The 57080-nt window shown below is 40.6% G+C and carries 63 protein-coding genes and 1 riboswitch (1 of these 64 cut by a window edge); of the genes, 12 read left to right on the top strand and 51 right to left on the bottom strand.

Annotated elements, in window-relative coordinates; translation table 11 throughout:
- Window positions 1-6: 6 nt before the first annotated feature.
- A complete protein-coding gene (locus ACTG7Q_RS07740) occupies window positions 7-864 on the top strand; it encodes a fructosamine kinase family protein (protein ID WP_439242569.1) in 858 nt (285 codons plus the stop codon).
- A 70-nt stretch (window positions 865-934) separates the two neighbouring features.
- Here ACTG7Q_RS07740 and grxB read toward each other — a convergent pair whose 3' ends face one another.
- From grxB to ACTG7Q_RS07715, 5 genes are read right to left on the bottom strand one after another with little or no spacing between them, the layout of a single operon-like run.
- Window positions 935-1585: a glutaredoxin 2 gene (gene grxB, locus ACTG7Q_RS07735; protein ID WP_439242567.1), complete on the bottom strand. Its 651-nt coding sequence runs from the start codon at window positions 1583-1585 to the stop codon at window positions 935-937.
- A gap of 14 nt (window positions 1586-1599) precedes the next feature.
- Window positions 1600-2310, bottom strand: a complete 711-nt coding sequence (truC, locus tag ACTG7Q_RS07730; protein WP_439242565.1) for a tRNA pseudouridine(65) synthase TruC — start codon at window positions 2308-2310, stop codon at window positions 1600-1602.
- Window positions 2304-2618, bottom strand: a complete 315-nt coding sequence (locus ACTG7Q_RS07725) for a YqcC family protein (RefSeq protein WP_439242563.1) — start codon at window positions 2616-2618, stop codon at window positions 2304-2306. Before ACTG7Q_RS07725 ends, truC begins: the two co-directional genes overlap by 7 nt.
- A gap of 1 nt (window position 2619) precedes the next feature.
- Window positions 2620-2961 carry a type II toxin-antitoxin system HicB family antitoxin gene (locus tag ACTG7Q_RS07720; RefSeq protein ID WP_439242560.1) on the bottom strand — a complete coding sequence of 114 codons (342 nt, stop codon included), beginning with the start codon at window positions 2959-2961 and terminating at the stop codon, window positions 2620-2622.
- Window positions 2958-3206, bottom strand: coding sequence for a type II toxin-antitoxin system HicA family toxin (locus ACTG7Q_RS07715; protein WP_439242557.1), 249 nt, complete (start codon window positions 3204-3206; stop codon window positions 2958-2960). Before ACTG7Q_RS07715 ends, ACTG7Q_RS07720 begins: the two co-directional genes overlap by 4 nt.
- A gap of 138 nt (window positions 3207-3344) precedes the next feature.
- Between ACTG7Q_RS07715 and ACTG7Q_RS07710 the strand changes: the two genes are divergently transcribed.
- The 6 genes from ACTG7Q_RS07710 to purR all read left to right on the top strand — a co-directional run bounded on the left by ACTG7Q_RS07710 (window position 3345) and on the right by purR (window position 10871).
- Window positions 3345-4124, top strand: coding sequence for a Zn-ribbon-containing protein (locus ACTG7Q_RS07710; RefSeq protein WP_439242554.1), 780 nt, complete (start codon window positions 3345-3347; stop codon window positions 4122-4124).
- Window positions 4125-4145: 21 nt separating this feature from the next.
- Window positions 4146-4994, top strand: coding sequence for a co-chaperone YbbN (locus ACTG7Q_RS07705; protein WP_439242552.1), 849 nt, complete (start codon window positions 4146-4148; stop codon window positions 4992-4994).
- Between the two features lie 49 nt (window positions 4995-5043).
- Window positions 5044-5997 carry a thioredoxin-disulfide reductase gene (gene trxB / locus ACTG7Q_RS07700; RefSeq protein ID WP_439242549.1) on the top strand — a complete coding sequence of 318 codons (954 nt, stop codon included), beginning with the start codon at window positions 5044-5046 and terminating at the stop codon, window positions 5995-5997.
- Between the two features lie 93 nt (window positions 5998-6090).
- The gene (gene cydD, locus ACTG7Q_RS07695; protein ID WP_439242546.1) at window positions 6091-7860 is read left to right on the top strand and encodes a heme ABC transporter permease/ATP-binding protein CydD; all 1770 of its coding nucleotides are present in this window, start codon (window positions 6091-6093) and stop codon (window positions 7858-7860) included.
- 10 nt (window positions 7861-7870) lie between these two features.
- On the top strand, window positions 7871-9592 hold the full coding sequence (gene cydC, locus ACTG7Q_RS07690; RefSeq protein WP_439242543.1) for a heme ABC transporter ATP-binding protein/permease CydC: 1722 nt from the start codon (window positions 7871-7873) through the stop codon (window positions 9590-9592).
- 268 nt (window positions 9593-9860) lie between these two features.
- On the top strand, window positions 9861-10871 hold the full coding sequence (gene purR, locus ACTG7Q_RS07685) for an HTH-type transcriptional repressor PurR (protein WP_439242541.1): 1011 nt from the start codon (window positions 9861-9863) through the stop codon (window positions 10869-10871).
- Window positions 10872-10955: 84 nt separating this feature from the next.
- Here purR and glmM read toward each other — a convergent pair whose 3' ends face one another.
- From glmM to rlmE, 4 genes are all read right to left on the bottom strand, one after another.
- Window positions 10956-12290 (bottom strand): phosphoglucosamine mutase, encoded by a 1335-nt coding sequence (gene glmM / locus ACTG7Q_RS07680; RefSeq protein WP_439242539.1) that lies wholly within the window; start codon window positions 12288-12290, stop codon window positions 10956-10958.
- Window positions 12291-12731: 441 nt separating this feature from the next.
- Window positions 12732-13559, bottom strand: a complete 828-nt coding sequence (folP, locus tag ACTG7Q_RS07675) for a dihydropteroate synthase (RefSeq protein WP_439242617.1) — start codon at window positions 13557-13559, stop codon at window positions 12732-12734.
- Window positions 13560-13742: 183 nt separating this feature from the next.
- Window positions 13743-15605 (bottom strand): ATP-dependent zinc metalloprotease FtsH, encoded by a 1863-nt coding sequence (ftsH, locus tag ACTG7Q_RS07670; protein ID WP_439242536.1) that lies wholly within the window; start codon window positions 15603-15605, stop codon window positions 13743-13745.
- Window positions 15606-15696: 91 nt separating this feature from the next.
- Window positions 15697-16323, bottom strand: a complete 627-nt coding sequence (rlmE, locus tag ACTG7Q_RS07665) for a 23S rRNA (uridine(2552)-2'-O)-methyltransferase RlmE (RefSeq protein WP_439242533.1) — start codon at window positions 16321-16323, stop codon at window positions 15697-15699.
- Window positions 16324-16430: 107 nt separating this feature from the next.
- Between rlmE and yhbY the strand changes: the two genes are divergently transcribed.
- On the top strand, window positions 16431-16733 hold the full coding sequence (yhbY, locus tag ACTG7Q_RS07660; RefSeq protein ID WP_439242531.1) for a ribosome assembly RNA-binding protein YhbY: 303 nt from the start codon (window positions 16431-16433) through the stop codon (window positions 16731-16733).
- Window positions 16734-16774: 41 nt separating this feature from the next.
- Here the strand turns inward: yhbY and greA are convergent, their stop codons facing one another.
- A complete protein-coding gene (gene greA / locus ACTG7Q_RS07655) occupies window positions 16775-17254 on the bottom strand; it encodes a transcription elongation factor GreA (protein ID WP_439242529.1) in 480 nt (159 codons plus the stop codon).
- Window positions 17255-17438: 184 nt separating this feature from the next.
- Here greA and dacB point away from each other — a divergent pair, with 184 nt between their 5' ends.
- Complete coding sequence (dacB, locus tag ACTG7Q_RS07650; protein WP_439242527.1) at window positions 17439-18866, top strand: serine-type D-Ala-D-Ala carboxypeptidase; 1428 nt, start codon at window positions 17439-17441, stop codon at window positions 18864-18866.
- A 73-nt stretch (window positions 18867-18939) separates the two neighbouring features.
- Here the strand turns inward: dacB and ilvN are convergent, their stop codons facing one another.
- From ilvN to ACTG7Q_RS07635, 3 genes are all read right to left on the bottom strand, one after another.
- The gene (gene ilvN, locus ACTG7Q_RS07645) at window positions 18940-19431 is read right to left on the bottom strand and encodes an acetolactate synthase small subunit (protein WP_439242524.1); all 492 of its coding nucleotides are present in this window, start codon (window positions 19429-19431) and stop codon (window positions 18940-18942) included.
- A gap of 11 nt (window positions 19432-19442) precedes the next feature.
- A complete protein-coding gene (locus ACTG7Q_RS07640; protein ID WP_439242522.1) occupies window positions 19443-21161 on the bottom strand; it encodes an acetolactate synthase 3 large subunit in 1719 nt (572 codons plus the stop codon).
- A gap of 291 nt (window positions 21162-21452) precedes the next feature.
- Window positions 21453-22991 carry a Na+/H+ antiporter NhaC family protein gene (locus ACTG7Q_RS07635; RefSeq protein ID WP_439242519.1) on the bottom strand — a complete coding sequence of 513 codons (1539 nt, stop codon included), beginning with the start codon at window positions 22989-22991 and terminating at the stop codon, window positions 21453-21455.
- 92 nt (window positions 22992-23083) lie between these two features.
- Window positions 23084-23280, bottom strand: a riboswitch (Lysine riboswitch).
- Between the two features lie 158 nt (window positions 23281-23438).
- Here ACTG7Q_RS07635 and ACTG7Q_RS07630 point away from each other — a divergent pair.
- Complete coding sequence (locus ACTG7Q_RS07630; protein WP_439242516.1) at window positions 23439-23837, top strand: H-NS family histone-like protein; 399 nt, start codon at window positions 23439-23441, stop codon at window positions 23835-23837.
- A gap of 71 nt (window positions 23838-23908) precedes the next feature.
- On the top strand, window positions 23909-24748 hold the full coding sequence (gene purU / locus ACTG7Q_RS07625; RefSeq protein WP_439242513.1) for a formyltetrahydrofolate deformylase: 840 nt from the start codon (window positions 23909-23911) through the stop codon (window positions 24746-24748).
- A gap of 74 nt (window positions 24749-24822) precedes the next feature.
- Here purU and cspE read toward each other — a convergent pair whose 3' ends face one another.
- From cspE to rplM, 3 genes are all read right to left on the bottom strand, one after another.
- Window positions 24823-25035, bottom strand: coding sequence for a transcription antiterminator/RNA stability regulator CspE (gene cspE, locus ACTG7Q_RS07620; protein ID WP_386685963.1), 213 nt, complete (start codon window positions 25033-25035; stop codon window positions 24823-24825).
- A 334-nt stretch (window positions 25036-25369) separates the two neighbouring features.
- Complete coding sequence (gene rpsI / locus ACTG7Q_RS07615; protein WP_439242510.1) at window positions 25370-25765, bottom strand: 30S ribosomal protein S9; 396 nt, start codon at window positions 25763-25765, stop codon at window positions 25370-25372.
- A 15-nt stretch (window positions 25766-25780) separates the two neighbouring features.
- On the bottom strand, window positions 25781-26209 hold the full coding sequence (gene rplM / locus ACTG7Q_RS07610) for a 50S ribosomal protein L13 (protein ID WP_439242508.1): 429 nt from the start codon (window positions 26207-26209) through the stop codon (window positions 25781-25783).
- Window positions 26210-26533: 324 nt separating this feature from the next.
- Between rplM and ACTG7Q_RS07605 the strand changes: the two genes are divergently transcribed.
- A complete protein-coding gene (locus tag ACTG7Q_RS07605; RefSeq protein ID WP_439242615.1) occupies window positions 26534-26932 on the top strand; it encodes a YhcB family protein in 399 nt (132 codons plus the stop codon).
- A 43-nt stretch (window positions 26933-26975) separates the two neighbouring features.
- Here ACTG7Q_RS07605 and prmB read toward each other — a convergent pair whose 3' ends face one another.
- The 35 genes from prmB to ACTG7Q_RS07430 form a co-directional block, all read right to left on the bottom strand.
- The gene (gene prmB / locus ACTG7Q_RS07600; RefSeq protein WP_439242506.1) at window positions 26976-27893 is read right to left on the bottom strand and encodes a 50S ribosomal protein L3 N(5)-glutamine methyltransferase; all 918 of its coding nucleotides are present in this window, start codon (window positions 27891-27893) and stop codon (window positions 26976-26978) included.
- Between the two features lie 220 nt (window positions 27894-28113).
- Window positions 28114-28452 carry a hypothetical protein gene (locus ACTG7Q_RS07595; RefSeq protein ID WP_439242504.1) on the bottom strand — a complete coding sequence of 113 codons (339 nt, stop codon included), beginning with the start codon at window positions 28450-28452 and terminating at the stop codon, window positions 28114-28116.
- Window position 28453: 1 nt separating this feature from the next.
- Complete coding sequence (locus ACTG7Q_RS07590) at window positions 28454-28777, bottom strand: hypothetical protein (protein WP_439242502.1); 324 nt, start codon at window positions 28775-28777, stop codon at window positions 28454-28456.
- 9 nt (window positions 28778-28786) lie between these two features.
- Window positions 28787-29704, bottom strand: a complete 918-nt coding sequence (locus tag ACTG7Q_RS07585) for a hypothetical protein (RefSeq protein WP_439242500.1) — start codon at window positions 29702-29704, stop codon at window positions 28787-28789.
- A gap of 9 nt (window positions 29705-29713) precedes the next feature.
- The gene (locus tag ACTG7Q_RS07580) at window positions 29714-29911 is read right to left on the bottom strand and encodes a hypothetical protein (protein WP_439242498.1); all 198 of its coding nucleotides are present in this window, start codon (window positions 29909-29911) and stop codon (window positions 29714-29716) included.
- A gap of 75 nt (window positions 29912-29986) precedes the next feature.
- Complete coding sequence (locus tag ACTG7Q_RS07575) at window positions 29987-38512, bottom strand: LPD38 domain-containing protein (protein WP_439242496.1); 8526 nt, start codon at window positions 38510-38512, stop codon at window positions 29987-29989.
- Window positions 38513-38525: 13 nt separating this feature from the next.
- Entirely contained in the window at window positions 38526-38666 is a 141-nt protein-coding gene (locus ACTG7Q_RS07570) for a hypothetical protein (protein WP_439242494.1), read from the bottom strand.
- A gap of 178 nt (window positions 38667-38844) precedes the next feature.
- The gene (locus ACTG7Q_RS07565) at window positions 38845-39723 is read right to left on the bottom strand and encodes a phage antirepressor N-terminal domain-containing protein (protein ID WP_439242492.1); all 879 of its coding nucleotides are present in this window, start codon (window positions 39721-39723) and stop codon (window positions 38845-38847) included.
- A gap of 319 nt (window positions 39724-40042) precedes the next feature.
- The gene (locus ACTG7Q_RS07560; protein ID WP_439242490.1) at window positions 40043-40198 is read right to left on the bottom strand and encodes a hypothetical protein; all 156 of its coding nucleotides are present in this window, start codon (window positions 40196-40198) and stop codon (window positions 40043-40045) included.
- Between the two features lie 84 nt (window positions 40199-40282).
- Window positions 40283-40408, bottom strand: a complete 126-nt coding sequence (locus ACTG7Q_RS07555; protein ID WP_439242488.1) for a hypothetical protein — start codon at window positions 40406-40408, stop codon at window positions 40283-40285.
- 509 nt (window positions 40409-40917) lie between these two features.
- Window positions 40918-42147: a hypothetical protein gene (locus ACTG7Q_RS07550; RefSeq protein WP_439242486.1), complete on the bottom strand. Its 1230-nt coding sequence runs from the start codon at window positions 42145-42147 to the stop codon at window positions 40918-40920.
- A gap of 20 nt (window positions 42148-42167) precedes the next feature.
- Window positions 42168-43025 (bottom strand): lysozyme, encoded by an 858-nt coding sequence (locus ACTG7Q_RS07545; RefSeq protein ID WP_439242485.1) that lies wholly within the window; start codon window positions 43023-43025, stop codon window positions 42168-42170.
- A 58-nt stretch (window positions 43026-43083) separates the two neighbouring features.
- The gene (locus ACTG7Q_RS07540) at window positions 43084-43536 is read right to left on the bottom strand and encodes a hypothetical protein (protein ID WP_439242483.1); all 453 of its coding nucleotides are present in this window, start codon (window positions 43534-43536) and stop codon (window positions 43084-43086) included.
- Window positions 43537-44193 (bottom strand): DUF3800 domain-containing protein, encoded by a 657-nt coding sequence (locus ACTG7Q_RS07535; RefSeq protein ID WP_439242481.1) that lies wholly within the window; start codon window positions 44191-44193, stop codon window positions 43537-43539.
- Window positions 44194-44388: 195 nt separating this feature from the next.
- Window positions 44389-44721 carry a hypothetical protein gene (locus tag ACTG7Q_RS07530; RefSeq protein WP_439242479.1) on the bottom strand — a complete coding sequence of 111 codons (333 nt, stop codon included), beginning with the start codon at window positions 44719-44721 and terminating at the stop codon, window positions 44389-44391.
- A gap of 39 nt (window positions 44722-44760) precedes the next feature.
- A complete protein-coding gene (locus ACTG7Q_RS07525) occupies window positions 44761-45192 on the bottom strand; it encodes a hypothetical protein (protein ID WP_439242477.1) in 432 nt (143 codons plus the stop codon).
- Entirely contained in the window at window positions 45189-45716 is a 528-nt protein-coding gene (locus ACTG7Q_RS07520) for a hypothetical protein (protein WP_439242475.1), read from the bottom strand. The genes ACTG7Q_RS07525 and ACTG7Q_RS07520 overlap by 4 nt, the downstream gene beginning before the upstream one ends.
- Before the next feature lie 56 nt (window positions 45717-45772).
- Window positions 45773-47413 carry a hypothetical protein gene (locus ACTG7Q_RS07515; protein ID WP_439242473.1) on the bottom strand — a complete coding sequence of 547 codons (1641 nt, stop codon included), beginning with the start codon at window positions 47411-47413 and terminating at the stop codon, window positions 45773-45775.
- A gap of 123 nt (window positions 47414-47536) precedes the next feature.
- Entirely contained in the window at window positions 47537-48220 is a 684-nt protein-coding gene (locus tag ACTG7Q_RS07510; protein WP_439242471.1) for an NYN domain-containing protein, read from the bottom strand.
- A gap of 159 nt (window positions 48221-48379) precedes the next feature.
- On the bottom strand, window positions 48380-48760 hold the full coding sequence (locus ACTG7Q_RS07505) for a M15 family metallopeptidase (protein ID WP_439242469.1): 381 nt from the start codon (window positions 48758-48760) through the stop codon (window positions 48380-48382).
- A complete protein-coding gene (locus tag ACTG7Q_RS07500; protein WP_439242467.1) occupies window positions 48747-49082 on the bottom strand; it encodes a phage holin, lambda family in 336 nt (111 codons plus the stop codon). Before ACTG7Q_RS07500 ends, ACTG7Q_RS07505 begins: the two co-directional genes overlap by 14 nt.
- Window positions 49072-49281 carry a hypothetical protein gene (locus tag ACTG7Q_RS07495; RefSeq protein ID WP_439242465.1) on the bottom strand — a complete coding sequence of 70 codons (210 nt, stop codon included), beginning with the start codon at window positions 49279-49281 and terminating at the stop codon, window positions 49072-49074. The genes ACTG7Q_RS07500 and ACTG7Q_RS07495 overlap by 11 nt, the downstream gene beginning before the upstream one ends.
- Before the next feature lies 1 nt (window position 49282).
- Entirely contained in the window at window positions 49283-50026 is a 744-nt protein-coding gene (locus tag ACTG7Q_RS07490; protein ID WP_439242463.1) for a hypothetical protein, read from the bottom strand.
- On the bottom strand, window positions 50023-50685 hold the full coding sequence (locus ACTG7Q_RS07485; protein WP_439242461.1) for a hypothetical protein: 663 nt from the start codon (window positions 50683-50685) through the stop codon (window positions 50023-50025). The genes ACTG7Q_RS07490 and ACTG7Q_RS07485 overlap by 4 nt, the downstream gene beginning before the upstream one ends.
- A gap of 6 nt (window positions 50686-50691) precedes the next feature.
- Window positions 50692-50895, bottom strand: coding sequence for a hypothetical protein (locus ACTG7Q_RS07480; protein ID WP_439242459.1), 204 nt, complete (start codon window positions 50893-50895; stop codon window positions 50692-50694).
- 48 nt (window positions 50896-50943) lie between these two features.
- Entirely contained in the window at window positions 50944-51540 is a 597-nt protein-coding gene (locus ACTG7Q_RS07475) for a hypothetical protein (protein ID WP_439242457.1), read from the bottom strand.
- 2 nt (window positions 51541-51542) lie between these two features.
- A complete protein-coding gene (locus tag ACTG7Q_RS07470; RefSeq protein ID WP_439242455.1) occupies window positions 51543-52508 on the bottom strand; it encodes a hypothetical protein in 966 nt (321 codons plus the stop codon).
- An 11-nt stretch (window positions 52509-52519) separates the two neighbouring features.
- Window positions 52520-53506 carry a hypothetical protein gene (locus ACTG7Q_RS07465; protein WP_439242453.1) on the bottom strand — a complete coding sequence of 329 codons (987 nt, stop codon included), beginning with the start codon at window positions 53504-53506 and terminating at the stop codon, window positions 52520-52522.
- 83 nt (window positions 53507-53589) lie between these two features.
- On the bottom strand, window positions 53590-53880 hold the full coding sequence (locus ACTG7Q_RS07460) for a hypothetical protein (protein ID WP_439242451.1): 291 nt from the start codon (window positions 53878-53880) through the stop codon (window positions 53590-53592).
- Window positions 53881-54051 (bottom strand): hypothetical protein, encoded by a 171-nt coding sequence (locus ACTG7Q_RS07455; protein ID WP_439242449.1) that lies wholly within the window; start codon window positions 54049-54051, stop codon window positions 53881-53883.
- Window positions 54052-54093: 42 nt separating this feature from the next.
- Window positions 54094-54537: a hypothetical protein gene (locus ACTG7Q_RS07450; protein ID WP_439242447.1), complete on the bottom strand. Its 444-nt coding sequence runs from the start codon at window positions 54535-54537 to the stop codon at window positions 54094-54096.
- Window positions 54538-54564: 27 nt separating this feature from the next.
- A complete protein-coding gene (locus tag ACTG7Q_RS07445) occupies window positions 54565-55677 on the bottom strand; it encodes a hypothetical protein (RefSeq protein WP_439242445.1) in 1113 nt (370 codons plus the stop codon).
- Window positions 55678-55731: 54 nt separating this feature from the next.
- Window positions 55732-56304: a hypothetical protein gene (locus ACTG7Q_RS07440; protein ID WP_439242443.1), complete on the bottom strand. Its 573-nt coding sequence runs from the start codon at window positions 56302-56304 to the stop codon at window positions 55732-55734.
- Window positions 56305-56446: 142 nt separating this feature from the next.
- The gene (locus ACTG7Q_RS07435) at window positions 56447-56929 is read right to left on the bottom strand and encodes a hypothetical protein (protein ID WP_439242442.1); all 483 of its coding nucleotides are present in this window, start codon (window positions 56927-56929) and stop codon (window positions 56447-56449) included.
- 51 nt (window positions 56930-56980) lie between these two features.
- A protein-coding gene (locus ACTG7Q_RS07430) for a hypothetical protein (RefSeq protein WP_439242440.1) crosses the window boundary here: on the bottom strand, window positions 56981-57080 show its 3' portion. The gene runs 578 nt beyond the window's last position; only the last 100 of its 678 coding nucleotides appear in the window; its start codon lies beyond the right edge, outside the window; the stop codon is at window positions 56981-56983.

Here is a 57080-nt window from a genome sequence, read left to right as displayed (position 1 = left end):
GCGAACATGTGGAAATCAGTTTCTCAAGTATTGGCGGATCAATTTGGTGCCTATTATTCCATCAAAGAAAAAGACAAAGTACACACGGGCGAAATGCACGAATCTTGGTTAATTGATGATGGCATACAACCTGTTTTTGCCAAAACTAACGATAAAACCTATCGTTCTATGTTTCGAGCGGAGGCCGATCAAATTGAGTTATTAAGCAAAACTCGCACCATTGATTTACCGAAAGTTTATGGCGTAGGTTGTTCGCAAAACCACAGTTTTTTGTTGTTGGAGGCCTTGCAATTAGACACACCAACGCCTGAACAATTTGCCCAATTTGGCGTAGCGTTGGCGAATTTGCATAAAATCAAGGGTTCAGAAAGTTACGGCTTGGATTTTGACACTTGGCTCGGTTCGGTCTATCAACCGAATGAATGGCGAACTAATTGGGCGACGTTTTTTGCCGACCAACGTATTGGGTGGCAATTACAAATCTGTAAAGAACAGGGAATCAATTTCGGTAATATTGAAGACATTGTTGCCACGGTGGCAGCACGACTAGCCAAACACAAGCCCACACCATCTTTGTTACACGGTAACTTATGGATTGAAAACTGTGGTGCATTTAACGGCAAAATTTACAGCTACGATCCCGCTTGCTATTGGGGCGACCGTGAATGTGATTTAGCCTTTACTGAACTGTTTGAGCCATTCCCTGATGAATTTTATGAAAATTATCACCGCACTTATCCGTTGGCGGAAGATTATATTGAACGCAAACCGATTTATCAGCTTTATTATTTACTTAATTTTAGCCACCGATTCAGAGGGCATTATGTGGAATTAACCAAACGGTTTTTGCAGTTGATCTTGTAAAAAACTTCTCAAAAAAACACCGCACTTTATGAAAAAAATCAAAAAGTGCGGTGTTTTTTCAGGGAGTTTTTTAAATCGCTTTATCGGAATAAAGCTCAATATTGCTTAATTTCGCCATGGTTTGCACATAATTTTGCAAACCTTGAGGCAACACTAACCCTTTCACACAAGTTAAGTTCCGCAACATTGGGAACAGTATAATATCTTCAATGGATAATTGCTGACCATTGGCTTTATCTTCCGCCAGAACCAAGGTTTCAAGAGTAAGTAAATCTTGTTGCAATTTCGCAATATATTGTGCCGATTGTGCAAGATTTTCGGCAAAATCACCAATAAAAACTGTTTTCTTATTCACAAAATAATCTAATGCACCTTGCGTTTCATATTCAGGCAAACCCAACTGCACAAAACGAGGCAATAGCAAGTGATTATAATAACTGCCAATTTGCTTGATTACCGCCTCCAATTCAGGGCGAACCACATCAGACAGCAATTTTTCGCCGTAATTATCATCTACATAACGCACAATATCTAAACTTTCTGGCATGGCAGAACCGTCCTCTTTTTGCAAAATCGGCACGGCTTTTTTACCAATTAATCCCACTGGCGTAGTTTCGTCATCATTTTGCAGATAAACCAATTCAACCGCTTGCTTTTTCAAGCCAAAAATCATTCTCGCACGCACACAATAAGGGCAGTGATCAAACACATAAAGTTTCATATTTTCTCCTCTATTTACCAGTTAAATATTTCAAATAATGTTATCCATTTTTCATCTAATCCTGCTGTTACCTGAATTTGCTCATTTGTGACAGGGTGATGAAATTCAAGTTTTTCAGCATGCAACATCAACCGACTTACCCCTGTTTGTTCTGCCAACGCCCGATTTTGATGTAAATCGCCATATTGGGTATCGCCTAAAATCGGGTGAAAAATATGTTTCATATGACGGCGAAGCTGATGTTTTCGCCCTGTTTGTGGGGTTAAGCGAACTAATGAATAACGTGCTGTTTGATATTTCCCTACGGCATAAGGCATTTCCACGGTTTTTAAGCCTTGATAATCCGTGATGGCAGATTGCGGTGCTTTATCTTCTTGTGCAAATTTATCCGCAATTTTATCTAATTGAATTTTAAGTGGATAATCAATGCGTTCTTCCCCCGTTAAATAGCCACGCACCACCGCTAAATAGCTTTTCTGTACAGTTTTACTTTCAAACTGCTGACACATCAAATTGGCCATTTCGCTATTTAATGCAAACAGCAATACGCCAGATGTGGGACGATCCAAACGATGAATCGGAAAAACATGCTGGCCAATTTGATCTCGCAAGGTTTGCATCACAAACTGCGTTTCATGCCGATCTAACCAACTGCGGTGTACCAACATTCCAGCAGGTTTATTCACCGCAACGATGTATTGATCTTGATATAAGATTTCTAGCATTGGCTTAACAACTTTTCAATTTCAATGATCGGTCTTAATAATTCACTTAGCCGCTCTTGCTCTTTTAAGGCCTCTTCCACATAAGGTGAAATGGCTATTTTACTTGGCAACACAGCCCCACTGTCTAACAACGCCCACATTCTCGGAATAAAAATCCACTGCAGCCATTCATGAGCTTGCATATAGTCAATGGCAAAAGGTTCTTGACTGGCAAAGGCTTGTTCAGACGGTGGCACGGTTTGCCATAGGTTAAGTTCTTGCAGGATTTTTTGTAGATTTTGGAGATGGAGTTTGGTTTGAGCTTGCATTTTAAACCCTATTTTGAACACGATTTACTTTTTCTTGAATTGCTGTTCCAACAAACGCATTTAACGACATATCACCGGCTGCGATCACCGCCATACGGTGTAATTCTTCACTAATTCGCACATTAAACACGCCTTTAAACGGCTTGTCAGGAACCTTTCCTAATTCTGCACAATCACTTAAATACAAATCAACGGAAGCACGAAACTCTTTTTCTAATTCAGGCAAGGTTTCCGCTTCGTATGTCACCAAATCCCGAATATAAGCTAATTTACCAAATAGCACATTATTTTCTAAGTCAGGCTCAATCGTGCCAACATAACCTTTGTAATTTAACAATGTCATAATATACCTACCTGTTTTAAGGATTCTTTCACGGATTTTAATGCACCACCTTTGATATAATTTTCAGGGTGTGGCTTGTGTAATAAAATAATATGGTCACGTCCTGCATTAAAAAATCGTACGCGAGAACCTGCCATTTCCTGCTTTTCATAACCTTGTTGTATAAGCAACGTAACTAAATCTGTCCACACAAACGTATTTTTTGTGCAAGCCAGTTTCTCTAATAACTTTTCTGCTTTCCCCATAAACTAAACCTATCTCATTTTTAGTATTAATTATAGTTACATTTTCACCCTTTGCAACGAGTTTTAAATTTTATCTGCTATTTTGATCTCTGCCCAAATTCAGGTAAGATAACGACAATTTTCAAAGGAAAGCAAAAAATGTACCTTATCGACATCTTTTTACAAAACCAACAGCCCGAACGGCACCAACAGCAATTTATTATGCTCGGTGAACTTATTGATGAATGGCGGTATAACGGCCAAATTCTCGGGCGGGAGATTCCTGTGTTTCAAGCGGAACAAGAAAATCAACAAGGCTTTGGGATCAAGGTGATTTGCCCTGAACAACATAGTCTTTTACCAGAACACAACAATACGGAAGTCAATCGTTGCCTTGAAAATTTGGAAAAGTGCGGTGTGTTTTTGCAGAGTTTTCAGATTGTGGCGGACGATTTAATGTCCGATCAGACCAATCAAACCGATCCAAGCTGGCAAGTGCTGTATACCACCTATTTACGCTCCAGTTCCCCTGTGGTGAACGGCGAAAATTTAGCACCGATTCCATTGTATAAAATCGCCCAAGATCAACCGCACTTAAGCCTTGATTTAATCAAATGGCTAGAAGATTGGCAGGCTTGCGATCAGTTGCAAATGAATGGGGCGGTGTTGGAAAAATCTGCACTGCTTGAAATTTCTGATTTTAACAGCACATTAAGTAAACATGGACGAGCGTTATGTCAGGAAGTAGAACAAATATCAGGTGTGCCAACCTATTATTATCTGTACCGTATCGGCGGTGAAAATTTGGAAACAGAACGAAAACGCCGTTGCCCTTGTTGTGGCGGCGATTGGGCGTTGGCAAAACCTGTTGCTGACGTATTTTATTTTAAATGTGACGCTTGCCGTTTAGTGTCCAATTTATCGTGGCATTTTTTATAACCCCTTTTGAAGAGAAATTACATGCAAGACTATATTATTGAAATTAATGAACAAAATCTCACGGAAACATTGCAACGTTCGCAACAAACCCCATTGGTGGTGGTATTTTATGCCACAAGTCACGAAACTTCGCTTAATTTCACCGCGGTTTTGGAACGTTATGCGGACAAATATCAAGGGCAATTTTTGCTGGCGAAAGTCAACTGTGAAACTCAACAACAAATCGTCATGCAATTTGGTATTCAAGCCTTGCCAACCACCTATTTATTTAAAGAGGCTCAGGCGGTAGATGCTTTTCAAACGGCGTTGCCAGAAGATCAACTTGAACAGCATTTAGCCTTGATTTTACCCAAAGAAGAAGAAATTAAATTCAATTTAGCCTTGGATTTTTTACAGGCGGAAAACTATGATGCGGCCTTGCCATTGTTAAAAGAAGCATGGTTGGCTTCGGAGCAAAAAAACAGCGATATTGCACTACTCTATGCGGAAACCTATATTGCGATCAAAAAAACCGAACCGGCACAGGAAATTTTAAACAAAATCCCATTGCAAGACAGAGATAGCCGTTGGCACGGGTTAGTCGCCCAAATTGAGCTATTAATCAAAGCCGCCGACACGCCAGAAATTCAGCAATTACAAGCAGATTATGCCAATAATCCACGCCCTGATATTGCGTTAAAGTTAGCCGTACAACTTCATCAAGCTAACCGAGATGAACAAGCGTTAGAATTATTGTTCAGCATTTTACGTCAGGATCTCAATGCGGAAAATGGCGAAGTGAAAAAGCAATTTTTGGAAATTGTGGCGGCTCTTGGGACAGATCCTTTGGCGAATAAATACCGCAGACAGGTTTATTCACTATTGTATTAGCACAAATTTGGTTATAATAAACAAAAGTTATGATTAACAAGGAATTTTTATGTCAGACATTAAACACAGTAAATTATTAATTTTAGGCTCCGGACCTGCCGGTTACACAGCGGCCATTTATGCGGCTCGGGCAAATTTAAAACCGGTTTTAGTGACCGGTTTACAACAAGGTGGGCAACTTACCACCACTACCGAAATTGAAAACTGGCCGGGGGATTTTGGCGATACTACTGGGCCGGAATTAATGCAACGCATGCTACAACATGCGGAAAAATTTGATACCGAGATTGTGTTTGATCATATCAGTAAAGTAGATTTATCTAGCCGTCCATTTAAACTGTATGGCGATGTGCAAACCTTTTCTTGTGATGCCTTGATTATTGCGACAGGGGCATCTGCTCGTTATTTAGGCTTACCATCAGAAGACGCTTTCAAAGGCCGTGGTGTGTCCGCTTGTGCCACTTGTGACGGTTTTTTCTATCGCAATAAACCGGTTGCCGTGATTGGTGGGGGCAATACGGCGGTGGAAGAAGCCTTGTATTTAGCCAATATTGCCAGCGAAGTGCATTTAATTCACCGTCGTGATAGTTTCCGTGCGGAAAAAATCTTAATCGACCGTTTATACAAAAAAGTAGAAGAAGGTAAAATTATTCTCCAAACGCACCGCACTTTAGACGAAGTGTTAGGCGATAATATGGGCGTAACCGGCGTACGCTTGAAAGATACGCAATCGGATAACACCGAAGAATTAAAAGTTGATGGGGTCTTTGTGGCGATTGGGCATGCACCCAATACCGATATTTTCCAAGGGCAATTAGCACTGAATAACGGTTATATTGTGGTGAAATCAGGCTTAGATGGCAATGCCACTGCCACTAGCGTAGAGGGTGTTTTTGCGGCCGGTGATGTAATGGATCATAATTATCGTCAAGCCATTACGTCGGCGGGTACAGGTTGTATGGCCGCCTTAGACGCAGAACGTTTTTTAGATGCGTTAGCTTAATTTTTTCGGCTAGGATCTAGCGGATATTTATCTTTGGAGTGATTTTGGGCGAACCTGTATTTGTTAAGGTTCGCCCCTAAAATTTTATAAAAAATGGAAAAACAACGTCAAAAATATTTGTTTAAATGGTTGCGAGAACAGCAAAAACCGATAAAGAAATTATTAAGCCTAAATGTTGGCTTAGCGACTTTATCTTCTTTAATTTTGGTTGGACAAACTTGGTTGCTGGCAAGTCTTTTACATCATTTTATTATCCAACAAACACCACGCAGTGAATTACTTCCCTATTTTGTCGGCTTAGTTATCGGCTTTGCTTTACGTGCATTGATTTTATATCTGCGTGAAAAAATCGGCTTTAACTGCGGTCAAAAATTACGCAATATTATCCGCCAACAAATTTTAGATAAAATTCATGCGGTTGGACCGGCAACCATTCAAGGTAAACCGGCGGGCAGTTGGGCCAGTTTAATGTTGGAACAGGTGGAGAATCTACATAATTTTTATTCACGCTATCTGCCCCAACAAATGCTGTCGGCGATTGTTCCGGTGATTATTTTAATTGCTGTTTTTCCGCTTAACTGGGTGGCTGGTTTGATTTTATTATTTACTGCTCCCCTTATTCCTGTTTTTATGATTTTAGTCGGTTTGGCGGCGTCGGATAAGAATCAGCAAAATATGGCGATTTTAGCGAAATTAAGCGGACAATTTCTCGACCGTTTACGTGGATTAGAAACCCTACGTCTGTTTAATCGTGCCGAAGAACAAACGGCACATATTGAAACTTCTACTGAAGATTATCGCATTAGCACCATGGACGTATTAAAAATGGCCTTTTTATCGTCTGCGGTGTTAGAATTTTTTACCTCGGTGTCTATTGCCATTGTGGCGGTTTATTTTGGTTTTAGTTATCTCGGCCAAATTGATTTTGGCAGTTTTAGCGATAATACTGGCATTACCCTATTTGTAGGCTTTTTCTGTTTAATTCTCGCCCCTGAATTTTATCAACCGTTACGTGATCTTGGTGTGTATTATCACGACCGAGCCGCCGCTATTGGGGCTGCGGATGCGATTGCAGAATTTATTGAAACCGACTATCAAACGGTACAACCTGACCACGATCAACAAATTCCCAATCAACGTGCGGTGGAAATTGTGGCAGAAAATTTGGTGGTCTTGTCACCTCAGGGCAAAGCACTCACTCAACCGCTTAATTTTCATTTAGCTAAACAATCTAATACTGCTTTAGTCGGACAAAGCGGTGCAGGAAAAACCTCATTAATCAATGTATTACTCGGTTTCTTGCCTTATCAAGGTAGCCTAAAAATTAATGGCATAGAACTCAATCAAGCCGATCTTACCCAATGGCGAAAACAAATTGCATGGGTGGGGCAAAATCCATTGTTATTGCAAGGGACGATTAAACAAAATCTGTTACTCGGTGATATTCAAGCCACGGACGAACAAATTGATCTCGCGTTAAGCCAAGCCAATGCCAAAGAATTTACCGATCACATTGGCTTGAATGCGGAAATCAAAGACGGTGGCGTCGGCGTATCCGTAGGACAAGCTCAACGCTTGGCCATTGCTCGGGCATTGTTACGTCAAGGTAATTTGTTGTTATTAGATGAACCCACAGCGAGCTTAGATGCGAAATCTGAAAATCAGGTGCTGACCGCGTTATATCAAATTAGCCAAAACCAGACCACCTTGATGATTACCCACCGAATTGAAGATTTAAAACAATGTGATCAAATTTTGGTGATGCAACAGGGGCAACTAGTGCAACAAGGACATTTTGAACAGTTGCAACAGCAAGGTTATTTTGCTGAACTTTTGGCACAACGTCATCAGGACGTACAATAAGAGAGAAAATATGCGTTCATTACTTCCTTTTTTATCCTTATTTAAACAAGCAAAATTCCCCCTGTTTTTAGGCGTGGTATTAATGATTGGGGGACTTGCTAGCAGTATTGGCTTGCTTACCTTATCAGGTTGGTTTTTATCCGCCACGGCCATTGCTGGAGCCGGTGCATTATTTAACTATTTTTATCCCTCATCAAGTGTGCGTGGATTGGCCATTGGTCGTACCGCCATGCGTTATGCGGAAAAAATTGTCACGCATGACGCTACTTTCCGTATTTTGGCTAAATTACGTGTTCAGGTATTCAGCAAGATTATTCCGCTCTCCCCTGCGGTATTAAATCGTTATCGCAACAGCGACTTGCTTAACCGTTTGGTGGCAGATGTGGATACGCTCGATAGCCTGTATTTACGCTTAATTGCCCCTTTCATCAGTGCCGTTACCGTAATTGGTATGATGACATTGGCACTGAGTTTATTTAATCTTTCACTCGCCTTATTAATTGGTGCAATCCTGTTGATTTTATTACTAATTATTCCAACGGTGTTTTATTTTTTAGGTTTAACGTTTGGTGCAAAACTGACACAATCTCGCTCGCTATATCGTATGCAATTTGTGGAATTTATCCAAGCTCAAGCAGAATTATTGCTGTTTAATGCACAAGATAATCTGCAACAAAAACTAAATCAAACAGAACAACAATGGCAGAATTATCAACAACGTGAAAGTAATTTATCCGGATTTTCCACCGCCGTTTTAATGTTTGCCAATGGCTTATTAGTGGTGTTGACCTTATGGATTTCCGCCAATATTGAATTTGCGATTGAAGAATATCGTCTGGCATTTATTGGTTTGTTTACGCTGTCAGCCTTGGCGTCTTTTGAAATTCTTATGCCTTTGGGGTCTGCTTTTTTACATATTGGTCAGGTGATCGCCTCTGCGGAACGTGTCAGTGAAATAATTGATCAGCCACCGCTGGTGGAATTTAATGGGACAGAAACTGCGGTGAATTTTGGTGATGTTTTATTTGATATAAAACAGGTCAGTTTTGGCTATCCTGAACGGCAAGATATTGCCTTAAAACAAGTGAATTTACACATTAAACCGAATCAAAAAGTGGCCATTTTAGGCAAAACTGGCAGTGGAAAATCAACACTATTACAACTCCTAGTCCGCAATTATGATCCCATATTAGGGGAAATTCTGTTCGCTAATAAACGGATTTCTGCTTATACTGAAACCACTTTACGCCAACACATTGGCTTTTTAACCCAACGAGTTCATGTATTTAGCGACAGTTTGCGTAACAATTTGCAATTTGCGACGGCTACCCCACTTTCTGATGAAAAAATGCTGACCGTATTAAATCAAGTCGGCTTGCAAACGTTGACAGAGCAAGGCTTAGATCAATGGCTCGGTGAGGGCGGACGCCCGCTTTCTGGCGGAGAACAACGTCGTTTGGGCTTAGCACGGATTTTACTCAATGACGCACCGATTTTATTGTTAGATGAACCCACTGAGGGCTTAGACCGAGAAACCGAACGTCAAATGTTAGCCTTGATTTTGCAACATTGCCAACACAAGACCTTAATTATGGTGACACACCGTTTAACAGCGATTGAGCAGTTCGACAATATTGTGGTGATTGATAATGCGGAATTGGTGGAACAAGGCACTTATGCGGAATTAAGTCAAAAACAAGGTTATTTTCATGCGTTAATTCAACGCCTCTAATAAAAAAATAACTCACGAACTGAAAACAGTGCGTGAGTTATTTTTTCATCTGTTATTTTAGAAAATAGCGGCGCTTAATCCCACCACGATACCTAATGAAAGGACAACCATCACCATTGCATAACCAAAATCACTCATGTTTTTCTCCTGTTATTGTCATTTAAAATGAATTATCTAATCCGCTTTTCATTCTATCAGTTTAATTTATTTTTTCATACATTTTTTGTGGTTTTCACTTTATAATAGGATAAATTATTAGGAGATAACTATGGCAACTATTAAAGACGTGGCGAAAATGGCGGGCGTTTCCACCACGACCGTTTCACATGTCATCAATAACACAAGGCATGTGGCTGAAGATACTAAAAAGGCGGTATTGGACGCTATTCAGCAACTGCATTATTCCCCCAGTGCCGTGGCACGTAGCTTAAAAATCAATACCACTAAATCCATTGGTATGATCGTGACGACCAGTGAGGCACCTTATTTTGCGGAAATTATTCATGCTGTCGAAAATCATTGTTATCGTCAAGGTTACTCATTATTTTTATGTAATACGCAAAATGATGCGGAAAAAATCAAAAATCATTTAGACATGCTCGCCAAAAAACGGGTAGATGGCGTGTTAATCATGTGTGCAGAATATCATCAGGAAAGTATTGATTTATTCAATAGTTTCAAAGGATTACCCATGGTGGTGATGGAATGGGGTATTCAACATAGTCACAGCGATATGATTTTGGACAACAGTTTTCAAGGCGGTTATTTAGCCACCCAATATTTAATCGAAAATGGCCATCAAAAAATCGGCATTATTTCCGGTGAACTCAGTAAAACCACGGCAAAAACTCGTTTTCAAGGTTTTGAAAAAGCCATCCATGAGGCGGGATTAACGACCCATCCAAACTGGATTCAAGAGGGCTTTTTTGAACCTGAAGATGGCTATGAATGTATGAACAAAATCTTAGCTCAACAGGAATTACCTACCGCCGTGTTCTGTTGTAATGATGTCATGGCCTTAGGCGCCATTTCAGCGATTACCGAAAAAGGCTTACGTGTGCCAGATGATATTTCGATTATTGGCTATGATAATATTCATTCTTCTCGCTTTTACGCCCCGCCGCTGACCACGATTCATCAATCCAAAGCACGTTTGGGTGAGCAAGCCTTGAAATTACTCTTTGAACGGATTCATCATAAAAATCATGAGAAAGAAGTGATTGAAATTTATCCTGAATTGGTGGTGCGAAAATCGGTGAAAAATCTCCTAGCGACTTAAACGTATGGAATAAAATAATCTATTATGTTGCAATCCAAAAACAAAAGTCGGGAAAATCCCGACTTTTTTCACCGCAGTTTTGAATTACGACGCTTTCACCGCATTGGCAATTTCTTCTGCACATTGTTGAGCGAGTGCGCCGTCTTGGCATTCTACCATCACACGGATCAATGGCTCTGTGCCTGATTTACGCAATAAAATCCGCCCTTTACCGGTTAAACGTTTTTCTACGTCTGCGGCAATCGCTTTGACTGCGTCACTTTCTAATGGGTTGGCGCCACCAGCAAAACGTACATTAATTAACACTTGTGGGAACAATGGCACAGCGGAGACCAGTTCATTTAGGCTCAATTTATGTTGTACCATGGCGGTTAATACAGCCAATGAGGCAATAATACCGTCCCCTGTGGTATTTTTATCGGCAATAATAATATGCCCTGAATTTTCACCGCCAAATTTCCAGTTATTTTCTTGCATTTTTTCCAACACATAACGGTCACCCACATTGGCACGTAAGAACGGCACGCCTAATTGTTTTAAGGCAATTTCTAAGCTCATATTGCTCATCAATGTACCCACTACGCCACCTTTCAGGTTGCCAGCACGCAAAGCCTCACGGGCAATAATATAGAGAATTTGGTCACCGTCTACTTTGTTACCCAAATGATCCACCATCATAATGCGGTCACCGTCGCCGTCATAAGCCAAACCGACATCCGCCCCCACTTCCAATACTTTCGCTTGCAAGGCTTTAATATCAGTGGCACCACATTTTTCATTAATATTCAAACCATCTGGGTTGGTACCAATTTCAATAACCTCCGCTCCCAACTCTCGCATAACGCTTGGGGCAATATGATAAGTGGCGCCATTGGCACAATCCACCACAATTTTATACCCCTCTAAACTCAATTCTGTCGGGAAAGTGCCTTTACAAAATTCAATATAACGTCCCGCCGCATCATTAATACGACTGGCCTTGCCTAATTCTGCGGATGCCACGCAGTCCATGGGTTGATCTAACATGCTTTCAATGGATTCTTCTACGTCATCCGGTAATTTTGTGCCTTGAGCAGAGAAAAATTTAATGCCGTTATCATCATAAGGATTATGTGAGGCTGAAATTACCACGCCCGCCTCTGCACGGAAAGTGCGAGTTAAGTAAGCGACAGCAGGCGTTGGCATTGGACCGACAAAGACTGCCGATAAACCTGCTGCAGTTAACCCAGCCTCTAAGGCAGATTCCAACATATAGCCTGAAATTCGGGTATCTTTTCCGATTAAGACTTTTTTGGAGCCTTGAGTGGCAAGTACTTTTCCTGCGGCCCAACCGAGTTTTAGGGCGAAGTCAGGGGTGATGGGGAAAGTGCCGACTTTTCCACGGACGCCGTCGGTACCGAAATATTTACGTTCTGACATTTTGTTTCCTTTTTGTTTAAATTATTTTTCTGTTTTAATTGAAATTTTTCTTTTAATCGAAATCGGGTTTCGCCGTTGGCGACTTACTTTTCTTTGCTTCGCCGAAGAAAAGTAAGCAAAAGAAAGGCGACCCCGATTTTGCCTTGCTCCTGAAAATCTATAAATTTTTTTAACGGAAAATGGCTGAACTCGCTACGCTCAGACAGACGCCATTTTCCTAAAAATTTATAGATTTTCAGGCGGCAAAGACGGGGGCCCAGTCGTCATTACCGCAAAAAAAAACAATCCCCTCTCCCTCTGGGAGAGGGCTAGGGTGAGAGTTACCCATTTGCTATTTTCCTAAAAATTGAATTATTTTCAGGCGACAAAGACGAGACCCCTGTCGTCATTACCGCAAAAAAACAATCCCCTCTCCCTCTGGGAGAGGGCTAGGGTGAGGGTTTACCCATTCATCATAGCCCGCCAAATCTTCAACACATCAGCGGTTTCTTCTACATCATGCACACGCAAAATTGTTGCGCCATTTTGGGCGGCTAATAATGCGCCTGTGACACTACCGATTAATCTTTTTTCTACGGGTTTATCCAACACGGCCCCTAACATGGATTTTCTTGAAAGCCCTGCCAACACAGGGTAACCTTGTACGGCAAAAATAGCCAACTGTTGCAATAATTTAAAATTATGTTGCACCGTTTTACCAAATCCAAAGCCGGGATCCCAAATCACATTTTCTGGCTTTCCACCCTGTTGCAAAAAAACTGCGGTGCGATTTTGTAGGAATTTTAGCACATCTTCCACCACATTTTCATACTGTGGATTAGCTTGCATGGTGCGAGGTTGACCTTGCATGTGCATAAGGCAAGTGGGCAAACCCAATTTTATCGCCGTATCTAAAGCATTCGGTTCCTGTAAAGCACGAATATCATTAATCATATCCATCCCCACCTTGGCACTTTCTTGCATCACAACAGCTTTTGAAGTATCCACCGAGATCCAACAATCAAAGCGTTTTCGTACAGCCTCTACCAATGGCACAACTCGTGCCAACTCCTCCTGTTCGGAAACTTCTTCGGCGTGAGGGCGAGTAGACTCTCCACCAATATCAATAATACTCGCCCCTGCATTAAGCATTTTTTCCACTTGAAATAAGGCTTTGTCTAATTGAAAAAATTGACCACTATCGGAAAAAGAATCTGGCGTAAAATTTAAAATGCCCATAATTTGCGGTTGGGATAAATCTAAGACTTTATTATTGGCTTGCAGTTTCATCATGATGTTCTCAGAAATTGAATGGCTATATTATAGCGAAATATTTACGAAATAGACAGAAAAACACCAAACAAAAGGGATCAAGACTGATCCCTATTTTAAATTGATTATTCGTTGAAATTAGACGGAAAGATTATCCGAATCTTCACCATTTTGCACCGCACTTTCAGGTGAAGTCTGAACCTATGTTTTCGCATCTGGCTGAGTCGGTTCATCCTGTTTCTTGTCGTCCCAACCACTCGGTGCCGTCACGGGTTCACGATTCATCAGTTGTTTAATTTGTTCTTCTTCAATGGTTTCATATTTTACTAAGGCATCTTTCATGGCATGTAAAATATCCATATTGTCGATCAAAATTTGTCTGGCACGATCGTAGTTTCTCGCTACAATGGCTCGTACTTCTTCATCAATCACGTGAGCGGTTTCATCAGACATGTGTTTGGCTTTTGCCATAGAACGTCCTAAGAAAACTTCACCATCATCTTCAGTATACAAAATCGGGCCAAGTTTATCCGAGAATCCCCATTGGGTCACCATATTACGTGCAATATTGGTGGCCACTTTAATATCATTAGAGGCACCCGTAGAAATATTTTCTTCGCCATAAATCAAATCTTCCGCTAAACGTCCCGCATAAAGCGTAGACAGTTTACTTTCCAATTGTTTTTGGCTAATGCTCACTTGATCGCCTTCTGGTAAGAAGAATGTCACCCCTAAGGCACGGCCTCGTGGAATAATGGTTACTTTATGCACAGGATCATGTTCTGGCACCAAATAACCCACAATGGCATGCCCTGCCTCATGATAAGCCGTGCTTTCTTTTTGTTTGTCGGTCATAATCATGGTGCGACGTTCAGGCCCCATATTGATTTTGTCTTTGGCTTTTTCAAAATCTAACATGGTCACCACACGTTTGTTACTGCGTGCAGCAAACAAAGCGGCCTCGTTCACAAGGTTGGCCAAATCAGCGCCTGAATAGCCCGGTGTGCCACGAGCGAGGGTCATTGCGTCGACATCTTTTTCAATCGGTACTTTACGCATATGTACTTTAAGAATTTGCTCACGACCCCGAACGTCTGGTAAACCTACCACCACTTGACGGTCAAAACGACCCGGACGAACCAAGGCGGGATCCAGTACATCTGGGCGGTTAGTGGCCGCAATCACGATAATCCCCTCTTTGCCCTCAAAACCGTCCATTTCCACTAGCATTTGGTTTAACGTTTGTTCACGTTCATCATGACCACCGCCTAAGCCGGCACCACGTTGACGGCCAACGGCATCAATTTCATCAATGAAAATTAAGCAAGGGGCATTTTTCTTCGCTTGTTCAAACATATCACGGACACGAGAGGCCCCCACGCCCACAAACATTTCCACAAAATCTGATCCCGAAATCGTAAAAAATGGCACTTTTGCCTCGCCCGCAATGGCTTTAGCAATCAAGGTTTTACCTGTACCCGGAGGACCCACCATTAATACGCCTTTCGGAATTTTACCGCCAAGATTTTGGAATTTACTTGGATCACGTAAGAAATCGACGATTTCGCCCACTTCTTCTTTAGCTTCATCACAACCCGCCACATCAGCAAAGGTGGTTTTAATTTGCTCTTTATTCAGCATTTTGGCACGGCTTTTACCAAAGCTCATGGCCTTACCGCCACCGCCTTGCATTTGACGCATAAAGAACACCCACACGCCGACCAAAAATAGCATTGGGAACCAAGACACTAAGATTTGCGAGAACAAACTACGCTGTTCTGGCAACGCACCCTCAACTTTGACTTTTTGTTTTAACAAGTCGTTGAGAATTTGACGATCTTCTAATGGGGTTGGTAATACGGTGGTATATTTGGTACCATCTCGTTTAGTAACAAAAATTTCCCCGACTTCATTAAATTTCGTTTGGGAAATTTGTTGATTTTCCACATCTGTCATAAATGTTGTGTAATCAATACGACTCGTCGAATCAGTTGAATTAAATCCTTGGTATGCTGTCATCATCACGACGGCAATAACCACCCAAAGGACCAGATTTTTAATCATATCGTTCAAGGTTTGACCCCATTATTATTAAAGTTAAAAAATTGTTGTTAGCTTACTATAAAATGACCATTAATCAAAACAATCAATGCAATTAATGTTTATAACCCGTCGCCACAATATACACTTCACGGGAACGTTCTCTTGAGGCTTCCGGTTTACGCACTTTCACGACACTAAATAATGCGCGAATTTCACGCAAATAGTCATCAAATCCCTCGCCTTGGAACACTTTCACCACAAAACTGCCTTTGTTGGCTAGCACCTGTTTGCACATATCCAAGGCCAATTCGACCAAATACATGGCCCGTGGGATATCTACTGAGGGCATGCCACTAAAGTTGGGGGCCATATCCGACATCACCACATCTACTTTAGCTTCGCCCACGCGTTCCAATAATGCGGCAAGCACATTTTCATCACGAAAATCCCCTTGCAAGAAATCCACACCCACCATCGGATCCATTTCCAAAATATCACAAGCAATCACTCGACCTTTGCCGCCGATTTGGGTCACCACATATTGCGACCAACCACCGGGTGCTGCGCCCAGATCCACAACGGTCATGCCTTGCTTAAACAAGCGATCGGTTTGCTGAATTTCGTCGAGTTTAAAGTAAGCCCGAGAGCGCAATTTCTGCTTATGCGCTTTCTGTACAAATTGATCTTTAAAATGTTCATTTAACCAACGGCTTGAACTTGCCGATCTTTTTCTTCCCATAATCTTTTAAATTTTGTGGTAGTTTCCTTAATATAAGGGTAAAATTGCCGAATTCAACCAAACTGCGGTATTTTTCACCGCACTTTTTTACAATTAGGATATTATTTATGTCAATGACATTATCAACCAAACAAAAACAATTTTTGAAAGGCCTCGCCCATCATTTAAATCCTGTCGTCATGCTCGGCGGTAACGGATTAACCGAGGGGGTGCTTGCTGAAATTGACAATGCGTTAAATCATCACGAACTGATTAAAGTCAAAGTGGCGGGAGCCGATCGTGACACTAAACAACTGATTATTGACGCCATTGTACGTGAAACGCAATCCGTTGCAGTACAAACGATTGGCCACATTGTGGTGTTATATCGTCAAAGCGAAGATAAAAAAATTCAGTTGCCGAAAAAATAACCCTCACCCTAGCCCTCTCCCACAAGGAGAGGGGATTTTAATTATTTATATTCCACTTCCACAATATCAAATTCCACTTTTCCGCCTGGTGTGGTAATTGTCACGGTATCATCAACCTCTTTGCCAACCAATCCACGAGCAATGGGAGAATTTACCGAGATCAAGCCTTGCTTAATATCCGCCTCATCATCACCGACAATTTGATAACTCACTTCTTCTTCGGTATCGACATTCAGCAACACCACCGTCGCCCCAAAAATCACCTTACCATTATTTGGCATTTTGGTGACATCAATAATTTGACAATTCGCCAGTTTGCCCTCAATTTCTTGAATACGACCCTCGCAAAAGCCTTGTTGCTCACGGGCCGCATGATATTCTGCGTTTTCTTTTAAATCACCATGTTCACGCGCTTCGGCAATGGCTTTAATAATTTCTGGACGGCGGGTATTTTTTAAGAAATCAAGTTCCTCTCTTAATAATGCCGCACCACGCACGGTCATTGGAATTTGTTTTAACATCAATCCATTTCCTTTTTTTAGGTAAAAACAAAACCACGGCATTGTTTTTTATTTGCTTTTTAGGCAATGGCAATGTCGTAGTCTATTAAAAATGTCAGGTTAATAGAGAAAAATATTTACTCTCTCTTATTCAGGGGCTATTATTGTTCGTCTGACAAAAAATAGCAACCCCAAAAACACAACAATGAAAAATTTAACTAAAAAATGGCTATTTACAAGCCTCCTCTTTTCTTCTCAACTCTTTGCTCAGGTGGATGTTCCCACCATTGCACAACAACTTCCCCAAGGCACAAGTTTAGGTTTTGTGGCCAAAAATCTGCAAACTAATCAAATTGTGGCACAACATCATGCGAGCACCTTTATGCTCCCCGCCAGCACACAAAAAGTATTCACTGCGCTGGCAGCCAAATTAACCTTAGGCGATCAATTTCAATTTGAAACGAGTTTGTTGACCAACGGCAAAGTGCAAAATAACAGCTTAAACGGTGATTTAATAGTAAAATTCACGGGGGATCCGGATTTAACCAGTGGTCAACTTTATAATCTCTTGGCTGAACTTAAAAAACAAAATATTCAGCATATTACGGGGAATTTAATTTTAGACACTTCCGTGTTTGCTAGCCATGACCGAGGTATTGGTTGGATTTGGAATGATTTAACCATGTGTTTTAATGCCCCTCCCGCCGCCGCTAATATCGATAATAACTGCTTTTATGTGGAATTAGATGCGAATCAAAATGTGGGTGAAAATGTGAAATTTAATGTGCCCTCACAATATCCTATTCAAGTGTTTGGACAAGTCCAAGTCGTCAGCAAAGAAGAGGCCGGTTTTTGTCAAATCGACGCCGTGGTGAACGACAACAATCGTTATCAAATTAAAGGCTGTATTGCTCGCCAAAGTAAACCTTTTGGTTTGAGCTTTGCTGTGCAAGATCCAAGCGCTTACGCGGTGGCAATTATACAACGCCAACTCAACCGATTAGGTATTCAATTTAAGGGCAATGTACAATTTCCACGTCAACCACAAAAAGGCACGTTATTAGCTCAACATTTCTCTAAACCACTGCCGGATTTATTGAAAAAAATGATGAAAAAATCCGATAACCAAATTGCGGATGCCCTTTTCCGCACCGTGGCTTATCGATATTACCAACGCCCAGCCTCTTTTAATTTAGGCGCCATGGCATTAAAAAATATTTTAGCCAAACAAGCCAATATCAAATTTGGCAACAGTATTGTGGCAGATGGTTCAGGATTATCACGGCATAATCTTATTGCGCCCGAAAGCATGTTACAAGCCCTAGAATATATGATCAAAAATGAGGATAAATTACATCTGTTGGAAACTTTCCCAATTGCAGGCGTCGACGGCACCATTAGTGGACGAGGCAGTTTGATTCAGGCTCCTCTCGTCAAAAATGTGATTGCCAAAACGGGCTCACTCAAAGGGGTGTATAATTTGGCGGGGTTTATGACCAATGCCCGTGGTGAGAAAATTGCTTTCGTGCAGTTTATTAATGGTTATTCCACAGGCGAGCTAGAAAATAAAACCAAACGTGCGCCATTAGTACAATTTGAAAGTCAGATTTATAATAAAATCTATCAGGAATAGCGTTGCGCTAAGAAAAATAAGGGTTCTCCATATTGAGAACCCTTTTTTATCATAAGATAAAATAAAACGCTCATTACAGCATATTTTTTTCGCCCCGAGAAAGGCTAATCAAACCTGAACGCACAATCTCTAACACATTGGTTTCTTCTTTTAACGCATGAATAAACGCATCCAATTTATCTTTGGTACCCGATAGCTGAACAGTATAAGATTTGGTTGTCACATCCACGATTTGACCTCGGAAAATATCGGCTAAGCGTTTGATCTCGTCACGTGACGTGCCTGTCGCACGTACTTTAACCAACATCACTTCACGTTCCACATGATCGCAATCGCTTAAACTGATCACTTTAAACACATCAACCAGTTTATGTAATTGCTTTTCAATTTGTTCTAATACTTGTTCATCACCCGAGGCTTCAATGGTCATCCGTGAAAGGGTCGGATCATCTGTGGGCGCCACGGTTAGACTTTCAATGTTAAACGCACGTTGTGAAAATAAGGCGACCACACGGGATAAGGCACCAGATTCATTTTCTAATAATACTGATAAAATTCTACGCATTTTGTTTCTCCTTATTCTTTTTCTGGTGCGCCTAACAACATTTCATTCATTGCCCCACCCCGTATTTGCATTGGATACACATTTTCGGTGGCGTCGATCAACACATCCACAAAGACTAATTTATCTTTAATGGCAAAGGCTTGGGTGAGTTTTTCTTCTAATTCATCAGCGTGATTAATTTGAATCCCCACATGTCCGTAGGCCTCGGCTAATTTCGTAAAATCAGGCAACGAATTCATATACACTTGCGAATGGCGACCTGAATAAATCAAATCTTGCCATTGTTTCACCATGCCTAAGAAACGGTTATTTAAGCTCACAATCACAACGGGCGTGTCATATTGTTTGACGGTGGACAGTTCTTGAATATTCATTTGAATACTGCCATCCCCCGTTACACACACCACGGTGCTGTCTGGGTGCGCAAATTTCACCCCAATCGCTGCCGGCAAACCAAAGCCCATGGTGCCTGCACCGCCTGAGTTGATCCAACGGCGTGGTTCATCAAAGGGATAATGTAACGCCACGAACATCTGATGTTGTCCCACATCAGAGGCAATATAAGCGTCGCCTTTGGTTAAGCGATAAATGGTTTCGATTACCGCTTGTGGCTTAATTTCTTTCGAAGTGCGGTCAAATTCAAGGCATTTTTTCGCTTTCCATTGAGCGATTTGTTGCCACCATTCCGTTAAATCCGATTGAGATTTGGCTAAATTTTCATCTTGTAATAAGGCTAAAAATTCACTAAACACATTATCCACACTGCCAACAATCGGAATGGCGGCCGGAATATTTTTTGAAATTGAGGTTGGGTCAATATCAATTTGAATGATTTTGGCATGTGGACAATATTTTTTTACATTGTTGGTGGTACGATCATCAAAGCGTACCCCAACCCCTAAAATCAAATCGGAATCGTGCATGGCACAGTTGGCCTCATAAGTCCCGTGCATGCCAAGCATACCTAAGAATTGGCGATCCGTTGAGGGATACGCTCCCAATCCCATTAAGGACGACGTCACCGGTAAATTTAATAATTTGGCAAATTGACGTACTTTGTCACTGCTGTTGTTAATCACCACCCCGCCGCCTACGTACAACACCGGTTTTTTCGCCACCAATAAGGCTTTTAAGGCTTTTTTAATTTGCCCTTTATGACCTTGCGAATTTGGGTTATAAGAACGTAAGCTCACCTCTTTTGGATATTCATAAGGATATTTATTCGCCGGATTGACCATATCTTTAGGAATATCAATCACCACAGGACCCGGTCGCCCCGTAGAGGCAATATAAAAGGCTTTTTTAATGATTTCTGGAATCTGTTCAGGATATTGAATAATAAAGCTGTGTTTCACCACAGGGCGGGTAATCCCAATGGTATCGCACTCTTGGAATGCGTCGGTGCCAATTAAATTAGAGGGAACTTGCCCCGTTAAAACCACCAACGGCACGGAATCCGCATAGGCGGTGGCGATCCCCGTAATCGCATTGGTCGCCCCTGGGCCTGAAGTCACTAACACGCAACCCACTTCCCCCGTAGAACGCGCATAACCATCAGCCATATGCACGGCGGCTTGTTCATGACGAACCAACACATGCTCAATACCCCCTAACGTATGGATAGCGTCATAAATATCTAACACCGATCCACCTGGATAGCCAAACAAAAATTTTACTCCCTGATCACGCAACGACTGCACAACCATTTCTGCGCCTGATAATTTCTTCATAAAATCACTCCGTTTTTACTCATTATTCTTGCCGAATTTTAACCGCACTTTTCACTTCAAGTACCCTGTTCGGTATCACTGTAAGGTCAGTGTACTAAATTTTGATTAATTGTCTATTCTTTTTTTTGCCATTAAACTCAAATTAATCAGAATAAAATTCTAAATTTATTAAAATAACCATATTTAATAAATAAAAATAACTCAAAAAATAAAAAATGCGACATAAAGCCGCATTTTATAAAAACAAAACAAAATAAAATTTTATTTAAAAATTTTCATCAGTTCACAATTTTAGCGTTTTCTACTGATCAATATCGTCATAAACAACACGACACCCGTCGTAATAAAACCTAACCAACCAGACTGAGTGAAACCGATCACTAAATAGCCAATGGTGGTCGCTAATGCCACTAATAACGCATAAGGCAACTGTGTGGTCACATGATCAATATGGTTACATTTCGCTCCCGTTGAGGATAAAATCGTGGTATCTGAAACAGGTGAACAATGGTCACCACATACCGCCCCCGCCATGACCGCTGACAAGCAAGGTAACAATAATTCCGGTGAGGCATTCACCGCAATAGCAGCCGCAATCGGTAACATAATCCCAAAAGTTCCCCAACTCGTCCCCGTTGAAAAGGCCATGGCCGCCCCTAAAACAAAGAGGATTGCCGGTAAAAAGGCTGGATTTAAATTGTCAGAAATTAAGGTAGACAAGTATTTCCCCGTTTGCATATCGCCCACAATTTTATTAATCGTCCAAGCGAAGAATAAAATGGCAATGGCGCCTAACATGGATTTCACACCCACCCACCAAGATTTACCGTATTCGTTTAAACTCACATTGCGGTTAGCTAAAATTAATAAGCTCGATACCACTAAGGCACAAACACCCCCTACCACCAAGGAAATCCCAACGGTGGTATTCTCAAAGGCGCCCAACACGCTAAACGGTTTACCATCTGCACTTAACACATCATTACCGGTTTTCATCATCATTGCTACGGTGGCGACAATCAAGGTGATAATTGGCAACACCAAATTGCGCACTTTCCCCGAGCTTTGCTCTTGCATTTCACTTTCTTCTGTCGCTTGTGCTAACGCTAATTGTTCATGACGAGCCATAGGGCCAATATCAAAAGAAAAATAAGCCACCACAAAAACCATAATCATCGAAAAAATCGCATAGAAATTCATCGCACTCATGGTCATAAAGGCACTAAATGGCGAATAACCGGTAATAGCATGTTCTGCTAATAAGCCCGCAATCAGGGTCATAATATAGGCACCCCAACTGGAAACGGGCATCATCACGCACATTGGCGCGGCGGTGGAGTCTAAAATATAAGCCAATTTTGCACGTGAAACGTGGAATTTATCGGTCACCGGACGTGCAATGGCGCCTACCGCTAAACTATGAAAATAGTCATCAATAAATGTCACAAACACCAAACAGGCCGCCATTAATTTCGCACCACGACGTCCTTTAATGCGTTTCTGCGCCCATTCTGCAAAGGCTTGATTACTGCCCGACACGCTCAAAAGTGCGGTTAAAATGCCCAGCAATAATAAGAAAAGAATAATATGAAGATTGCTGTCATTGAAAGCAAACTGACCTTGTTCGTCCACTTCATAAATTAATGAAGAGACACGTTCAAAAAGATAACTCAGTGTTGACCCCGCCTGAGCATTGGTGAGCATTAAAGCACCCACAATAATACCAATACTTAATGACAACAAGACTTTACGGGTAATAATCGCCAACCCGAGCGCTAATAATGGCGGTACAACCGACCAAATTGAGGAGGAAAAATCGATAAGATCCATACGTTCTACCTAAAGTAAGGGAGAACCACTGACATTACTTTCATCATAAAACCAATGAAAATAATTTAGCAATAAAGGCAGTAAAAACCACCCCTAACAGTAGCGCTCCATAGTAAATAAAGTGGCGTAATAAATTACACCCTCGACTATGACAGTAACGTTTCTTTCGATAACGTCACCAACCAATTAAAATGACTTTTAATTGATTTCGGCGAATATTCCTTTCCTTTTTCTTCATCGTTATCCACTCGGAAAAAATACTTATAATATCCGCACCTCTACATTTGTAGGATGTGCAAAGATTACCTCAATAATAGACAAATGCCAATAGGTATCAAAAATATTTTTTCATTATTTCCGTAAAAAACAAAATATTTACAAAAAACAATAATAAGGATATGATTATTCATATCTAATTTTAAATTAACTTATCACTGGAGATATAATATGAGTGACCTCGTAAATGTATTAACTAACTTACGTAGCTTACGTGCGGTAATTAATACGATTGACTTAGCCAAAGCGGAAAAAGTCTTAGAAAAATTACAACTTATTATTGATGAAAAACGTAAAGCAGCCGAGGCGCAAGTGGCGGAAATCAAAGCACGTCAAGAACTGATAAAAAAATATCAAGCTGAACTGAAAGAAAAAGGGATTTCTTTATCTGAATTAATTGATAATCATGCAGAAAACAAAGTCAAAAAACAACGCACTTCACTGCCTGCAAAATATCAATATATTGATGACAATGGTGAACAACGTACTTGGAGTGGTCAAGGTCGTACGCCGAAAGCCATTAAAAATGCCTTAGATGCGGGAAAATCCTTAGACGATTTTAAAATCTAATTCGCCTCACTTTTCCGATAAAACCCATTAATTAATGGGTTTTATTTATCTCCAATACAAAGAAAACGCATATGATTGAAAATAAAATTTTATTAACCGACTGTCCTGATGATAAAGGACTTATCGCAAAGATTACGAATATTTGTTATAAGCACCAATTAAATATTATACATAATAACGAATTTGTGGATTTTGAAACCAAACATTTCTTTATGCGCACCGAATTACAAGGTATTTTTAATGAAGAAACCTTGCTAGCGGATTTAAATTTTAGTTTACCACAAGGGACAAACTGCCGTTTAATTGATAGTTGCCGAAAAAAACGTATTGTAATTTTAGTCACCAAAGAGGCCCATTGTTTAGGCGATATATTAATGAAAACCTATTATGGCGGCTTAGATCTTGATATTGCGGCGGTCGTTGGCAATCATGAACATTTACGTTCTCTCGTAGAACGCTTTGATGTGCCTTTTCATTGTATTAGTCACGAAAATTTAACCCGTGTAGAACATGATAAATTATTGGCCGACAAAATTGATGAATATCAGCCTGATTTTATTGTGCTCGCCAAATATATGCGTGTATTAAATCCCGAATTTGTGGCTCGTTATCCAAATCGAGTGATCAATATTCACCATTCTTTTTTACCGGCCTTTATTGGTGCCAATCCCTATAAACGGGCTTATGAACGTGGGGTAAAAATTATTGGGGCAACCGCACATTTTATTAATAATGAATTAGATGAAGGCCCGATTATTATGCAAAATGTCATCAATGTGGATCATACTTATTCCGCAGAAATGATGATGAAAGCGGGACGTGATGTGGAAAAAACCGTATTAAGTCGTGCATTAGATTTGGCGATTCATGATCGGCTATTTGTATTCCAAAATAAAACCATTATTTTATAAACCTATATTTAACACCCAATATAAAAAAATCCCCAGAAATTATCTGGGGATTAAAATTCGCAATAAATAATTTATTATTTAATCACAACAACATCAATTGCCGCAGGACCACGTTGAGAATCTTGTACATTATATTCTACGTTGTCACCTTCGTTTAAGGTTTTGTAGTTGTCACCCACGATACCAGAGAAATGAACGAATAAATCTTTTCCGCCATTTGCTGGAGTGATGAAACCAAAACCTTTATCAGAGTTGAACCATTTTACAGAACCGTTTAATTTAGACATGTTGTCTTCCTTATATTTTAAAATTTAAATTTGCGCTTGGAAATGCAAGCAATAACGCTAAGAAGGGATATAGAAACTGATATTAATAAAAATCCAAGAACAAATTTAAAACTTGTGATACGGAAGAACTAATAACGCATTTTATAAACTATCGTCTAGCTGGGGCGTATTAAAACATTAATCCCCTATTAAAGCAAGTGTTATTTCCTATTATTTTAAAATAAAAATGATTATTAAAAAGATGTGAAAAAACACCGCGCTTTTCGCCAAAAATAGACAAAAAAATTGCAAGCCTTTCGACTTGCAATTTCTGTATAAAACGAAAAATAAAAAATTAACGTTTTGAGTATTGTGGACGACGACGTGCTTTGTGTAAACCCACTTTTTTACGTTCAACACGACGAGCATCACGGGTAACAAAGCCCGCAGCACGTAATGCTGGACGTAAAGATTCGTCGTATGCCATCAATGCACGAGTGATACCGTGACGGATTGCACCCGCTTGACCAGAAATACCACCACCAGTTACAGTGATGTAAAGGTCTAATTTATCTGTCAACTCAACGAGTTCTAATGGTTGACGTACGATCATACGTGATGTTTCACGACCGAAGTATACGTCTAAAGAACGTTGGTTAATGGTGATGTTACCATTGCCCGGTTTGATAAATACACGAGCTGAAGAGCTTTTGCGGCGACCTGTGCCGTAGTTTTGATTTGCTGCTGTCATTTTTCTGCTCCGTGATTAAATATCTAAAACTTGTGGTTGTTGTGCAGCGTGTTCATGTTGTGAACCTGCGTACACTTTCAATTTGCGGAACATTGCACGGCCTAATGGACCTTTTGGCAACATACCTTTCACCGCAATTTCAATCACTGCTTCTGGACGGCGAGCAATCATTTCTTTAAAAGTCGCTTGTTTGATACCGCCTACATAGCCAGTGTGCCAGTAGTAAATTTTGTCGTCTGCTTTACGACCTGTTACGGCTACTTTCTCCGCATTGATTACCACGATATAATCGCCAGTATCAACGTGTGGCGTGTATTCCGCTTTATGTTTACCACGAAGGCGACGAGCTAATTCAGTGGCTAAACGACCTAACGTTTTACCTGTCGCATCTACTACATACCAGTCACGTTTTACTGTTTCTGGTTTTGCTACAAAAGTTTTCATTAATTAAATTACCAATATTAAATATTAATACCCAGTGTTTGAACCAATTTCAAACACAACCATTGATCTCAATCATCACCCCTTCGAGTGCGATCTCGACAAATAATGTGCGGTGGGAAAACCGCTACATTTACAGGGTCGTGCGATTATACAAGGTTTATCAGAGAAAAGCCAGCCATGTATGAAAAAATAAACAAAAAATAACCGCACTTTTCTCTCAAAAAACGAAAATCATACAAGACAAACGCAAAATTTAACGCTATGATAAGACAATAGTTTTATATCTTGCATTAACAATAACATTAAGGGGGCATTATGCAAAATATTCAGAACTGGTCAAATGAAATGTGGTTAGTGGCAGGCATTGGTTTCTTTATCGGGTTTATTTTAGCTTACGTGTTAATTAGCCTAACCAAGGGTTCCGTCAAAAAACAAACAGAAACAGCCAAAGAGTTGTCACAAACCAAACAAGAATTAGACACGCAAAAACAATTATTAGAAAAACATTTTGCTGAAAGTGCCGATTTATTTAAAACCTTGGCGCAAGATTATCAGAAAATTTACCGTCATCTTGCCAAATCTTCTGAACAACTTTTACCTGATGCGAACAACAAAAGTTTGTTTTTGCAAAGTTTTATGAATTCAGAAAAATCCACGGCAGTTGAGCCTGAAGCCCCACCAAAGGATTATAAAGAGGGTTCTTCTGGGTTGTTAAAGAATTAATCTATTGGGGCGAATTTAACATGAATTCGCCCTTATTTTTTAGTTAAACAAATAAATGATGATACTGTTCCAATTCCGCTTTCGTCAGAGAAAACACCCCTAATCCCCCATTTTTAAACTCAATCCAATGAAACGGCACATCAGGGAAACGAGATTCCAAATGAATCATGGAATTGCCTACTTCACAAATTAACACGCCATTATTTTTGAGATATTTCGGCGATTCGGCGAGAATTTTAACCACCAAATCTAAACCATCCTCCCCTGCTGCCAAGGCCAATTCTGGTTCGTGAGAAAATTCCTCTGGCATACAATCTAAATCTTCTTGATCCACATAAGGCGGATTGGTGACGATCAAATCATATTGATCTGGCGGTAACTGCGCAAATAAATCCGATTGAATCGGAATCACCCGTTCAGTTAAACCGTGCCGTTCAATATTATATTCCGCCACATCCAAGGCATCACGGCTTAAATCCACTGCGTCCACTTCCGCTTCAGGAAAACGATCTGCACAAGCAATCGCAATGCAACCACTACCGGTACACATGTCTAAAATTCGGCTCGGTGCTTGCTCCACAAAATCCACAAAGCCATTTTGGATTAACTCACCAATCGGCGAACGAGGAATCAACACCCGTTCATCCACATAAAACGGCAAGCCACAAAACCAAGACGTATTCACTAAATACGGCGTGGGAATACGCTGCTCTACCCGTTGCGCCACCAATTCAATGATCTGGGCTTTTTCTGTCTGCGTTAAACGACTATCATACAAATCCGTCGGCACATCCAAGGGTAAATTCAGACTGGTCAACACCAATAAAGAGGCCTCGTCCCACGCATTATCCATACCTTGCCCATAAAATAAGGGTTCGCTATTAAAGGTACTGTATGCCCAACGTAAATAATCTTTTATCGTATGTAAATCTTGTGACAACGTTTGTTCAGAAAAAGCCATTTTTGTTATTCCTATTTGGTAAAATAATGATTTTCCGTTAGTAAAAAATAAAACTCAGCCTATAATTAGGGTTATCTTTATTTTTTGTTCCGAAATTGTCGTTATAATAACACAAATTTTTCTTTTAAAATCAACAAAGAAATTTTTTATTTCGGAACGTGTTTTATCCTTACATCAGTAAAGTTACAGGGTTTAAAAGGCGGAAAATTCCGCCCGATTTTTAATTACACCCACAATCATCCAAATCACAGCATTTAAAGTCGCTATTGCATACAGTTTCCGTCATGCCTTGTTTGGTGACTTCCCATTTTACACAACTACCGGACGGAAAGGTTTTGGCCTCTGTGCCGTCTTGTCCTCGTTCGATTTTGACTTGATGACCAAAACTGATAACTTTGACAATTTCTGCTCCTGTGCCGTCATTGATGACAAGGTAGCTGTGATCTGCGTCTAGAGTTTGTGAAAGTGTTTTCGCATCGTCAATAGGAAGAATGCGATCTGTTGAACTTAATTTTGCATTAAGGCTAGTTGAATAGCCGTTTAACCATTTGTAACCCATGTTAGCACCCCAAACATTCTTGTGAATGAAAATAGCCGTTTTCGCTACTGCCCATATTGCAACCGCAACCAATATGAATTGGTACGCAAAATGGTTTACAGCCGTCTATACGAATAATGCCTTGATAACGTCCTGAACGAGCTTTATATAAGACATCGTCCCACATAAACGTCACTGTTGAGTCCGTGAGTTCTAATGACGGATAAACAATGGTATCGCCTCCACCCACTCGGGTAATCTCAATGGTTGCATTGTCAGCTTGACTGCAATTATCAATGTGAAAAGTGGTTTTAGCGACTTTTCTGTCAATTTTAATTGGTTTCATTTAATTCTCCTAATTATTAAAAAATCCACTACCTAATAAAGATGGGGCGAATGTATTTGCGCCTTGAAATTCCCGCATATTTAAAGTTCCCATGGCACCACCGACATAACTTAAATTAGACACAGCGTTAGACCAACCCTCATAAGGATTAATCTGACTAGCGGCTGCGGCGGCTTGCTGTGCGGTGCGAATTGCATTAAGGCTTTCTGCTACTCGTCCTTGGAATAAGGCGTTCCATTTATACGTTTCTTCTCGGTATTGGCTTTCACGTTGATGCTTACGTTCTTCTTCAAAGCGAATGGCCTGATTGGTTGCCAATACTGTTGCTCTGGCCTCTGCTACTTGTAATTGACGTAACGCTGTGCGTGTTGCACCGACACAATGTATATTACTTTCTCGTCGTGTTTTGTCTCTTGCTCGGGAGAACTCACTACGAGCCATGGCGACAGCTCGGTTCTTAGCGGTTTCATAATCTACTTGATAACCTGCTCGTTCCCTTGCCCTCGCCTCATTGAGCATATTAATTTCAATCGGTCGGCTGTTGTCATACCAATGATTAAAGAGTTTGTCGCTTTTGTCTTTTTGGTTAGTCCAAATTTCATCAAAACGATTTTGCGCTTGTTTGGCAACGTCGTGCTGTTTATCCGCAAAATAAAAGGATGCAGCTTGTTGAATTAACGCAATGATTAAATTATTTCTTGCATTAACTTTCACTGCATTAAAATATTTACAGGCGTAGTCCGACATTGCGATGGCTCGAGCAACAGCACTGCCATCTGTCAATTTGTCCGAATTAGCCTTTTCTTTCATTTTGTTTATGACATCGTCATTATCACATTTGATTTCCTCAAATGCGTCTGTTGCATATAAAATCGCTGCACCAGCGGCTACGGCGCCAGCAGCCGCTACCACTCCATCATCTGCCATAATTTCTCCTTAAATATAATCGTGTAAATGTCGGTAATGAAAAAGCTCAATTAAATCCTCGAATTGTTCAATCAATTCTTGGGTAAATTGAGCTTGTAGTGCGGGATATGTTAATCCTTGATAAAAGTTATAAAGGGCTTTTTTATTACTTTCTTTATCCGATTTATCCCGTAATTCTTCAATGATTTTGGTATATTGATTTGCCATAAGCCTCCTTGAAGTTCAAAAAAAATCACCGCACTTTGTGAGCCAATTCAAAGTGCGGTGGGTTTTGTGTGGATTTTACTCCACGGTACTCAAGCCTTGCATTTTACGCCAACGTTTTAAAAATGCACGTTGTACATTATCCATTTGGGTGTTGTAGGTTTTGAGTCTGGCTTGATATGCCTCCTCCGTCATCTGGCCTTTATGCAAGGCTTTGGTCATTTTGCTTTTTACCGCTCGCAACTGTCCCATACGTCTTGCGTTCATTTCGTGGAAACGGACAATTTGTTCTTTTTCTGGCGTGAGCCAACCGTCCAATTTACCTCGTTCTTTACGTGACTTGTATTCGTTCGCCATGCTTTGGGCTTGTTCGCTTGCCTCATAGTAACGGCTTTGAATCGCAAACTCATTGGTTGTCCCGATAAACTGGTTTAAGAATGGTGTGCGTGTTCTGCGACCTAATAGCTCACGATTTGGGTTTTCAATGAAAATGGTGCTTAACTCTTTCAATGAACCAAAGATACCGCTATAACCGTCCACTAAGTTTTTCACTTGCTCTGGGTGCATGTCAATGCCTAAGGTATCGCTGATACCAATGGCTAAATCTTTCCAGAACTGGGCTGTGGTCGATTTAGCTTGCTCGGCTTTGAGTTTGTCACCTGATACAAAACTTGGTGTAATCGTGTTCCCAAAGGCAGAACGATTTAACGCATTTTGTACAATGGGTTGCAAAATAGACGGTGTAAAGGTTAATGCCAATTTTTGTGTCGGATAATTCGCTGCGGAAATTTCCGACGGCGAAATTGGGGCTATGGTTTTGAACACTTGGGTTGACATATTCACCAACGCCTCAGATACCGAAATATCCTTATTCGCTGCTTTCACAATATTAGTGGCAAAGTTCCACGCCATTTGTGGCATACCAAATCCCACTGGGATTTTGAAGTATTTATCCATGCCTAATGGTAACGGAATATAGCGAGTAATGTCACCTAACTGGTCCATTATGTTTCCGCCCTCATTGTCATCGTCCATGGCTCGCAAAGCAGAATACAAGGCGGTCATCACCACCATATAACCTAAGAAACGTCGTTGTCCTTTTTTCGTGGAGAGATATTTTATTAGGTTTCTCGCCCCCATTGCGGTCGGTTGAGCAAACATATATAAGGCCTTAATGCCACGCATGCCAGCCCCTGTTTTACGGAAGTTGGTGAGTTCAAGGGTAATGCTTGCCGCTTGTGCTTTGTCTACGCCATTGTCAATCATGGCTTTGTAAGCTGACAATGCCGATACTGTATCAAAGACTTTGTTGTAACTTTCCAAAATTTCACCGGCTTTTTTGAGCTTGCTCGCAATCGGTTTATTTTGAGCTTGCAACTGTTTGACTAAGTCGGTTTCGGTTTTAGCAAGGTAGGTGCTGTAAGTGGAAACACCCCCATTGGCCAACAAATCTTTTAGCATGGATTCCACGTCGTGTTGGTTATCCGTGCGTAAGTCTTGATTAAAACCAAAGCGTTTTGTGGCATTCCAAACATCTTTATTTAACAAGGCATTTTTCACCACCGCACGTCCGATTTTATCCATAGTTTTACTGCTTAACTGTTTGCCGTCTTTATCAAACAGTTTTTGTACGCGGATAAATTCGGATTTTTCCCAAGTATCTCGCAACATATTCATCGGTGCAAAGGTCACCGTCCATTGTGTCACCCCACGGGCATACCAACTGGTCGGTTTGGATAAGGCTTTTAAAAAGCCGTTGGCATATTCCACGTTGTCATTTTTCAGTGCGGTCATCACTTTTTTCGGTAAACCATATTCATAATATACCCCACCGACTTTGCGAATTAACACATCATCATTGGAACGTGTGGTACCGCCCATTTTAGATTTAGTAATACCTAAGGTTTTTGCCACTTGCTCACGAGCAGATTTTTCTGAATGTCCTTGCTCAACCAGTTCATCGACTTTGTGTTGGTAGATGTCATCAATTTGTTCTTTGAAATCCGCCCAACCGGCATAAGTCGTGGATTTATTAATGGCTCGCCATGAGGCATCAATACCATCTTCTGCCTCTGAGGTTTTACGTCCTTTTAAGGCTCGGTCTTTAGTGGTGTTTAAGGCATTTTGCCCAGCTCCACTGATACCGTCAAAATCCTCTTCTGCATTTGGATCCCCTGTTAATGGCACATAATGCACATTCTTTTTGAACTCTTTATATTGTTCTTCGGTGTATCGTCCTGCCTCATGGTCAAGATTTAAACGGTAACGGTTTAATTGATACAGGTGTCGTGCAGCATCTTCCAATTCCGCTTTTGGAATATGACGCTCAATATTCCGCATAATAGTTTCCGCCTCTGGATTTGACCAACCACCAGCGGTGCCTACTCGAAATTCTTCGTTAGAGTCCGTGCTTTCCACATCATGCTTACGATAACGATATTGGCGTTCTGCTTTGGCGTAGGCTTTCTTGGCTTGCTCATAGGCGTCAGTTGCCTCTTGGTCACCTTTTAATGCCTCTCGCCGTGCTAATTCCATTTCGCCTTTAGCAACAATCATCTCCTTACGTTCACGTTCTAAAATCTCCTTATTTTTCTCAATAGCATAACGAGTGGATGCCCAATAGCCGACAAGACGTTTGGCACTGAGTTCATCCAGTTTATGTTTCTTGGCAATCTTGGAAACTTTTTGCAACAACGGTTTCAGGAATTTTTGTTCAATATCTGAATTGTGCGCATCTCGCACGCCTTTGGAACGGTACATTTTGCCTTTCAATTGTTCCGTTTCGAACTCACTTAACCCCTCTTTTTGCAAGCCGTCAATCCAATCATTCACAGGGCGTAAACCGTCCGCTACCCATTCATCCACCTTGCCCACGGCTTGATTAAAACGTTTTTTGAAACCGTCATAATCTTTGGCTTTTAAATCGTCAAAGGCAGTGGGATCCGCTTGGGCTTTCCCTGTTTTAGCGAGATTTTCTACGGTTTGAGCTCGGGAGAAACGTGTGCCATTATCTGATTTATCTGATTTTTGCTGATTATCCACTTGCAAAATTTGCAATAAGCGTTTATCATCGACCTCAGATAAAGATGAGTTTTCTTTTGTCCGCTCCGAACTTGTTATTCGTAAAGCCAACGAAAGTAGCTCATCTTTTTCTATTGGACTAAGTTTATGGTCATAGTATTTCTCACCATCACGCCCATTCCCTACCACAGCTTTGACAGTGTAATCTTTACCTCCGATATTTAACCCTGCTACATAATAGTCATACTCATCAATATCAAAGTTTTTATTATCTTCATCATTAGGCAATGTATCAATATAAGTTGCATTTTCAATAATCTGCGGAATAGCTGCAACACTTTGCAGATGTTCTAGATTTTTGAAATCGTGGTGTAAAACTTCTAAAATACTACTACGAGTTAAATTTATTCTTCCCCTAGTATCTTTATTTGTATAAACACCCCTTAAAGATTTACCATACTCTAGTGCATTACGTTGATACTGTTTAATATCCTTACTCGGCTCAATCTCTTTGCCCGAAATTTTAATCGGTTTGCTGTTGCGTAATTTTTCTAGGCTTTCGGCTTTTGGACGGCGTGAAAACAACACATTCCCACCGCTTTTTTCATCAAGCTCATTGGTTGCTTGTTTTACCGTTTCCGCACGGCTATTGGTATCGTCTGGATTATATTCATAGATTTTTAACCCTGCTTTTTCCAATACGTTGTAGGCATTTTTTGGCAAGTTTTCTGGCACCACTGCACCGAGAAAATCGCTAAATTGCGTTACGTCTTTGGCTTTGGCCTCGAAATATTCCGTTGGCATCGCTTTTAATTTTGCCAACATATCCGCTACGGCTTGACGATTTTGTGGGGTATTTTCCACTGAAGAATAGACAAAGGCTTGTTCAATACTTTCATCTACCGCATTGTGCAATAAATTATAAATCTCATTGCCAACGCCTAATTGCTCGCCCAATGTTGCTACGTCATTTTCCATTTGTTCAATGGCTTGTTCTGACGTTTCCTTATCTACTAAGCGACTTTTATTCTTTTGAATATCAGGGACAGATTTAAATTGCGGTGTTACTTTCGCACGCAAGCTACCTGTTCCATAATCAAAACTTTCGCCACCACGTAGATTTTGTTTGAGCTTTTTCACCACATTTTCTAATGAGTGTTCAACATAGCGAGTTTCCCCTGTTCTTGGGTTTTCGCCATTTTCCAACTGCTCACTAATATCTAAAGGCGCAACAATATCTTGAACATATTGATTAAACGCATTTTGATAATGATGTTGGGTGATTTGCTCATTTAAAGCCGCCTTTGTTCTGCCATAATCCACATCTGTTGTTGGGTCTAACCCTTTGACTAATCGTTTAATATCGCCATTTAAATAAAAGGCTCTATTTTCTGCTGACATATTAATGATGTCTTGCATTTCACCGATTTTACGTTCATTGCTTTTTCTCGCAATAGGGCTTGTGGTATTGCCTTGTTTAGATCGTGTTTCTTCCAGTTTAGCTAATCTTTCTTTTGCAAAATCCAGTAGAAAATCATCTGAACGTAACGCATCAATCCCCCCCTCCGCCAAGGCTTTTTGTACAGACAGGTAATCCGCAAATTCGTTATGCGCTTTTTCTTCATAAACGATATTCGGCTCAATACCTTTGCTTTGTAAAAATTCATATTGGACTTCGGCAGAATCAGACAAGATATTGCTTACGCCTTTTTGTTCTAAATTTCCTGTGAAGTTCCAATCAAATCCTTTGTCATTCAACAATTTCGCTGTGTCTTCAAAACGTTGATATAACGCACGCTGATCTTTCGCATTGAGTTTATAGCTTACTTGCGGATAACGTGGGCTATAAATATCTGAACCAAAGACTTTCGCTTTATTGTCCCCTTTCGGATCGATATGGTTACGGTCGCCGATTAATGTCACTTCGCCAAAATCAACATTGGATCCTTGTTTGGAAATAGCAAGCGATGCCATTGGCAAGCCCCCCATTTTATCTGCGTGCATGATGTTTTCTGCACTGAGACTGTGCGTCACCATTAAATCACGTTGGTAATTTTCTTTTTGGGGGGCTTTGCGTGAAAAACGAGTGCCATTATCAGATTTATTTTCAGATTGGTATTGACTTAAGTCGGTTTCGGTTTTAATATCATTGGCAGAAAGGTTCGCATTTGAACGTAACTTAAGTGGCAATTGGAGCCAGTGTACGTTCGCTAAATGTGAGCCTTTTGTTTTATTCCAATAATGGATCGGATCGTTATCAATCATTTCCTGTAACTTTTCAAGTTCTTTACCATAAGCACTTGCTACTTCAATCAGTTGAACATCACCGCTATTTGTCAAATGCAGTGCAGCAATTACAGGTTCATCTCTGTTTTTATCCGAATTAAACTCAGTTAATTCAGTCAAAACAACAAAACCATTAGGATTAGATGAATGTGCCGATGATTGCAACACTGCAACAGGATCATTGATTTGTTGTGGTAATTGTTTCAGTACTTCAGGCTCAATAGCGTGTTTTCCACGCATTACTTTACTCAACACCTTACGTTTGATTTTCACTTCCACATCAGGCAAACCAATCATTTTTAACACATCAGGCGTTGTTCCCAATGAAATAGATGTTTTAACTTCATCACCATTAACAAAGGCATCCACTGCTTTCGCAAAGTCCGAATTCGGATCTTCACTCAAACTATACCGCACTTCCCCATTGCTACTTTCCGCTTGCGTATCGCTTTCTGTTCCCCCTTGGCGAATCTCCGCCAACACATCAAACAGTTCTTGCGTAGTCATGGCTGTAGAATTTGGGTTACGTCCAATAATAGCGTTAACCACTTTTTGCAATACATTGGCAAATGGGCGGAGGTATTGCCCCAAACTATTTTTCCATGATTGACCAATACGCACGTTATAACGGCTTTCTAATTCCGACCAATTACCGGTTTCAACAGCAGCGTTGATTTCTGCTACGGCCTCTTCCACTGCGACGGTAAATGGAATGTCACCATATTCTGCTCGTTCTTTTTGAATGGTGTTGGCAATTCTTTCTACCACTGGATGTTTACCCATTCGGGTGACAATGTCATTGAAACGGTTGCCTAATTTAACATTCACGCCACGGTGGGCTAATTCGTGCCACGCTACCCACGCCAGACGTTCATCACGATTCATGACATTGTTAGCGGTGATATTGTCGCTGTAAATGTAGATTTTTTGCGTGGTTGGGTCATACCACCCCTCGACATTCCCCGCCAATAAACTTTCTGCGGTTTCCCCTTTGGGTGGTTGAACGGTGTTTCTGTCCACCACTTCGATATGACTTGCCGTATCGTTCCCTAAGATTTGTGATAGGGTTTGTTGGTCTTTAGTGGCTTGGGTGTTGACAGTTGGCTGAGAATTGGTTACATTGACATCGTTATCTGCACCCACTGCCCCGCCTTCTCGTAAGTGGCGGTGCGTATCGTTCAGTTGGCTATTGTTTGTTGGTCGCCAGTCAAAAGCGGTGTCTGAACCTTGTTCATTCAAACCACGCTCATTAGCGAACTGTCCCGAATCAGAAGCCACGAGTGAAGCTCCTTTATCAGCACGGGAGAGTGTAGGGCTGTTAATAGTAGGTTCAAGTGAGTCATTACCCAGCTTGTTCGCACCTTCACTCAAATATTTATTGCTATTATCAAATGCAGTTAATACCCAGCCGTTATTTCCTTTATTTTTAACCAAAGTTGCACGATAAACTTTTCCAGTTCTTGGTGAACGATAATCCAACTGTAATTTATTCTGTGGATTTGGGTTTACTGGAGTACCTTTCGCAATAGTTTCTACAATTTCATCAACAAGCATTGCTGATGTTTCAGCTTCAGACATTCCATTTTTGCGTTCTCTCGCTTCAAAAATATGAGCGATTCCACGTCCTTTAGGCTCGCCATTTTTATCTAAAGGTTTAGTAGTGCCGTCATCTCCCCATACAAAATCAATCCAACCAAATTCATTGTTATACATTCCACGTTTAACATCCGCTTTATTCAAAATTGCTTGGGTCATACGTTCTTTGCCACGAGCAATATTAGCCTCAACGGATTTCATAGCTGAACGGCTTTCACGCACGTCTTGGGTATCGTTCATTTGTTCACTGAACACATTATTTTGTTCACTGAACGAGTTCATTTGTTCATTTTGCTGTTCAACGGACGGATTTTGTGCTTGCTCTGCCGTTGGTTGTGCAATCTGTTGCCCCACTTCTGCCAAATACGCTTGGGCCAATTTGCCGTATTCATTATCTTCTGTGGCAATTTGTTCAATGACACCGTCTTGAATATCGTAGATTAAATTTTGTTTAATGGCTTGACGTTCGTCTTTGTTCGCAATTTGGCTTAACACGTTATCTAATGCTGTGTTATTTACATTAACTGCGGTGTTTTTTGGTTGCGTTTCTGCGGTGTTAGTTGTGTCTGTTGGGGTTTGATGAACAATGTCATTCACCACTTGGTCTGATTGCATTTGGACTTGTTCAGAACCGGTTTGCTCGCCGCCAAAATTATGTGCCAATCTTTCTTGGGCATAGGCCACACCACCACCTAAGCCGCCACCTAATAAACCACCAAAGGCCGCACTGCCTAAATCGCTGGTTAAACGGTGTGAATTATCCACATCATGAATCGCTTTATTGGTCGTGAGTTGTTGAAAGGTTTCATCCGCTGTTTCTGTGCCTAATTCACGAGCAAATCGTCCGCCTGCAGAATTTAATACACCACCTGTTTTGCCTAGTTTCATAAAACCGCCTAGGCGTTCTAATGCTGCACTGCTTAAACCATTGGCTAGGACTTCACCGCCATGTTCTGTCCAACTGGTTGCGGTGGCAATGCGGGCTTGTTCAGGGGTTAAACCCTCGGCTATGTATTGCAGATAAACAGGGCTTTTATTCAGTTCTGCTTGTGACATGGCCATAATGTGGTCGTTGATGTCTTTGCGTGTTTCCCCTGCCCCTTGGATACCGCCTAAAATCATTGGGGCAGCAGCGACTAAGCTCATACCCGCTGTTTCAGGTGCTAGGGCAGCCGCTCCGACGCCAACAGCGACACTTGGCAAGACACTTTCGGCAATATCGCCAATCGTGGTTAATGGATTATCCACAAAGTTTTCCCAACTGGCTCCCCAACCACTTTCGCCCTTGGCTTTGGCTAATGCTATACGTCTTGCGTTTTCTTCTCGGTTAGCCCGATTTTCTTCGCTTTCAAAACTGGCAAGCCAATCTGTCGCCTCATCTCCCCATTGTCGAACTGCACCTTGTGGATCGATTAATCCGCCAACGGAACTGACTAATCTTGTGGCTGATTTTGGGATGACTAACGCTGCATCGCCTACATTTCCCCAAAAGCCTGCACTAGGTGGCAAAGTTGGCACTGGTGCCACTTGCTCTACTGGTGGTGCGTAAAGGGAGGCCAAGCCATAAGCAGTATCGGGCTGTGCCGTGAGGACATTGGGGTTGCCATATAAATCAATAAAAGCCTGTTGTGTGTTAGGTACTGGCGGATTATTTGGATCTTGGAAAAGGCGGATTAATTCTTCAGTGGTAAGTTGGCTCATAAAACGTCCTCAATTATTTTAAAAACAATGCTAATAAGTCAGGCAATAACCATAATAAAACGCCTAATATTGTGGCAATTCCAATACAGCAGAAGAAAAATTTAATGCCAAATGAAATGTCTTGACCTGCTTTGTCTGCACCTTGTTTACTCATATTTCCTCCTATTTTTAGGCTCGCAAATAACTTGCCTAGAAAACTTGTTCTGTTATAATTTGTCTTGTTCAAAATCTATTCTCCTATGTCGTAGTAGGAATGAGAAAACCCTAGTGTTGGTCGCACTAGGGTTTTATTTTGAGTAATAAAAAACCACTCCGTAGAGTGGTTTAGTTCGTTATAACTGTTCAATCTCTAACGGCTGATTAGGTAATGCTTGCGTTGGGGTGAGTTGTTTTAATAGCCGTTTGATTATTGGGTCAACCGTTTGCAAATGTCTTTCGTATTTTTGATGGTTAAACTGCACTTTGTCTAGCTCACGACTGCTAAACCGTCTTAGCGAGCGAGCAAGATGATAGCTACTTTCGTGTAAATTGGTGGATGCTGACCACATTTCAAGTAATGCCATTGCGTCATCTTTGGCAAGGCTTATCGTGTCTTCCGTTTGTGGCTCATTAATAATCAATTCCCCTTCCAATGGCAATCTTGCCAACAGGCTCACGGCTTCGACAAATTGGTTGTCGTCAATGTCTTTGTAACTCTTGCCGAAATGGGTTTTGAGTGCCGACCATTGTTTGATAATCACGCCTGCTTGTTGGTCTTTCGGTAGGGCTTTGGCTCTGCCGAGTACCAATTCTTTTATGGTGCTTTGGTGTTCGGTTGAAAGTCGTTCAATTTTCACCGCAGTTTGGCGTTCTGCTTTGCCTTTTAGCCAGTAATTCGCTAATGCTTGGTAACATTCTTTTTTATAGCGGATTAAGGTTTCTCTGATTTCTGGTTTGCAACGTTTAATATCTATGCCGAATAGCCAGCCGTTTAGATATTCGATTGGTAGGCAAAGCACTTGTTGTTCGCCACCATTTGAAGGTGTTCTTATCATAAGAATACCTTGTGAAAGCACTTCATCACGCTGAATTCTTTCATATTGAGCGTGCCAAGCTAACCCGATATTCTCACAAATCGGTTTCATCGCCGTGTAATGCGTGCCGTTTTGTTCAAAGGTGATTAATGCGTGATTATAAAATTGGATTGTTTGGGTTGAGATTTGATTAGACATAATAGTCTCCTTTGGTTGTTTACGATATTTAGTTCCCTAAATTGAACCATTGTTATGATAACAATACTTCTTAATAGGGTGCCGAGTGGTTCGTAAGCCTTCCAAAGTAGGCTGGGATTATTCCCCTTTCAGGTATTGTATTCTCCGCCCACTCGACATTGGATTTTGCTAAATCTATTTTTAATAACGGAAAATAGATCCATGTTGCAAATTTTAGGTACAAAAAAACCGCTTGTCTGACGGGTGCGGATTTCCGCTTTGGATTAAAGGCTACGACACCTTGGGTCGAATATTACCCAAGTCTTGGGTGTGAGTCAAGTTATTTTGATTTTAGGTATTCCTTTAGGGCTAAAATAATGTTGGGGATTCGCCAAACCAAAATAAGAAAAGCAAGGCTTGCCACTATTTCTAATAGTCCGTATTGCATAATTAACTCCTTGATTAAAGGTAAAATTAAGGGTACAATTTCCATCATTAATTACTCCTTGAGTGTTGAAAGTGGTTAAGGGGTATAAAAAAACGAGAGTTCGCCGCTCTCGTTTTTTGTTTTTGTATCAAGTTATTTTGATTGTTGTTTTTTCCAATCTTTAATTACGGTGAGAATGTTTGGCAATCGCCAAGCAACAATTGCCCCGACAATAAGCACAAAAAATGCTAATGTTGTTTCCCATAATCCATATTCCATTGTTACCACCACCGAATAACGTTCATTAAGGGGGCAATGCTCAAGGCAAAAACGCTTAACGCAATTAAAATAATTGCTAACCCGATTGCTACCCGAATAAAAGGACTTGCATTTGTTTCCATTTCTAACCCCTTTTCAAGATGAATTTTTAATTTAGTTTTGCTATACTTATTCATAATTCGTTTAGTCATTCCTGTTTAATGATTAAATGAAAAACCCTGAAAGCCTAGGAACTTTCGGGGTTTTATTTTTTCTGTAATGTTATTTAAGAAAATAGCCTACGGCAAAAATCAATGCACTCAATCCCACACAAATGGATAAAATAAAAGCAGAATTGGCTAATTTTAATCCTGCTTTATCGGCTGCTTCTGTACTCATTTTTCTACCTACCTTTATTTGATGTTTTGGGTTATAATTAATCATAATTTGTTTCTGTTAAATCTGACTTAATGGGAATAAAAAACCCAGAAAGTTTGCACCTTTCTGGGTTTGTTTTTGTTGAATTATTATTAATTCAGTTGCTTTCTATATTCATCATATCTGGCTATTCTTTCTTTATTGTCACCAGGTTTTGCCAATATTGCGTCTTTTATTTTTTCTTGGATAGTTTGTCTTATATTTTCTGGTGATATGTACCCTTGTTGTGCTAATGAAAATAAATAGGATAATTCCTTTAACGCTGTTTGCTCATTAACGCCAGTTTCTTGCTGATACTGTTGAATTAACGGTATAAAATCATCTGTTATATTATATTCTTTACGATAATCCACTGGTGCGACTTGCGGTTTTACAACTGGAGCAGTTGGTGTCTGTTGTGCCATTTGTGGTGTCATTTGCGATTGTGGTACAGCATAAGGAACCGCAGGCTGTGGTGGTGTATAACCTGTAATAGCCGGATATGCCGTGGGTTGCGTATAGCCAATAATATTCGGGCGAACAACTGGCTGACCTGTTTGGGGAAGAAAATTCCCATTACGTCTTGCGTGGTATTCACCAATATAAGCACCATAATTTGGATATCTGGCATAAATCCCTTTGAGATATTGGTTATATACTTCTGGGTCACGTTCGATAACTTCAAGACCAGTGTTGTTATCAATTTTTTTAACGTATGCGTTTTCTTCCGCTTTTGCTAATTCTTCATTGATTGCTTTGATGTAATTAAATTCATTCTGTTGTTTTTGGTCATATAAGGAAACCGTTGTTGTTGGGCTAAATTGTTTGGCAATGTCAGGATTTAGCAAATACGCATAATCAGGATTTTGACCGGCTAAAATAGCCTGTTGCTTAATTTGGTTTAACTGTTCAAGGTCATTAATGCTACTTAATCCAACTTGATGCTGTTTGGTATTCAACATGTAATTGGCAATGGCCTCCTTGATTTTATAGTCTTGAGTAGCGTTCCGAGTTTGTACATTCCAGTCATGTGAATTAGTTAAATCCCGATTCTGTGCATTTAACGCATTAATCTTCCCATCTCCCGTGGCATCTCGGGTTTTGATGTTCCAACCTGACAAGTTGGTTAAATCTTGATTCTGTGCGTTTGAGGCCTTGACTCGCCAATCTTGGGTGGCGTAGTTTTCAGCGAGCTTGCGGGCGTTTTCGTCAGCGGTGGTGCGGTTGTTTTCAGTGGCAGTGAAAGCGTTGGCAATGTCAAAGGCTTGTTTCCACGCATTTTGGTCAAATTCAGTGGGTTGGGCATACATTGCCATGGCTTTTCCGATATCGGCGATTGACATAATGTTCTCCTGTGTTTAGTTTAGGCTTGGTCATAAATACTTTTCACTAATTCCCCAATATAATCAGGCATGCCATTATCAGTTTTCGGGGTGACGCCAAAAGCGGCGGCTAATTTATCCTGATACTTTTCTCGATAATTTGGGGTCGTCTGTTCTGGCTCTTGGCTTAAAGGGTCGATTGTGCCGTTAAGTTGGTTAAAATAATTACTAAACGGGTTGGTTGATTCTGTATTTTGTTCTTCCGTTTGCTCTGGGCTAAAGGCTGCATAAAGGCTGTCTGAATCCGATTTTGCCGTTTGTTGATTTGGTGGGGCAAAGGCGGAGTAGATGTCACTTGACATTGGGTACGATTGATTTTTAACAGGTGGATCATAAGGTTCATCATATTCCGTGGGTACTGGTATATTCGGTGCCTCACCTTGACCTACACCAAGAAACATTTCACGCTCGGTATTACGTCGATTAACTAATCCTTTTAATTCTTTTCCTCCCGCTTTATTCCATCGCACAAATTCATCCGCAGCACCAGAGGTATCGCCACTATTTAATTTTTTAAGTAACGTTGATTTCTGAAAGGCATCCCCACCGACGTTATAAGAAAAACTAACTAAAGCATCAAATTGGTTTTGAGTTAATGGTTGTTTAACACTATTTCGAACCGTATTTTCAAAATGAATAAGATCTTTTCTTAACTGTTCTTCCGCTTGTTTCTGAGTAATGACCATTCCATCATGAATTTTTACTCCATTTATTGTTCCTGTATGCCCATAACCAATAGTTTTTACACCGGCTGCATCTGTATACGCTTTAAGTCTCAGCCCTTCATGATTTTTTAAAATGTTAATCGCTTGTGCGCTCACTTTTAGTGGTTCACCCATATTTCCTCCAATAAAAAAGCCCATAACGTAATGTTGTGGGCTTTTATTCTATATTTTATTAATTTGATTCTGCGTAAGGTTGTTTTGGATATTTCTCAAACAATCGTTCAAACTCTAATTTAATTTTTTTACAATCTTCTTCCGTCTTAACTGTGATCTTATTTCTGTCTTTTTGACTAATATTTTCCTGCTCTAAGTAATACTCAATCACATCTTCACCATAAAAGATTGTTGTTGCATTCTCCATGCCAAAACTATCGACAAGTAATGGATAAAACATTGAGCTGTACACTATATATAAAGACTGCTTATTGGGATCATCTTTCCAACTTTGTAATACTGCATTACGTTCCTTATCTGAATTGACGTACCACAAGTCAGGGAAAAGGCAAGCCGTCATATTGTTTCCTTTCACAATATAATTTTTGAGCTGTTTTTTCGTAATATCGCCTAAATTTGCATGGGTAGATAAGGCGATAAATAGGCTTAATAGTAAAGTTAGTTTTTTCATTTAAAAATATAACCGTTTAATGTTGGCATATAAAGCGAGAATTTTATACGGCTCACTTTTACTGTCTTCAAAATGATTTTGAGCAATCCCAGAAAAAATATCGGCCAGTTGAATACCTAAATTGCATTTACTGTCGCAAGAAATTGTTTTTAGCTTTGTTTGAGACTCAAAATCAAACCAAATTGATGTCTGTAAATAATCGTGCAATGATTTTCCACTTTCAATTTTGATTGATCGTTGATCCACATTTAAGAAAACATCACTATATTGCGACAACTCTTTTGCTAACAATAGTTTAATCATATAGTTGTAGAGTTTATTTGGATCTTGGCGAATATGTTCCCTTACTTTTTCCTTACTAACCGTAATACAAAAATACTGAACATCTGCTCCCAATTTTTCTTTAAACTGCACTAATTTCTCTGCAATCCAACAACGATTTTCTTGGCTTAATTTTGCCCATTTTATCTCTTCTGTTGTCGGTGTTTTTGTTTTCTTATACAAATCACGCATTAAACGCTTAAGCAAATGCCGCTTACCATGCTCAATTAAAATAGTCGCAATGGTTAAATAACGGCTAGACCCTCCATATCGATATGGTGCGTCAAATTTCCAGCCTAAATCACCACTCTCGTCTAAATAAACCGATATTTGCATATTATCCCCTAAAAAATAAGCCATTGACTAATAAATCAATGGCTTGAATTGGATGGCAGCCCCTAGATCTGACGTACTTCACATACGCTTACGATACCCTTAAGGCTTCGCAGTTTGCCTAGGATTTACCTGCCTTGCGGAGATTATGCAACAATTCTTGTTTTTGTGCAAATAATTTTTACACTATTTCACATTCTACAAACTCGCTAAAATCGTTTCCACATACTCATCAAAGGCTTTGTCTTCATTGGTTAAATCAATAAAGCGGTGAATAAAAGGCTTGGTGACAAACAGCGGATTATCCAATAACAACGCCATGACACAACCTTTAATCTGATTGTCTTCTCGAGCCGTGAATACTTTAATTTGGGTGTAAGGGGTTTGCCCTGCCCAGACTTGGAAAAAGTGTTGCCAATTTAACCGCAGTTGGGCGGTTTGGTCAAAGTGTTCTCCGATATAGGTAAACAGTTCGCTTAATAACTGTTGTGAACTGGCAATGTCTGTGATGTGTTCGGTTTGGTATTTCATGGTGTTTCCTTTGACGTAAAAAAACCGCCACTTGGGCGGTTAAGAAAATCTTGTTGATAATGGATTTGTCGAGTTAATTATCTTTGGGAAAGGAATATGTTTGGGCGAATACGCCAGTAATATAATTTCCTGCTCAGTAATTTTTTGGTAATGAATGACTGCGGATGACTTCAAGCCTTTTACATTCCATTCTAAATTATAAGTGTAACATTCTGGTTCACTTTCTGAATACTCACCACTATGGTAATGCCACGCATTGTATTGTTGGTATAATTCCGTTTCGGGAATTATTTTACCTTGATTGTCTTGCCATGATGTTTTATTTTTTCCCACTAAGGGAGCATCTAACCTTACAGATTCAATAAAATCCGCTAACATTTCAACCTGAATATCATCAAAATAAGGAAAGTCTTGAAATTCAGAGGTATTTGCGTCACCACTCTCAAACAGTTTTGAGAAATGAACAATCATACCGTTCTCCGCAAACCAAACAATTTTTGACGAATTTCTTCTTTTGATGTGCCATGTTCAAAGGTTAAGCCTATATTTTCTTTACCTACTCTTGATAATACCACCTTATCCATATCTTGCTTGTATTTTGCATACTCAAATAACTGGGTAAAGGCGTTTAGTACTTTTTCAAAACTGGCCAAACGTTCTAGTAAGATGTGGTGCTTATCTGCATATTGTCTTGTGGTAAACAATAAGCCTGCAGCCTCACGCAACATACTCATCATTTCTTGTTTGTTAAATTCTTCAAATAAACTCGGTTGCTCGTAAGCAAGTTGATAAAATGCAGACAAAGCATGTTCTGCCATAAAAATACGATTAGCCAATTCGGTTAAGACTTTTTTTATGGCTTTTTCATGGCTATCTGATTGTATCTCATCATGACTTACTAAATGTTGCTCCACTTCGATATTACTTTGTACATAAACAGGCTGTGCGGCAATAGCGGCACTAATAGCAATACTGACGAACGAAAGTAAGTTCATGGCAATTCTCCTTTATTCAATTTTCCCATTGTGTCATAAAATTGAGTTAAGTCAACCTATTCCACTCCCAATTCTGCCACACTTGTCGCAATATGATATTCCCACACTTCCCCTTGTCCGCTGATTTCGACATCAAAAAACAAGGTAGCATAACCGGCTTTTAAGCGGTGCGGTCGGCTGTCTGAAACGGTTTTGTCAGCTAAAATGACTGGTTCTTGTACCATTTCATCTCGATGACGTTTGTAAACAAGGTGTTTCACGTGGGTTGGGTGATATTCTTGCACCAATTTATATGCCGTCATGGCGGTATAACCTGGTAAGGCATTTAATCGACCACGCCATATAAAGGTTTTCCAATTATCCCCTGCGTTCCATTGGTAAATACCGTCGTTTGTGGCAAAGAATAAATTGTCTTGGTCACTACGGAAAAGTGCGGTGGGTTTTATCGACAAAGTGGTCAGTTGTTCAATTTGTACTTCGTCATGGATAGAATCTGGCACTTTAAAACGAATACCCATTTTATCGGTAAAACCAAAATAATAGCCATCGTGTACCGCACCAATCATTTGCCATGGAGCAAGGGCTTGCCATTGGTCTTGGGTAAATAATGCAGTAGTAATCACTTTCGCTTGACTACCTGCCAACATAACTAAACCGTCTTTGCTCGCATAAAAGCACACCCCATTATACAGACAAGCGGACTGACACGAGATAATCGGTAATGGTTCTTCCAGAATAGAAACCTGACGACAACCTTGTGACTGGCAAGGACTTTCCATTTCAATGACGGCTGGATATTCATCCGTTAAAATATAGCCTGTGCGTTCTCCACATAAAAAGCGAATCGGTTTGCCATTGAAATGTCCGTAGCGGTAACTTTCTGGGAACGCATGAGGCTTTAAAGGTTCACTTAACCATAATTCTGTTCCCACTAAACCGCCTAATTGACCGTTTCCACAATATTGTAGATCGGTCATGCAATTATGGGGCGGTTCATATTCTTCGGTTAAACATTCTTCACCGTAAACGGTATGAGCTTGATGTACATAGCTTGTGGTGCCGAAATCCAGTTCATCCACAAACAAGAAATGGGCGTCATAATCCGCTTTGGCATCACCATAATCTAACGGCGTTACCGCACAATATAAGCGTACTTTTGCAATGGAATAAGTGGGAAAATCTGCACCAATACCGCTAATCACGATATTCTGGTCGTTGTGAACATAAATGGGTTCACTTGGTAAACTCGGGGCGGATTCAAAGCCAAATTCATCCACAAGGGTGTAAATATATTGGCGTAATTCTTGGTTGAAATCATGACTTAATGTGCCTAAGAATTGGGCATGAGGTGCAGGAATTTCCACTGGAAACCCTAATCGATTCCAACGTTCCTCACAAGCATTGTCTTTGTGTTGAATAACCGGATAATCTTTTATGCCACTGGCGACAATATAGCAACAATCGGTATCAATGTGTGAAAAACTTGCTTGGCAATTTGAGCTTGTGAGGTAACAGCATTTATCTATGAAGATAGATTGCCCTGTTTTGTCGCTGACTTTTTTATCAGTTCGCCATGGTCGCAATGTACCACGGCTTAGATCTACATCTTCTGCCACTTGTGCCATGGCTTGATGTAGGTTATTTGGGCGTTGTTTTGGGGCAATACCGCCGAACTGGGTGAGTTTTAGGGTTGGCATGGGAGATCCTTTTGGGTATGAAAAAACCGCTTATATTTTTGAGCTACCTCTTAATCAGTTAGTTTGTGTCCAACTTTTTTTAGGGTTCAGATCAACATAAGCGGTTTTTTATTGTGTTGATAATTATTCTGTTTTGTGAGAGTGAATAAAAGTTTTTAGTCCATCAATATGCTCTGCTAAATCACCTTTTACGTCTCTTCCCATTGCGTCAAGAATAAAATGAGCACCTTCAACACGAGCCAATTTAGCTGCAGGCACAAAATCACTATCGCCTGAAATTAGAATAATTTTATTAGCTAATTTTTTTAATACAACACTTGTGATATCAATACCTAATTTCATATCTACACCTTTTTGTTTTGGTTTCAGAGATACATTATCAGGATTGATTTTTTCAATAGATACTTCCCCTTTGATCAGTTTTTTAAAGCTATGTATTGAATCAGAACGAATAAAGCCCCAGTCTGTTTTCGTGTCAACACTCAACTCTCCCATACGGCAAGCCACATAAGGCTGATGAATAAGAGATTGGTGTAATGCAGTTTTGTATTTTGTTATGTCACTATTAGCAAAATTAATTTCTTTCCCAGTGATCGGGTGTTGCACCTTGTTCATCAAAGGTGGACAATCATAAAAATAGATACGGTAAAGTTCCTCACCATTATGACGATCTACATGCCTAACCCAGTAACGCCACATTTCTTTAGCTAATTTTTCTGGTGACATTTTCATTTCAGGATCGATCTTTTTGGTAAAGAGTCGGATGAAAAATCCAGCATCGACAAAAATAGCAACTTTACGTTTCATATCATTACATTCCAAAATTGAATTATAAAAAAGCCCAAGGGTTGTCTAATTCGGAATAGTGAAATGACTCGCCAAGGGCTGGATGTAGATTGCATAACAAGTATGATCATTACGCATGGGAGAATTATAAGTCTATTGCTATAAAAATGCAAAACTATTTTATGGATAAGTTTTTCTATCCAACTCAAAGTGCGGTCCATCTTTAAAGGATTTCCAATCACCACCCCATACAATTTGAACCTTTAAATCTTTGGCCGCTTGTTTCATGGCTTTAGCAATTTGAGCAAACTTGCTCCAGTCGTTCCAATCCACAGGATATGGTACTAAATCCACCGCATGACCAGTCAAATGTCGGCTATTTAAGGTTTTGCTGGTGCCTTTAGCAACCATTTCCTTTTGTTCTTCAAAGGTGCGTAAGCCACAAATTACCATAAAATCCTGTTCTGTCAGGGTTAAGGCTCGGCGTACTACTCGTACTAAATCTTCGTGAACGCCTTTTAGATTATTTTCACTGCGTTTGCTAAATCTAAACTTGCTCATTGTCACCACCTTTGGCTTTTAGGGAATAACGCATGGCCATTTCTCGCACTTTATCAATCCCTAGCAACGCCACGATTGAGCCGAAAGCAACGGATAATTTAGACGGCATGTCTAAGTAAATAAACACACTTTCACTGGCAATCGCTATTAATCCGCACAGAATACTTTCAATCACAACACGAATTTTTTTACGTTCTTTGCCAATATAACAAATGCGAAAAATGGCAATAAAAAACGCCATGGTAAAACTGTAAATGGCGTTTAAGTTATTTTGTAGGTAGGCAATTATCATTGCCCATAAGGTTGCATCTTTAGTTGGCATTTTCATACTCCACCCCATTGGGTCTGATATTGGCACAGCCACAATCTTCACATGTTGTTGCAAGTTCGACGATTTCACGCTCAATCACTCGTTCGGTTGGGCGTGGCACATGGATTTGACTAGCGAGTCCGTCTTGATTATCTGACTGGCAACATTGGCACTTTTTGCATTTTTCAATCACTTTACAATAATCTGACATGCTAAATTCTCCCCCTGTAAGCAAGGCTTGACGGTGTTTCCGTTTCAAAATGCTCCATAACATCAATCTTGGCCTTGGCTATGCCTTGTTTAAACCGTTGTTCATACAACACGGCCAATTGTGCATCAGCAAAGTCATATTGTCGCATATACAATAAATTGCTTAACGCCCCATTCACGACAACATCATGGTAGCGGTCGAATAACAATTTATCCACTTCGCATGCGGTTTGGCTAGGTGTTGCAAAATATCGCACCCATAATTGATTTTCACCGTCCGTTTTCGGGGTGTTTTTCAATATAATTTTGTCATTGGGTTCAAACACAAAGCGGTCATCACAACGCATTGCAGGTAAATGGCATTTATCCAAACAATGTTGTTTTTCACCGCACTTTCCGAATGTGACCGATTGAACATAATGCACTTGTTCGTTATCGCCTTGTTCAAGGTAATAATCTCGCACGCCAGCTTGAACATCTAAATGCAATTCACGTTTTAACAATCGGCTGTCCTGAGCCAAAGTTTGAGCAGATTGACGCAGATATTCCAACGCCACATCATCGGGAACGCCTTTGGCAATCAGGGTCACTCGGGGCAAAAACTCTGTGAGTGAAATAAATTCCACATCTCGTCCGTCGTTATCGCATACCCACACATTAGCCAGTTGATTGCCACATTTTGGCTTTAAACAAGGGTTACAGCTAAAGCTAATGGGTTTGGCTAGGCTTTCGCATTGACAACTCATTTTTTACCCCCTGTTTTATTGCTCGTTTGTGCCGTGGCTTGATGTGTAAAGGCGACTCGAATTTGCTCATGTAACAACGTACGGTCTAAGAACTGCTTGTAGTATTGAGCGGATTTTTGCTGTGAGGTCGCACTCTCGGTTTCTGAACCGAATAAGCAATACAACACATAATCCACCAAGTTCGCATAGTTTTCAGTCACGCTTTCATCTAGCTCTTCACCGAGTTTAACTTTGTCCGGTTTCACCGCACAGGTCATTCGGGCATAGACATTGTCATTGGGACTGACTGGCGGTTTGACCGTGAATTGATTATCGGTGCCGCTGACTTTACTGTAACTGCGTGTGTCAGTTTCACGGCTCGCACAATTACGTTTACCAAAAGCGGTTTGAGCGGTGTCATCGACTTCTTTAAGCTCTGCAATAAAATTACCGTGTGCGTCGGTAATGGCATCTACTGAATACAGCAAATCGCAACAACAAGGCTGTTGCAAATCGCTGTCGTCTAGCTTGGCTACCACCGTTTTGATAAACTTATTGGGATTGAGCTTAAACATTTCGCTTAATCCCTCATTGAGATAATCCACAATCAGTGGATCTTCAATGCGGTCAGCGTCAATGTCGTTGTAATCAAACCGGACACGCAGAATAAAATCTGCCATGTTCATTTAGCTGATTTCCTGTTCGTTATCGTTAGGTTTGCCTTTGGCTTTGCTTGTTTTAGCAGAAACTCGTTCTCTGTGGATAATTTCTTTCTTTTCATTTTTGGAAAGTAAATCTGCAGTGAGTTCATTTTGTACGTCAAATTTCATGCCGTTAATCGCAGAAACAAAGGTTTGTTTTTGCGGTGCCGTTTGCATTGTTTGTGTCATTGTGCTGTCCTTAAAAAAGAAAAGCCCCAGTCAAACTGGGGCGTTGGGTTACATCATATAGCCGTCTTGTTCAAAACGACGAGCAATTAACATGACCATTTCATTTAATTTACTCACGTCTTTTGGTAAGGCTTTGATTTCAAGTTCAATGACGTCCACTTTCGGGTTGTAGCCATTGTCAGGATGAATCGTCCACTGAGTACGTTCTTCCACTTGTGCGGTTTCTGCCGTATCAAAGGCATCACCTTGAGTAACAGTTTCAATACCGCCCATTTCCGCATAGGTGGCTTTGGTGATTTTACCGCTTAAATCGGTGTCGTTCACCGTGGTTAAATCAAATTGGAAACCTGCCACAGGCTCACGGAAGTCAAAGAAAATGGACTTCACATTGGCGTGGTTCGGATTTAAGAACACACGCAATTTATCGCCCACTTCTAAATCTTCTACCGCTTTACCGTAACGTTGGAACAACAAGCGTAAAAGCTGTTTCCATTCTATCTTGTCACGGTAGCCATAAGCACCGTCCACACGGTTATCTGGCTGTACAATAACAGGTAACATATTTTCATCTAATGCACCGCACTCACGGCAAGGCTTGCCAAATTCAACAGCATAACCACCACGGAATAAATTGTAAATTGCCATAATTAAGCCTCCACGACGACGGCCGCAACCGCAATTGATTTATTACTTAAGGCTGCCACATCAAAACGGTAGTTACCCACAAGGTAAATATCGTTTAATACGGTTTGCCATTCGAGGTAGTCTAAACGACTTGGTGCCGCAATGTTTTCTGGATCCACCATTAACACATATTCCACCGTTTTACCGTCCGCACGGCGATAACGTGGCATATGTAAGGATGAGTAAATTTCCATGCCTAACATTGGGTGTACCATGCCAGTCACAATTGGGTTATCTGGTAAGCAACAACCTGCACCAAGATTGGACTGTTCCGCACGAATACGAGAATAAAACGCTGGGCTTGCCACGATTTTTAACGCATTACCGCCACAAGTGACACCGCCCTCTTGTAAGGCTTGCTCCATGTTTTGCAACACGTCCATGGCACGTACGCCACTGGATTTGCCTACCACAATAGGGTTTTCGGTATCGCCTAAATTGATATTACCGCTTAACGCACCTGCTTTGATGCCACGTAATAATGGGTGAGCAGAAGCGGCTAACACGGTAAAACCGTAACGCTCAGTCAAATCACGTAAGGCACGACCGACAGCGGTTTCATAGCCGTCTTGGAACATTTCCCAACGGTGACACATTAATGTCGCCTCTTCACGAGAGAATTTTTTCTTCATTGGCACAGAGTGACATAAACGAATTTCACCACTGCGGAATGGATTGTCAGGTTCCCAAGTTTCACCGTTCCATGCACCATTAGTAAAATCACCAACTTCAATGTTATCCATAATGGTGTAATGGGCCACTGGTGCACAGTTTAAACCGAGTTCTACAATGTTGTGTTTTGGGTTAACAATTCGGGATAATGCAGAACAGTTGTGCATTTCAGAAATGACAATCTGCGTCGCATAATCGGGAATATATAGCCCTTCGGTTGCACCGCCAAGGTCGGCGGCTCGCATATTTTTAGCCATAAAAAGTCCTTCTATTTCTTAAATTGAGCCAAGAATTTTTTCAGCTCGGCGGTTTTCCCTTGTCGGGCCAACATTTCCGCTTGTGCTTCGTCTTTCTCGGTCATTTCTTTGGGAGAATTTGCCTTTACCTTAATCGTCGCACTTTTCTGTGGTGCCACGGTCACAGGCATTGGCTCTTTTGTTTGTGATTGTTGATACTCATCTAACAGGTTACGAATAACAGGAATTAAGCGAACATCTTTTTGTTTGCCTGCTTGAGTAATCAAATCCAAACCTGTCGCCCCAGTCCAATCGGTTTTACTGCGTGCAAATTCCATAAAGTTTGAATCGCCAAGTAATCCTTGCACTTCAGGAATTTCACGTTGAATTTCCGCATACCAAATCCGATCACGTTCTGACATCGTCGGTTGGGCTGTTTCTGACGGTGCGGTTGTGTTCGGCTGAGATGCGGTTTCCGTTTTTTGGGGAACAGGTGACGATTGCCGTTGAGCTTGTTGTTGAGATTGTTGTGCTTTGAGCTTGAAATACAGATCAGGATTCACAATTTTCAATTCTGCCAAATCGTCATCAGATAAGCCGACTGGGTCTGGTTGAGTTGGCGTTGAAGTGGTTGGCTGATGTTGTTTTTCTTCTAACTCACGCAAGCGTTTTTCCGCTCGTTCTCTGGCCTCAGATTCTTCAATTAATCGGGCGTTAAGCTGTTGGCGTTCTGCTTGTTCCTTTTTTAATCTCCCTTTCCATGCGTTGACATCATTATCGTCCTTAGAATGGGGCGTAGTCTGTTCTGGTGATTCAGACTGCGGTTCTTTTTCAGACGGTTTTTCATCAGGTGTCTCTGGCTTTTCAGGGGGGATTTCAGGTTGTTCGGTTTCTGCTACTGTTTCCTGTTGTACTTTCGGTTCTTCCTTTTCTGCTTGTTTTTCACGAGCTTTGATAAGTTCGTCACGTAAATAATGGGGAATGTAAGCACCGAAAGTTTGAGTATCTTGTTGTTCCATGGTCTTTCCTTAAAAGAGTGGATAAAAAAGTGCGGTCAAAAAATAAAATGTTTTTTAACCGCACTCTTGTTGAGCGTTAAACCTTACACAAGCGGTAAGATTTTCGTTGTCGTTTCAGGTTTATCAGGACGGAAAATTAAGCCTGTCAGCTCGGCGACGGTGTGAGCAGAATGTTGATATTCTTTTCGCATAGCGTCATCCAGCTCCATTCGGGCTTTCGTGTTGAGATAAAGCCATTGGGCATACAGAAAATTTTCCAGTTCCTGCTTAATTTGTTCATTGTGGGACAAGCTAAAACGCAGTTCGGTCAACTCGTCACTGGGCTGATTAGGCGAACACATTCGCACCCACAATGGGGAATCCGTGGCTTTCATTTAGCGACCACAACTTTTGCAGCCACCTTTACCACTACGGCTCGCAGACGGCATTACGCCACCATTGATTTCTTTGGCGACTTTGGCCGTGGAATCAGTAAAGCGTACACCACCGTTTCCCTCGTTGGGTTTCACAACGTTTTCACGTCCTTTCATTGGGGTAAAACTCATTTGATTTCTCCTATGTTTTAATGAAAAAAACGACCGCACTTTTTAAAGGTCGCAGTCGCAGAGTCGGTTTTTCGGAATGATTGGATCGTCGTAATGATCTATAATCACCGAGTTTGTGCCGTGATATTCAAAGTAGTAAGTGCCTGCGTCATCAATATGAATGGCTGGTTCATCAGCAGTTAACACCACCGCTTGCTTACACTTTTTATACGGCATATTTTCTACATTCGCCAACGCACTTGGTTCAATCACGCAAGGGCAACAATCATCGGATAACGTCCAGTGACGATTCCCTAAAGATTGTACTCTTGCAATATGCACCGTCACCGTTTCCGCTCCTGTTAATCCCCATGCAATCACCCGTAGCGGATAGCGTTTCACTTCCACGTTGGTTGATGTGGGGAACAGTTCGTTTAGGTTAAAGTGCGGTTGATTGGGTTGCGTTTGTTGGCGAATGATGGTTGTGTGGGTTTGGATTGGTACCATAAATTCCCTATATGATTTGTATCATAATTAAGACCAAACATTTAAATATTTACTCGGAATATTTGTAATTGGGGCAAGGGCTTGTTTAACACCGTTTTGGTTTTCCACTTGAAACTCATAAATGCGTTTACTTAACCATTCGCATAGCGTAGCGTCGGAATCCAATACACCAACTAAACTCGTTGAATTATACGCAGTGCCTGAACCTTTGTCGGCAAGGTAATAGCAACCGATTTCATTAACACTTGGGGTTTGGTTATACATAATAGTGGAAGCATTATCGATATAAACAAAACCAAAGCCTGACATACCATTATGTAAATCAAAACCCTCTTTTAATATGTTGCTATCTAACGTAGTTTTTACACTGCCGACGCAAGTAATACGTCCACGAGAAAAGTAGAACATAGCCCTTTGATAACAAGCAATGCGAGACATAGAACCTTTACTAACGATAGTGGTATCTCCATAAGGATCACTGATGGTAAAATCAAGATTTTGTTCCATCGATATACCGTCAAATGTTAGCGAACAGTATAAATAAATACAAGGAGTGTAATAACGAACATTCTTAGCGTTTACACTATCCCTAGCAAGTAAAACATCATTGAACTGCACTACGGGACCTAATCCTTGAGTTTGAAGTTTAATGTGTACTTGAGTTCGGTTAGTACTTGTTGCTAATAAACTATCTACAATACTACCATACGGCTGAACAAGGATTGAACCTGCAGAAACACTAACCGATGATTTCGCAGACATTATGTGAGTTTGATTTTCGTGTAACCAAATATTTTGCGAAGCACCGTATTCGTGTTGTTTTAATGCAAAAGCGAATGTTTTAAGCGGTTTTGCTCGTGTTCCTGCACCATTGTCTTCTGTTGGGGTAATATCGACTCCATTAACAGCGTCCACATATAAATTTAATAAGTGATTACTGCTTTTTGTACCTTGGTACAACTCCCCATTTAACAGGCGAAGTTGGTTGCTTTCTAAAGCTGATACTCGTAGTTCTAGCTCACCATTATCGTTAAGCTGTAGTCCAGAATTCTCCGAAATAGAAACTTCATATTTCTTTTCATCTTTATTCCATTCAATACCCTTGCCCATATTACTAGGTGCGACTGTCTTAATTGTCATAATTATTCTCCTAAGAGTGTTAAATATATTCATTGAGAGATCGCACCTAATCAATTAAACCCGATACCAATCACCCCAGGCATTTACATTGACTAATGAACCGTCAGCTTTCATTCCGTGGTCATTCGTGCGAATGTATGCTTTTGACTGGTGGAAAAACATTTGTACAACTTCAACATAGGTTGCTAATTGATAACCTGTAAAGTCATAATTCTGTTCATCAGGGTAATCAGTAACTGTTGTAGCACATTTTACTGTATCGCCAGAGTTTACTTTAAAAGGTTCTTGAACTGGAGAACCCACAACCCAAGCTGGGTAAGTAATTGTTACTCCCGAACCATTTTGATTTTGAGTATCCCCTGTTTTATTGGTTGAACTATTTACCCAAATGTTTCCGTAAAATGGCTTCCAACCTAAACCTTTAATGTTATTTAAGTTAGGCACTTGCTCCTCATTAGGCTCAAGATAGCTTAATTCCATTAAATTGATTGGTTCGTTAATTGGTGCATTTTCTAACGCTTCAATTCGAGCAATAAGGTCAGCAACATTAACGTTGTATTGCTTACCGCTATCGCTCCAATCAAGGCGATCTCCCATATTATTAGGTGCTACTGTTTTAACGCTCATAGCACCGCCTTACTAGCGATTAAGCTAGTTTGTTTGTTTGTTTGTTTGTTTGTTTGTTTGTTTGTTTGTTTGTTTGTTTGTTTGTTTGTTTGTTTGTTTGTTTGTTTAGCATTGTGTTTTCCTTAAATTAAAATAACAACACTTATTTTTTCACCGCAAAGAACTGATGAACTGTTCCGCTTGCGTCCATAATTTCGTCAGTTTTCACGATTAACTTGCCATTAACCACATCTAAACCATCGCCTAATAAACCGTTAGCTTTCAATGCGTCTAAAAAGTTTTTGTTAGCTACTGCTTTAGTTGTCGCATTGCTGTCTAATGCTACATAGCCGTTAGTATCTATCGTCAAGCCGTTACCAGTCTTGATTTCTAGCGGACTTGCTTTTGTGCCATTGCCAGTTAAACCGCTATTCGGTTTTACTGCCACCGCCACATCATCAGCAATCGCTTGCTTGATTTTTGCAATCGTAATCACGCCGCCTTTGCCATTATCAGAGCAATCAGATGATGTGGTTACACCCACTGCATTTTCCGCACAATCCAGCAATGCCTTTTCAGCTTTCATTGCTGCATTGGCTTGTTCTTCTTGAGCGTTTTTAAACTGACTACAAGTTACAAATGCCATAATTTTCTCCTATAAAATAGCGGTCAGTTTTGACCGCCGTTGTGTTGTAAATTACCAAGCTGACGCAATCGGCGCTGACATAAGGACAGTAGTACCATATCCAATCACATTTTTAGGTGTTAATAATTTTGTGCCGTATGGGGTATTCCAA

This window comes from Lonepinella sp. BR2474, from assembly GCF_051851555.1.
Classification (GTDB): Bacteria; Pseudomonadota; Gammaproteobacteria; order Enterobacterales; family Pasteurellaceae; genus Lonepinella.
Note: the sequence above shows the minus strand (reverse complement) of the source record. Positions and strands in the feature narration are given on the sequence as shown.

Bases quoted from the DNA above. Each gene is read 5' to 3' on its own strand.
- ftsH (WP_439242536.1), bottom strand. From the start codon at position 15,605: ATGATTAAAAATCTGGTCCTTTGGGTGGTTATTGCCGTCGTGATGATG.
- ACTG7Q_RS07545 (WP_439242485.1), bottom strand. From the start codon at position 43,025: ATGGGTGAACCACTAAAAGTGAGCGCACAAGCGATTAACATTTTAAAA.
- glmM (WP_439242539.1), bottom strand. From the start codon at position 12,290: ATGTCAGAACGTAAATATTTCGGTACCGACGGCGTCCGTGGAAAAGTC.
- ACTG7Q_RS07565 (WP_439242492.1), bottom strand. From the start codon at position 39,723: ATGTCTAATCAAATCTCAACCCAAACAATCCAATTTTATAATCACGCA.
- ACTG7Q_RS07485 (WP_439242461.1), bottom strand. From the start codon at position 50,685: ATGGCAGATTTTATTCTGCGTGTCCGGTTTGATTACAACGACATTGAC.
- ACTG7Q_RS07455 (WP_439242449.1), bottom strand. From the start codon at position 54,051: ATGAGTTTTACCCCAATGAAAGGACGTGAAAACGTTGTGAAACCCAAC.
- prmB (WP_439242506.1), bottom strand. From the start codon at position 27,893: ATGGCTTTTTCTGAACAAACGTTGTCACAAGATTTACATACGATAAAA.
- ACTG7Q_RS07470 (WP_439242455.1), bottom strand. From the start codon at position 52,508: ATGGCTAAAAATATGCGAGCCGCCGACCTTGGCGGTGCAACCGAAGGG.
- ACTG7Q_RS07570 (WP_439242494.1), bottom strand. From the start codon at position 38,666: ATGAGTAAACAAGGTGCAGACAAAGCAGGTCAAGACATTTCATTTGGC.
- ACTG7Q_RS07450 (WP_439242447.1), bottom strand. From the start codon at position 54,537: ATGGTACCAATCCAAACCCACACAACCATCATTCGCCAACAAACGCAA.
- ACTG7Q_RS07585 (WP_439242500.1), bottom strand. From the start codon at position 29,704: ATGGCAGATGATGGAGTGGTAGCGGCTGCTGGCGCCGTAGCCGCTGGT.
- rplM (WP_439242508.1), bottom strand. From the start codon at position 26,209: ATGAAAACTTTTGTAGCAAAACCAGAAACAGTAAAACGTGACTGGTAT.
- ilvN (WP_439242524.1), bottom strand. From the start codon at position 19,431: ATGCGTAGAATTTTATCAGTATTATTAGAAAATGAATCTGGTGCCTTA.
- ACTG7Q_RS07520 (WP_439242475.1), bottom strand. From the start codon at position 45,716: ATGAACTTACTTTCGTTCGTCAGTATTGCTATTAGTGCCGCTATTGCC.
- trxB (WP_439242549.1), top strand. From the start codon at position 5,044: ATGTCAGACATTAAACACAGTAAATTATTAATTTTAGGCTCCGGACCT.
- ACTG7Q_RS07460 (WP_439242451.1), bottom strand. From the start codon at position 53,880: ATGAAAGCCACGGATTCCCCATTGTGGGTGCGAATGTGTTCGCCTAAT.
- cydD (WP_439242546.1), top strand. From the start codon at position 6,091: ATGGAAAAACAACGTCAAAAATATTTGTTTAAATGGTTGCGAGAACAG.
- ACTG7Q_RS07440 (WP_439242443.1), bottom strand. From the start codon at position 56,304: ATGAGCGTTAAAACAGTAGCACCTAATAATATGGGAGATCGCCTTGAT.
- greA (WP_439242529.1), bottom strand. From the start codon at position 17,254: ATGTTAAAACAAATTCCAATGACCGTGCGTGGTGCGGCATTATTAAGA.
- ACTG7Q_RS07710 (WP_439242554.1), top strand. From the start codon at position 3,345: ATGTACCTTATCGACATCTTTTTACAAAACCAACAGCCCGAACGGCAC.
- ACTG7Q_RS07445 (WP_439242445.1), bottom strand. From the start codon at position 55,677: ATGACAATTAAGACAGTCGCACCTAGTAATATGGGCAAGGGTATTGAA.
- ACTG7Q_RS07500 (WP_439242467.1), bottom strand. From the start codon at position 49,082: ATGCCAACTAAAGATGCAACCTTATGGGCAATGATAATTGCCTACCTA.
- ACTG7Q_RS07540 (WP_439242483.1), bottom strand. From the start codon at position 43,536: ATGAAAAAACTAACTTTACTATTAAGCCTATTTATCGCCTTATCTACC.
- ACTG7Q_RS07635 (WP_439242519.1), bottom strand. From the start codon at position 22,991: ATGGATCTTATCGATTTTTCCTCCTCAATTTGGTCGGTTGTACCGCCA.
- ACTG7Q_RS07555 (WP_439242488.1), bottom strand. From the start codon at position 40,408: ATGGAATATGGATTATGGGAAACAACATTAGCATTTTTTGTGCTTATT.
- ACTG7Q_RS07505 (WP_439242469.1), bottom strand. From the start codon at position 48,760: ATGAGCAAGTTTAGATTTAGCAAACGCAGTGAAAATAATCTAAAAGGC.
- ACTG7Q_RS07495 (WP_439242465.1), bottom strand. From the start codon at position 49,281: ATGTCAGATTATTGTAAAGTGATTGAAAAATGCAAAAAGTGCCAATGT.
- ACTG7Q_RS07525 (WP_439242477.1), bottom strand. From the start codon at position 45,192: ATGATTGTTCATTTCTCAAAACTGTTTGAGAGTGGTGACGCAAATACC.
- ACTG7Q_RS07560 (WP_439242490.1), bottom strand. From the start codon at position 40,198: ATGATGGAAATTGTACCCTTAATTTTACCTTTAATCAAGGAGTTAATT.
- ACTG7Q_RS07530 (WP_439242479.1), bottom strand. From the start codon at position 44,721: ATGAAATACCAAACCGAACACATCACAGACATTGCCAGTTCACAACAG.
- rpsI (WP_439242510.1), bottom strand. From the start codon at position 25,765: ATGACAGCAGCAAATCAAAACTACGGCACAGGTCGCCGCAAAAGCTCT.
- cspE (WP_386685963.1), bottom strand. From the start codon at position 25,035: ATGTCTAAATTAAACGGTTCTGTAAAATGGTTCAACTCTGATAAAGGT.
- ACTG7Q_RS07715 (WP_439242557.1), bottom strand. From the start codon at position 3,206: ATGGGGAAAGCAGAAAAGTTATTAGAGAAACTGGCTTGCACAAAAAAT.
- ACTG7Q_RS07535 (WP_439242481.1), bottom strand. From the start codon at position 44,193: ATGCAAATATCGGTTTATTTAGACGAGAGTGGTGATTTAGGCTGGAAA.
- ACTG7Q_RS07595 (WP_439242504.1), bottom strand. From the start codon at position 28,452: ATGGGTTACAAATGGTTAAACGGCTATTCAACTAGCCTTAATGCAAAA.
- truC (WP_439242565.1), bottom strand. From the start codon at position 2,310: ATGCTAGAAATCTTATATCAAGATCAATACATCGTTGCGGTGAATAAA.
- ACTG7Q_RS07590 (WP_439242502.1), bottom strand. From the start codon at position 28,777: ATGAAACCAATTAAAATTGACAGAAAAGTCGCTAAAACCACTTTTCAC.
- yhbY (WP_439242531.1), top strand. From the start codon at position 16,431: ATGTCAATGACATTATCAACCAAACAAAAACAATTTTTGAAAGGCCTC.
- ACTG7Q_RS07465 (WP_439242453.1), bottom strand. From the start codon at position 53,506: ATGGAACAACAAGATACTCAAACTTTCGGTGCTTACATTCCCCATTAT.
- ACTG7Q_RS07630 (WP_439242516.1), top strand. From the start codon at position 23,439: ATGAGTGACCTCGTAAATGTATTAACTAACTTACGTAGCTTACGTGCG.
- ACTG7Q_RS07580 (WP_439242498.1), bottom strand. From the start codon at position 29,911: ATGGCAAATCAATATACCAAAATCATTGAAGAATTACGGGATAAATCG.
- purR (WP_439242541.1), top strand. From the start codon at position 9,861: ATGGCAACTATTAAAGACGTGGCGAAAATGGCGGGCGTTTCCACCACG.
- purU (WP_439242513.1), top strand. From the start codon at position 23,909: ATGATTGAAAATAAAATTTTATTAACCGACTGTCCTGATGATAAAGGA.
- ACTG7Q_RS07475 (WP_439242457.1), bottom strand. From the start codon at position 51,540: ATGGCAATTTACAATTTATTCCGTGGTGGTTATGCTGTTGAATTTGGC.
- ACTG7Q_RS07490 (WP_439242463.1), bottom strand. From the start codon at position 50,026: ATGAGTTGTCAATGCGAAAGCCTAGCCAAACCCATTAGCTTTAGCTGT.
- ACTG7Q_RS07640 (WP_439242522.1), bottom strand. From the start codon at position 21,161: ATGAAGAAATTATCAGGCGCAGAAATGGTTGTGCAGTCGTTGCGTGAT.
- ACTG7Q_RS07575 (WP_439242496.1), bottom strand. From the start codon at position 38,512: ATGAGCCAACTTACCACTGAAGAATTAATCCGCCTTTTCCAAGATCCA.
- ACTG7Q_RS07720 (WP_439242560.1), bottom strand. From the start codon at position 2,961: ATGACATTGTTAAATTACAAAGGTTATGTTGGCACGATTGAGCCTGAC.
- ACTG7Q_RS07435 (WP_439242442.1), bottom strand. From the start codon at position 56,929: ATGGCATTTGTAACTTGTAGTCAGTTTAAAAACGCTCAAGAAGAACAA.
- ACTG7Q_RS07740 (WP_439242569.1), top strand. From the start codon at position 7: ATGTGGAAATCAGTTTCTCAAGTATTGGCGGATCAATTTGGTGCCTAT.
- dacB (WP_439242527.1), top strand. From the start codon at position 17,439: ATGAAAAATTTAACTAAAAAATGGCTATTTACAAGCCTCCTCTTTTCT.
- ACTG7Q_RS07705 (WP_439242552.1), top strand. From the start codon at position 4,146: ATGCAAGACTATATTATTGAAATTAATGAACAAAATCTCACGGAAACA.
- cydC (WP_439242543.1), top strand. From the start codon at position 7,871: ATGCGTTCATTACTTCCTTTTTTATCCTTATTTAAACAAGCAAAATTC.
- ACTG7Q_RS07480 (WP_439242459.1), bottom strand. From the start codon at position 50,895: ATGACACAAACAATGCAAACGGCACCGCAAAAACAAACCTTTGTTTCT.
- ACTG7Q_RS07510 (WP_439242471.1), bottom strand. From the start codon at position 48,220: ATGAAACGTAAAGTTGCTATTTTTGTCGATGCTGGATTTTTCATCCGA.
- ACTG7Q_RS07725 (WP_439242563.1), bottom strand. From the start codon at position 2,618: ATGCAAGCTCAAACCAAACTCCATCTCCAAAATCTACAAAAAATCCTG.
- grxB (WP_439242567.1), bottom strand. From the start codon at position 1,585: ATGAAACTTTATGTGTTTGATCACTGCCCTTATTGTGTGCGTGCGAGA.
- folP (WP_439242617.1), bottom strand. From the start codon at position 13,559: ATGAAACTGCAAGCCAATAATAAAGTCTTAGATTTATCCCAACCGCAA.
- ACTG7Q_RS07550 (WP_439242486.1), bottom strand. From the start codon at position 42,147: ATGTCAATCGCCGATATCGGAAAAGCCATGGCAATGTATGCCCAACCC.
- ACTG7Q_RS07515 (WP_439242473.1), bottom strand. From the start codon at position 47,413: ATGCCAACCCTAAAACTCACCCAGTTCGGCGGTATTGCCCCAAAACAA.
- rlmE (WP_439242533.1), bottom strand. From the start codon at position 16,323: ATGGGAAGAAAAAGATCGGCAAGTTCAAGCCGTTGGTTAAATGAACAT.